Origin of the sequence: Pseudonocardia sp. N23, from assembly GCF_002583555.1 — a bacterium.
GTDB lineage: Bacteria > Actinomycetota > Actinomycetes > Mycobacteriales > Pseudonocardiaceae > Pseudonocardia.
Genome location: NZ_BEGX01000006.1, coordinates 57,672 through 113,718 on the forward strand (window position 1 = coordinate 57,672; position 56,047 = coordinate 113,718).

At 73.4% G+C, this 56,047-nt stretch carries 61 protein-coding genes (1 of these 61 running past the window's edge); 50 read left to right on the forward strand and 11 right to left on the reverse strand.

What is annotated here, in order from left to right; all coding sequences use genetic code 11:
• The 4 genes in view from TOK_RS03865 to mutM are tightly spaced (at most 55 nt apart) and all read left to right on the forward strand, a layout consistent with a single transcriptional unit that may run on beyond the window.
• Positions 1-379, forward strand: the 3' portion of a protein-coding gene (locus TOK_RS03865) for a DUF177 domain-containing protein (RefSeq protein ID WP_098956389.1). 203 nt of this gene lie to the left of the window's left edge; only the last 379 of its 582 coding nucleotides appear in the window; its start codon lies off the left edge, out of view; its stop codon occupies positions 377-379.
• 55 nt (positions 380-434) lie between these two features.
• Positions 435-617 carry a 50S ribosomal protein L32 gene (rpmF, locus tag TOK_RS03870; protein ID WP_098956390.1) on the forward strand — a complete coding sequence of 61 codons (183 nt, stop codon included), beginning with the start codon at positions 435-437 and terminating at the stop codon, positions 615-617.
• Between the two features lie 37 nt (positions 618-654).
• Entirely contained in the window at positions 655-1,380 is a 726-nt protein-coding gene (gene rnc / locus TOK_RS03875) for a ribonuclease III (protein WP_172457392.1), read from the forward strand.
• 7 nt (positions 1,381-1,387) lie between these two features.
• Complete coding sequence (gene mutM / locus TOK_RS03880) at positions 1,388-2,284, forward strand: bifunctional DNA-formamidopyrimidine glycosylase/DNA-(apurinic or apyrimidinic site) lyase (protein ID WP_098956392.1); 897 nt, start codon at positions 1,388-1,390, stop codon at positions 2,282-2,284.
• A 3-nt stretch (positions 2,285-2,287) separates the two neighbouring features.
• On the opposite strand, the gene corA is transcribed toward mutM, so the two are convergent.
• The gene (corA, locus tag TOK_RS03885; protein WP_098956393.1) at positions 2,288-3,319 is read right to left on the reverse strand and encodes a magnesium/cobalt transporter CorA; all 1,032 of its coding nucleotides are present in this window, start codon (positions 3,317-3,319) and stop codon (positions 2,288-2,290) included.
• A 120-nt stretch (positions 3,320-3,439) separates the two neighbouring features.
• Between corA and TOK_RS03890 the strand changes: the two genes are divergently transcribed.
• Positions 3,440-4,150, forward strand: coding sequence for a response regulator (locus TOK_RS03890; RefSeq protein WP_305775553.1), 711 nt, complete (start codon positions 3,440-3,442; stop codon positions 4,148-4,150).
• A gap of 300 nt (positions 4,151-4,450) precedes the next feature.
• On the opposite strand, the gene TOK_RS03895 is transcribed toward TOK_RS03890, so the two are convergent.
• Positions 4,451-5,194, reverse strand: a complete 744-nt coding sequence (locus TOK_RS03895) for a CAP domain-containing protein (protein WP_216361840.1) — start codon at positions 5,192-5,194, stop codon at positions 4,451-4,453.
• A gap of 22 nt (positions 5,195-5,216) precedes the next feature.
• On the opposite strand from TOK_RS03895, the gene TOK_RS03900 reads away from it, so the two are divergent.
• From TOK_RS03900 to TOK_RS03985, 17 genes are all read left to right on the forward strand, one after another.
• A complete protein-coding gene (locus tag TOK_RS03900) occupies positions 5,217-5,507 on the forward strand; it encodes an acylphosphatase (protein WP_216361841.1) in 291 nt (96 codons plus the stop codon).
• Between the two features lie 43 nt (positions 5,508-5,550).
• On the forward strand, positions 5,551-9,111 hold the full coding sequence (smc, locus tag TOK_RS03905; RefSeq protein WP_098956395.1) for a chromosome segregation protein SMC: 3,561 nt from the start codon (positions 5,551-5,553) through the stop codon (positions 9,109-9,111).
• A 29-nt stretch (positions 9,112-9,140) separates the two neighbouring features.
• A complete protein-coding gene (gene ftsY / locus TOK_RS03910; protein WP_098956396.1) occupies positions 9,141-10,901 on the forward strand; it encodes a signal recognition particle-docking protein FtsY in 1,761 nt (586 codons plus the stop codon).
• A 324-nt stretch (positions 10,902-11,225) separates the two neighbouring features.
• Entirely contained in the window at positions 11,226-12,581 is a 1,356-nt protein-coding gene (locus TOK_RS03915) for an ammonium transporter (protein WP_098956397.1), read from the forward strand.
• A 5-nt stretch (positions 12,582-12,586) separates the two neighbouring features.
• The gene (locus tag TOK_RS03920) at positions 12,587-12,925 is read left to right on the forward strand and encodes a P-II family nitrogen regulator (RefSeq protein ID WP_098956398.1); all 339 of its coding nucleotides are present in this window, start codon (positions 12,587-12,589) and stop codon (positions 12,923-12,925) included.
• A gap of 103 nt (positions 12,926-13,028) precedes the next feature.
• The gene (locus tag TOK_RS03925; protein WP_098956399.1) at positions 13,029-13,415 is read left to right on the forward strand and encodes a P-II family nitrogen regulator; all 387 of its coding nucleotides are present in this window, start codon (positions 13,029-13,031) and stop codon (positions 13,413-13,415) included.
• Positions 13,409-15,763, forward strand: coding sequence for a [protein-PII] uridylyltransferase (locus tag TOK_RS03930; RefSeq protein WP_098956400.1), 2,355 nt, complete (start codon positions 13,409-13,411; stop codon positions 15,761-15,763). Before TOK_RS03925 ends, TOK_RS03930 begins: the two co-directional genes overlap by 7 nt.
• Before the next feature lie 30 nt (positions 15,764-15,793).
• Positions 15,794-16,132, forward strand: coding sequence for a P-II family nitrogen regulator (locus TOK_RS03935; protein WP_098956401.1), 339 nt, complete (start codon positions 15,794-15,796; stop codon positions 16,130-16,132).
• A gap of 157 nt (positions 16,133-16,289) precedes the next feature.
• Positions 16,290-16,868 carry an AAA family ATPase gene (locus TOK_RS03940; protein ID WP_098956402.1) on the forward strand — a complete coding sequence of 193 codons (579 nt, stop codon included), beginning with the start codon at positions 16,290-16,292 and terminating at the stop codon, positions 16,866-16,868.
• 10 nt (positions 16,869-16,878) lie between these two features.
• Positions 16,879-18,414 carry a signal recognition particle protein gene (ffh, locus tag TOK_RS03945; protein ID WP_098956403.1) on the forward strand — a complete coding sequence of 512 codons (1,536 nt, stop codon included), beginning with the start codon at positions 16,879-16,881 and terminating at the stop codon, positions 18,412-18,414.
• Positions 18,411-19,499, forward strand: a complete 1,089-nt coding sequence (locus tag TOK_RS03950) for an amidohydrolase family protein (protein WP_216361843.1) — start codon at positions 18,411-18,413, stop codon at positions 19,497-19,499. The genes ffh and TOK_RS03950 overlap by 4 nt, the downstream gene beginning before the upstream one ends.
• A gap of 982 nt (positions 19,500-20,481) precedes the next feature.
• Positions 20,482-21,225, forward strand: a complete 744-nt coding sequence (locus TOK_RS03960) for a CPBP family intramembrane glutamic endopeptidase (protein ID WP_098956458.1) — start codon at positions 20,482-20,484, stop codon at positions 21,223-21,225.
• 188 nt (positions 21,226-21,413) lie between these two features.
• Positions 21,414-21,857: a 30S ribosomal protein S16 gene (rpsP, locus tag TOK_RS03965; RefSeq protein ID WP_098956405.1), complete on the forward strand. Its 444-nt coding sequence runs from the start codon at positions 21,414-21,416 to the stop codon at positions 21,855-21,857.
• Positions 21,854-22,093 carry an RNA-binding protein gene (locus TOK_RS03970; protein ID WP_013676804.1) on the forward strand — a complete coding sequence of 80 codons (240 nt, stop codon included), beginning with the start codon at positions 21,854-21,856 and terminating at the stop codon, positions 22,091-22,093. The genes rpsP and TOK_RS03970 overlap by 4 nt, the downstream gene beginning before the upstream one ends.
• Entirely contained in the window at positions 22,071-22,637 is a 567-nt protein-coding gene (rimM, locus tag TOK_RS03975; protein ID WP_098956406.1) for a ribosome maturation factor RimM, read from the forward strand. Before TOK_RS03970 ends, rimM begins: the two co-directional genes overlap by 23 nt.
• A 113-nt stretch (positions 22,638-22,750) precedes the next feature.
• Positions 22,751-22,966, forward strand: a complete 216-nt coding sequence (locus TOK_RS03980) for a helix-turn-helix domain-containing protein (RefSeq protein ID WP_098956407.1) — start codon at positions 22,751-22,753, stop codon at positions 22,964-22,966.
• A 10-nt stretch (positions 22,967-22,976) separates the two neighbouring features.
• Positions 22,977-23,546, forward strand: a complete 570-nt coding sequence (locus TOK_RS03985; protein ID WP_098956408.1) for a Clp protease N-terminal domain-containing protein — start codon at positions 22,977-22,979, stop codon at positions 23,544-23,546.
• A 13-nt stretch (positions 23,547-23,559) separates the two neighbouring features.
• On the opposite strand, the gene TOK_RS03990 is transcribed toward TOK_RS03985, so the two are convergent.
• Positions 23,560-23,757, reverse strand: coding sequence for a hypothetical protein (locus tag TOK_RS03990; RefSeq protein ID WP_216361844.1), 198 nt, complete (start codon positions 23,755-23,757; stop codon positions 23,560-23,562).
• A gap of 128 nt (positions 23,758-23,885) precedes the next feature.
• Between TOK_RS03990 and trmD the strand changes: the two genes are divergently transcribed.
• The 5 genes from trmD to TOK_RS04015 all read left to right on the forward strand — a co-directional run bounded on the left by trmD (position 23,886) and on the right by TOK_RS04015 (position 28,093).
• Positions 23,886-24,659 carry a tRNA (guanosine(37)-N1)-methyltransferase TrmD gene (gene trmD / locus TOK_RS03995; protein WP_098956409.1) on the forward strand — a complete coding sequence of 258 codons (774 nt, stop codon included), beginning with the start codon at positions 23,886-23,888 and terminating at the stop codon, positions 24,657-24,659.
• Positions 24,660-24,810: 151 nt separating this feature from the next.
• A complete protein-coding gene (gene rplS, locus TOK_RS04000; RefSeq protein WP_098956410.1) occupies positions 24,811-25,170 on the forward strand; it encodes a 50S ribosomal protein L19 in 360 nt (119 codons plus the stop codon).
• 64 nt (positions 25,171-25,234) lie between these two features.
• Positions 25,235-26,980 (forward strand): signal peptidase I, encoded by a 1,746-nt coding sequence (gene lepB, locus TOK_RS35220; RefSeq protein WP_374754850.1) that lies wholly within the window; start codon positions 25,235-25,237, stop codon positions 26,978-26,980.
• 46 nt (positions 26,981-27,026) lie between these two features.
• Complete coding sequence (locus TOK_RS04010; RefSeq protein ID WP_253258173.1) at positions 27,027-27,773, forward strand: ribonuclease HII; 747 nt, start codon at positions 27,027-27,029, stop codon at positions 27,771-27,773.
• Positions 27,770-28,093: a DUF2469 domain-containing protein gene (locus TOK_RS04015; RefSeq protein ID WP_013676795.1), complete on the forward strand. Its 324-nt coding sequence runs from the start codon at positions 27,770-27,772 to the stop codon at positions 28,091-28,093. The genes TOK_RS04010 and TOK_RS04015 overlap by 4 nt, the downstream gene beginning before the upstream one ends.
• A gap of 54 nt (positions 28,094-28,147) precedes the next feature.
• Here the strand turns inward: TOK_RS04015 and TOK_RS33190 are convergent, their stop codons facing one another.
• Complete coding sequence (locus tag TOK_RS33190) at positions 28,148-28,354, reverse strand: hypothetical protein (RefSeq protein WP_216361845.1); 207 nt, start codon at positions 28,352-28,354, stop codon at positions 28,148-28,150.
• A 28-nt stretch (positions 28,355-28,382) separates the two neighbouring features.
• On the opposite strand from TOK_RS33190, the gene TOK_RS33195 reads away from it, so the two are divergent.
• From TOK_RS33195 to TOK_RS04045, 6 genes are all read left to right on the forward strand, one after another.
• Positions 28,383-28,649, forward strand: coding sequence for a hypothetical protein (locus TOK_RS33195; protein WP_216361846.1), 267 nt, complete (start codon positions 28,383-28,385; stop codon positions 28,647-28,649).
• Positions 28,650-28,886: 237 nt separating this feature from the next.
• Entirely contained in the window at positions 28,887-29,243 is a 357-nt protein-coding gene (locus tag TOK_RS04025; protein ID WP_098956412.1) for a YraN family protein, read from the forward strand.
• Entirely contained in the window at positions 29,243-30,751 is a 1,509-nt protein-coding gene (locus TOK_RS04030) for a YifB family Mg chelatase-like AAA ATPase (RefSeq protein WP_098956413.1), read from the forward strand. Before TOK_RS04025 ends, TOK_RS04030 begins: the two co-directional genes overlap by 1 nt.
• Positions 30,748-31,911: a DNA-processing protein DprA gene (dprA, locus tag TOK_RS04035; protein WP_098956414.1), complete on the forward strand. Its 1,164-nt coding sequence runs from the start codon at positions 30,748-30,750 to the stop codon at positions 31,909-31,911. Before TOK_RS04030 ends, dprA begins: the two co-directional genes overlap by 4 nt.
• A 79-nt stretch (positions 31,912-31,990) precedes the next feature.
• On the forward strand, positions 31,991-32,935 hold the full coding sequence (locus tag TOK_RS04040; protein WP_098956415.1) for a tyrosine recombinase XerC: 945 nt from the start codon (positions 31,991-31,993) through the stop codon (positions 32,933-32,935).
• Positions 32,910-34,157, forward strand: coding sequence for a FliA/WhiG family RNA polymerase sigma factor (locus TOK_RS04045; RefSeq protein WP_253258163.1), 1,248 nt, complete (start codon positions 32,910-32,912; stop codon positions 34,155-34,157). The genes TOK_RS04040 and TOK_RS04045 overlap by 26 nt, the downstream gene beginning before the upstream one ends.
• A gap of 124 nt (positions 34,158-34,281) precedes the next feature.
• Here TOK_RS04045 and TOK_RS04050 read toward each other — a convergent pair whose 3' ends face one another.
• Positions 34,282-34,869 (reverse strand): M23 family metallopeptidase, encoded by a 588-nt coding sequence (locus tag TOK_RS04050; protein WP_253258164.1) that lies wholly within the window; start codon positions 34,867-34,869, stop codon positions 34,282-34,284.
• Between the two features lie 381 nt (positions 34,870-35,250).
• Here TOK_RS04050 and rpsB point away from each other — a divergent pair, with 381 nt between their 5' ends.
• The 6 genes from rpsB to TOK_RS04080 all read left to right on the forward strand — a co-directional run bounded on the left by rpsB (position 35,251) and on the right by TOK_RS04080 (position 40,331).
• Positions 35,251-36,177 carry a 30S ribosomal protein S2 gene (rpsB, locus tag TOK_RS04055; RefSeq protein ID WP_098956417.1) on the forward strand — a complete coding sequence of 309 codons (927 nt, stop codon included), beginning with the start codon at positions 35,251-35,253 and terminating at the stop codon, positions 36,175-36,177.
• Between the two features lie 101 nt (positions 36,178-36,278).
• Positions 36,279-37,106: a translation elongation factor Ts gene (tsf, locus tag TOK_RS04060; RefSeq protein ID WP_098956418.1), complete on the forward strand. Its 828-nt coding sequence runs from the start codon at positions 36,279-36,281 to the stop codon at positions 37,104-37,106.
• Positions 37,107-37,122: 16 nt separating this feature from the next.
• On the forward strand, positions 37,123-37,872 hold the full coding sequence (gene pyrH / locus TOK_RS04065; protein WP_098956419.1) for a UMP kinase: 750 nt from the start codon (positions 37,123-37,125) through the stop codon (positions 37,870-37,872).
• Between the two features lie 15 nt (positions 37,873-37,887).
• The gene (gene frr, locus TOK_RS04070; RefSeq protein WP_098956420.1) at positions 37,888-38,445 is read left to right on the forward strand and encodes a ribosome recycling factor; all 558 of its coding nucleotides are present in this window, start codon (positions 37,888-37,890) and stop codon (positions 38,443-38,445) included.
• Between the two features lie 264 nt (positions 38,446-38,709).
• On the forward strand, positions 38,710-39,585 hold the full coding sequence (locus tag TOK_RS04075; RefSeq protein WP_253258165.1) for a phosphatidate cytidylyltransferase: 876 nt from the start codon (positions 38,710-38,712) through the stop codon (positions 39,583-39,585).
• 2 nt (positions 39,586-39,587) lie between these two features.
• Complete coding sequence (locus TOK_RS04080; protein WP_098956421.1) at positions 39,588-40,331, forward strand: class I SAM-dependent methyltransferase; 744 nt, start codon at positions 39,588-39,590, stop codon at positions 40,329-40,331.
• Positions 40,332-40,403: 72 nt separating this feature from the next.
• On the opposite strand, the gene TOK_RS04085 is transcribed toward TOK_RS04080, so the two are convergent.
• The gene (locus TOK_RS04085) at positions 40,404-40,874 is read right to left on the reverse strand and encodes a Rieske (2Fe-2S) protein (RefSeq protein ID WP_098956422.1); all 471 of its coding nucleotides are present in this window, start codon (positions 40,872-40,874) and stop codon (positions 40,404-40,406) included.
• Positions 40,875-41,029: 155 nt separating this feature from the next.
• Here TOK_RS04085 and TOK_RS04090 point away from each other — a divergent pair, with 155 nt between their 5' ends.
• The 3 genes from TOK_RS04090 to rlmN all read left to right on the forward strand — a co-directional run bounded on the left by TOK_RS04090 (position 41,030) and on the right by rlmN (position 43,782).
• On the forward strand, positions 41,030-42,109 hold the full coding sequence (locus TOK_RS04090; protein ID WP_098956423.1) for a hypothetical protein: 1,080 nt from the start codon (positions 41,030-41,032) through the stop codon (positions 42,107-42,109).
• A 222-nt stretch (positions 42,110-42,331) separates the two neighbouring features.
• Positions 42,332-42,679, forward strand: a complete 348-nt coding sequence (locus tag TOK_RS04095; RefSeq protein ID WP_098956424.1) for a hypothetical protein — start codon at positions 42,332-42,334, stop codon at positions 42,677-42,679.
• The gene (gene rlmN, locus TOK_RS04100) at positions 42,676-43,782 is read left to right on the forward strand and encodes a 23S rRNA (adenine(2503)-C(2))-methyltransferase RlmN (protein ID WP_098956462.1); all 1,107 of its coding nucleotides are present in this window, start codon (positions 42,676-42,678) and stop codon (positions 43,780-43,782) included. The genes TOK_RS04095 and rlmN overlap by 4 nt, the downstream gene beginning before the upstream one ends.
• Before the next feature lies 1 nt (position 43,783).
• Here the strand turns inward: rlmN and TOK_RS04105 are convergent, their stop codons facing one another.
• Positions 43,784-44,854 carry an ATP-dependent DNA ligase gene (locus TOK_RS04105; protein WP_098956425.1) on the reverse strand — a complete coding sequence of 357 codons (1,071 nt, stop codon included), beginning with the start codon at positions 44,852-44,854 and terminating at the stop codon, positions 43,784-43,786.
• A gap of 54 nt (positions 44,855-44,908) precedes the next feature.
• Here TOK_RS04105 and mug point away from each other — a divergent pair, with 54 nt between their 5' ends.
• Entirely contained in the window at positions 44,909-45,460 is a 552-nt protein-coding gene (mug, locus tag TOK_RS04110) for a G/U mismatch-specific DNA glycosylase (protein ID WP_098956426.1), read from the forward strand.
• Between the two features lie 157 nt (positions 45,461-45,617).
• Here mug and ligD read toward each other — a convergent pair whose 3' ends face one another.
• Together ligD and TOK_RS04120 are read right to left on the reverse strand one after the other, a co-directional pair.
• Complete coding sequence (gene ligD, locus TOK_RS04115) at positions 45,618-46,598, reverse strand: non-homologous end-joining DNA ligase (RefSeq protein WP_098956427.1); 981 nt, start codon at positions 46,596-46,598, stop codon at positions 45,618-45,620.
• Between the two features lie 17 nt (positions 46,599-46,615).
• Positions 46,616-46,882, reverse strand: a complete 267-nt coding sequence (locus TOK_RS04120; RefSeq protein ID WP_253258166.1) for a DUF2631 domain-containing protein — start codon at positions 46,880-46,882, stop codon at positions 46,616-46,618.
• A 72-nt stretch (positions 46,883-46,954) separates the two neighbouring features.
• Between TOK_RS04120 and dxr the strand changes: the two genes are divergently transcribed.
• The 7 genes from dxr (at position 46,955) to TOK_RS04155 (ending at position 54,429) form a co-directional block, all read left to right on the forward strand.
• Positions 46,955-48,142: a 1-deoxy-D-xylulose-5-phosphate reductoisomerase gene (gene dxr, locus TOK_RS04125; protein WP_098956429.1), complete on the forward strand. Its 1,188-nt coding sequence runs from the start codon at positions 46,955-46,957 to the stop codon at positions 48,140-48,142.
• A gap of 3 nt (positions 48,143-48,145) precedes the next feature.
• On the forward strand, positions 48,146-49,342 hold the full coding sequence (locus TOK_RS04130) for an RIP metalloprotease (protein ID WP_098956430.1): 1,197 nt from the start codon (positions 48,146-48,148) through the stop codon (positions 49,340-49,342).
• The gene (locus TOK_RS04135; protein ID WP_098956431.1) at positions 49,342-49,833 is read left to right on the forward strand and encodes a hypothetical protein; all 492 of its coding nucleotides are present in this window, start codon (positions 49,342-49,344) and stop codon (positions 49,831-49,833) included. The genes TOK_RS04130 and TOK_RS04135 overlap by 1 nt, the downstream gene beginning before the upstream one ends.
• A gap of 85 nt (positions 49,834-49,918) precedes the next feature.
• Positions 49,919-51,061: a flavodoxin-dependent (E)-4-hydroxy-3-methylbut-2-enyl-diphosphate synthase gene (ispG, locus tag TOK_RS04140; RefSeq protein WP_172457393.1), complete on the forward strand. Its 1,143-nt coding sequence runs from the start codon at positions 49,919-49,921 to the stop codon at positions 51,059-51,061.
• 76 nt (positions 51,062-51,137) lie between these two features.
• Positions 51,138-51,971 (forward strand): GNAT family N-acetyltransferase, encoded by an 834-nt coding sequence (locus TOK_RS04145; protein ID WP_098956464.1) that lies wholly within the window; start codon positions 51,138-51,140, stop codon positions 51,969-51,971.
• Between the two features lie 67 nt (positions 51,972-52,038).
• Positions 52,039-53,874: a penicillin-binding transpeptidase domain-containing protein gene (locus TOK_RS04150; protein WP_253258167.1), complete on the forward strand. Its 1,836-nt coding sequence runs from the start codon at positions 52,039-52,041 to the stop codon at positions 53,872-53,874.
• 153 nt (positions 53,875-54,027) lie between these two features.
• Positions 54,028-54,429 (forward strand): DUF3054 domain-containing protein, encoded by a 402-nt coding sequence (locus TOK_RS04155; RefSeq protein WP_253258168.1) that lies wholly within the window; start codon positions 54,028-54,030, stop codon positions 54,427-54,429.
• A 105-nt stretch (positions 54,430-54,534) separates the two neighbouring features.
• On the opposite strand, the gene TOK_RS04160 is transcribed toward TOK_RS04155, so the two are convergent.
• Together TOK_RS04160 and map are read right to left on the reverse strand one after the other, a co-directional pair.
• Entirely contained in the window at positions 54,535-55,113 is a 579-nt protein-coding gene (locus TOK_RS04160; RefSeq protein ID WP_098956433.1) for a pyridoxamine 5'-phosphate oxidase family protein, read from the reverse strand.
• Between the two features lie 11 nt (positions 55,114-55,124).
• Entirely contained in the window at positions 55,125-55,982 is an 858-nt protein-coding gene (gene map / locus TOK_RS04165) for a type I methionyl aminopeptidase (protein WP_098956434.1), read from the reverse strand.
• Positions 55,983-56,047: the final 65 nt, after the last annotated feature.

Here is a 56,047-nt window from a genome sequence, read left to right on the forward strand (position 1 = left end):
GGAAGCGGTCAGCGAGGGCGTCTACGTCTCCGGCACCGCGTCCGTCGAGCTGGTCGGGGAGTGCTCGCGCTGCCTCGACGAGCTGACCGACGAGCGGACCGTGCGCATCGGGGAGCTGTTCGCCTACCCGGACAGCATCACCGAGGAGACCACCGACGCGGACGAGATCCCGCGGCTCGTCGACGACTTCGTCGACGTCGAGCAGGCCGTCCGTGACGCCGTGGTCCTGGAGCTCCCGATGGCGCCGCTGTGCCGCGAGGACTGCCCCGGACTGTGCGTGGAGTGCGGTGGCCGGAAGGCGGATCTCGGCCCGGATCACGGGCATGAGACACTGGACCCTCGTTGGTCGGCGCTGCGCGAGCGGAGTTCGTCGGACTGACTGCTCAGGCACGCCTGACGCACCCCCTGTAGCACCATCATTGAGGAGATCTGCCGTGGCCGTACCCAAGCGCCGGATGTCGCGGTCCAACACGCGCTCTCGCCGGGCGCAGTGGAAGGCCACCGCGCCGACCCTCGTCGCCTGCTCCAACCGTGCCTGCAAGGAGCTCAAGCCGCCGCACCTGGCGTGCCCGACCTGCGGGACCTACGACGGCCGCCAGGTCGTCTCCCCGGCCTGATCTCACCGCATTGGCGGGCAAGGGAGTACAGGGGGCCGTGGAGGACCACGGCCCCCTGCTTCGTGCGCTCGGCGTCGACCTCGACGCCGAGCTGCTGACGCTCGCCCTCACCCATCGGTCGTACGCCTACGAGAACGGCGGGCTGCCCACCAACGAGCGCCTGGAGTTCCTGGGCGACTCGGTGCTGAGCATCGTCGTCACCGAACGGCTCTACCTCGACCACCCCGACCTCCCCGAGGGCCAGCTCGCGAAGCTGCGGGCCAGCGTCGTCAACATGAACGCGCTCGCCGGGGTCGCCGCGGGCCTGGTGCCCGACGGGCTGGGCGCGCACCTGTTCCTCGGCCGCGGTGAGGAGCTCACCGGCGGCCGCGCGAAGGCGAGCATCCTCGCCGACGCCACCGAGGCGCTGATCGGCGCCGTCTACCTGCAGCACGGCCTCGAGACGTCGCGCGACGTCATCCACCGGCTCTTCGACGAGCTGCTGCGCAACGCGCCCCTGCTGGGTGCGGGGCTCGACTGGAAGACGTCGTTGCAGGAGCTCACCGCCGCCGCCGACCTGGGCGTCCCCGAGTACCGCATCACCGAGGACGGGCCCGACCACCTCAAGACGTTCACGGCCACGGCCGTCGTCGGCGGGCGGGAGCTCGGAACCGGCGACGGACGCACGAAGAAGGAAGCCGAGCAGAAGGCCGCGGCACTCGCGTGGCGGGCGCTGTCGGCCGAGGACGCCGCCGCCGACGGGTCCGTCGGCTCGGTCGTCTGACCCGCGCGTGCCCGAGCTCCCCGAGGTCGAGGTCGTCCGCCGCGGTCTCGCCGACCACGTCGCGGGCCGCCGCATCGCCGCCGTCACCGTCGCGCACCCACGCTCGATCCGGCGCCACGCGGCCGGCGCCGCCGACTTCACCGGCCGCCTCGCGGGACGGGTGATCGGCGCCGCGCGCCGGCGCGGCAAGTACCTGTGGCTGGAACTGGCCGACTCCGCCGCTGCCGAGGCCACCCAGGGCGACGACGCCGTCCTCGCCCACCTCGGGATGAGCGGGCAGATGCTCGTCGCCGACCACGAGCAGCCCGACGAGAAGCACCTGCGGGTCCGCATCACGTTCGACGACGACGGCCCCGAGCTGCGGTTCGTCGACCAGCGGACCTTCGGCGGGCTGTCGGCGCACCCGCTCGCCCCGGCCGTGGGCGGCGGGCTGCTGCCGGAGCCGGTCGCGCACATCGCCCGCGACCCGATGGACCCGGCGTTCTCCCTCGACGACGCCGTCGCCGGCATCCGGCGCCGCCGCACCGGCCTGAAGCGGGCCCTGCTCGACCAGACCGTCGTCTCCGGGATCGGCAACATCTACGCCGACGAGGCACTGTGGCGGGCGAAGCTGCACTGGGCGCGCCCGACGGAGAACCTCACCCGCGCGCAGGGCCGCGCCGTCCTCACCGCCGCGGCCGGCGTGATGGACGAGGCGCTCGCACAGGGCGGGACCTCGTTCGACGCGCTGTACGTCAACGTCAACGGGGCGTCGGGCTACTTCGACCGGTCGCTCAACGCCTACGGTCGGGCCGACCGGCCCTGCCCGCGCTGCGGCACCCCCATCCGGCGCGACCCGTTCATGAACCGCTCGTCGTTCTCGTGCCCGCGCTGCCAGCCCCGCCCGCGCACCGCACACCCCTAGGCGTCACAACCACCCGCGCCGTTTGAAGATCAGGTACAGGACCAGCCCGAGCAGCAGCATCAGGCCGATCGCCATCGGGTAGCCGAGGAACCAGTCCAGCTCGGGCATGTGCGTGAAGTTCATGCCGTAGATGCCCGCCACGAGCGTCGGCGCGAACAGGATCGCCGCCCACGACGACACCCGTTTCATCTGCTCGTTCTGCACGAACCCGGCCTCGGTCAGCCGGGTCATCTCGTCGTTCTGCCGCTGCGCCACGAGCGTCGAGTTCACCGTGAGGATGTTGGCCAGCAGCTGGCGGAACCCGTCGGTGCGGTCCAGGACCCGCAGCGCGTGGTCCGCCACGTCGCGCAGGGCCCGGCGCAGCTCCGGGTCGGTGTCGGAGCCCGTCTTGGAGAACCGGAACCGCAGCTCGCCGAACAGCTCCCGCAGCGGCTCCACGGCGCGCTGGAACGCGATCACCTCGCGGGTGAGCTGGTAGATGCGCCGCGACGCCTTCGGGTCGCCGTCGAAGACCTGCACCTCGATCTGGTCGATGTCGTCCTGCAGCCCGTCGAGGACCGGGCCGTAGTCGTCGACGACCTTGTCCAGCACCGCGTACAGCACCGCGAACGGGCCGTGCGCCAGCATCTCCGGGTCGTCCTCCAGACGCCGCCGGACGCCGGCGAGGTCGGGCTCGTCGGCGTGGCGGACCGTCACGACGAAGTCCTTGCCCAGGAACAGGTGGATCTCGCCGAGCTCGACGACCTCGACCGGGTCGACGTAGCGCGCGGGCCGCAGTACCACGAACACCGTGTCGTCGTAGTGCTCGAGCTTGGGCCGCTGGTGTGCGTGAACCGTGTCCTCGACGGCGAGGTCGTGCAGCCCGAACTCCTTCGCGACCGACGAGATCTCGTCCTCGGTGGGGCGCAGCAGCCCGATCCAGCCGAAGCTGCGCCCGTCCGGGCAGCGGCGGAGCTCGGCGTAGGTCTGGTCGAGCGACGTGGGCTCGACCCCGCGCTTCCCGTCCACATACACGGCGTTGTCGACGACCGTCACGGCCCTCACCCCCTCAGGTCCCGGGGCGAGCCTATCCGCGCCCCCGACGCGCTGCCGGTCACCCGGCCTCCGCCGCCCCCTGACGCATTCCCGGTCGTCGATGTCCGGTACCCCGGCGTCGTGGCGCAGAATGCCGGGGTGGGGCCAGGGGTGCGCGTGCTCGTCGTCGACGACGACCCACAGATCCTGCGTGCCCTGCGGATCAACCTCGCCGCCCACGGCTACGACGTCACCCTCGCCGACTCCGGCGCCGCGGCGCTCCGGGCCGCCGCCGACGGGCGCCCCGACGTCGTCGTCCTCGACCTGGGGCTGCCCGACCTCGACGGCACCGAGGTCGTCGAGGGGCTGCGGGGGTGGAGCAGCGTGCCGATCGTCGTCCTCTCGGCGCGCACCGACTCGACCGACAAGGTCCGCGCCCTCGACGCCGGCGCCGACGACTACGTCACCAAACCCTTCGGGATGGCCGAGCTGCTCGCGCGCCTGCGGGCCGCCGTCCGCCGGGCCGCGGTGTCGGTGGCGGCCGACGGCGGGGCCGTCGTCGACACAGGCGGGTTCCGGGTCGACCTCGCCGCCAAGCAGGTGGAGCGCGACGGGCGGCCCGTGCACCTGACGCCGACGGAGTGGGGCATCCTCGAGATGCTCGCCCGCCACCCCGGCCGGCTCGTCGCGCAGCGCGACATCCTCCGCGAGGTCTGGGGCCCCGGCTACGCGACGGAGACCAACTACCTGCGCGTCTACCTGGCCCAGCTGCGCCGCAAGCTGGAGCCCGACCCGGGCCGCCCGCGGTACCTCCTGACGGAACCGGGCATGGGCTACCGCCTCCAGCCCTGAACCCACAGCTGCGCGGAGTTCGAGTTGCTCCTATGTCAAAGCAGCGGCGGGCTCGGTGATCGTGGTGGCTCGGTCGTGGCGGAGTTGGGTGAACCGCCGCCGGCTGCGCTCCCAGCCATGCGGTCCAGATCGCCACAGGTCAGGAACCTGACCACCGCAACAGCGGCGACACCACCCTGACACTGACACTGACACTGACACTGACACAGGACTGGCTCCGCGCATGACCGGAGCAGCCAGGTTCCGAACTCGGCGAGGGTCAGCGGGGTCCCCTCGGCGAGGGTCAGCGGGGTCCCGCGGTCAGCGGCCGAAGTCCTGGGTCCAGTAGTCGCCGTTTGCGACGTAGCCGACGCCGATCGTCGTCAGCGAGCAGTCCAGGATGTTGCGGCGGTGGCCGGGAGAGTTCATCCAGTCGTTCATGACCTCCTGTGCCGTCGGCTGGCCCTGGGCGATGTTCTCCGCCCCGGGCGAGGAGTAGCCCTCGGCACGGATCCGCTGGTCGAACGTGCGGCCGTCCTGGCTGTCGTGCTCGAAGTAGTTGTTGGCCGCCATGTCGGCGCTGTGCTTCTGCGCCGCCGCCGTCAGGCGGGAGTCGACCTTGAGCGCGCCGCAGCCGTTGGCGGCACGTTGCTGGTTGGTGATGGTCACGACCTGGGCTGCGGGTCCGCCGGAGACGGGGGGAGCGTCGGCGGAGGGGATGCGGGGAGCGGTCGTGGTCTTCGGGGGAGCGGGCTTGCTGGTGGATCGGGGAGCGACGGTCACCGGGGAGCTGCCCGGCGGAGCGTCGGTCCGTGGACCGAGAGCCGGTGGGCTCCCGGTCGCCGTCACGGCCGGTGGGGAGAGGCCCGGCAGCGACGACTGCAACGTGTCCGTCGTCGGTGGGGTGTACGCGGGGAGCGGGGCGTCGTCGGACATGCCGAGCACCGAGGCGAGCCCTGCGGGCAACGCTGTGGCGCCGACAAGCGTCCCGAGACCTGCGAGCAACGCACCGACGGTCAGGGCGATCAGCAGCGGACCGCCGCGCCTTCCCGCCAGTCGAGTCACGACCGGGTAACGTACCAGCACTGTGAGTATCAACGACGACTCCACCGTTCGGCTCACAGCCTGGGTGCACGGAGCGGTACAAGGAGTCGGTTTTCGCTGGTGGACGCGGTCGCGGGCGCTCGAGATCGGGCTGGTCGGCGAAGCGCGGAACCTCCCGGACGGGCGAGTGGCCGTCGTTGCGGAGGGTGATCAAGAGCGGTGCGAGAGGTTGCTCGGTCTGCTGCGGGGCGGGACGACCCCGGGCCGGGTCGACGACGTCGTGACCCAGTGGGGCGACGCCCGGGGCGACTGGGCGGGATTCCGCGAGGTCTGACCCCGGTAACCTCTGGCGACCATCGCAGTCTGGGAGTCCGCCCGTGCATCTCAAGAGCCTGACGCTGAAGGGCTTCAAGTCCTTCGCCTCGGCCACGACGCTGCGCCTGGAACCGGGCATCACGTGCGTCGTCGGGCCGAACGGCTCGGGCAAGTCCAACGTCGTGGACGCGATCAGCTGGGTGCTGGGCGAGCAGGGCGCGAAGGCGTTGCGCGGGGGCAAGATGGAGGACGTCATCTTCGCCGGCACGTCCGGCCGGGCGCCGCTGGGCCGCGCCGAGGTGACGTTGACGATCGACAACTCCGACGGCGCCCTGCCCATCGAGTACTCCGAGGTGTCGATCACCCGGCGGATGTTCCGCGACGGTGCCGGCGAGTACGAGATCAACGGCGACCGCGCCCGCCTGCTCGACGTGCAGGAGCTGCTGTCCGACTCCGGCATCGGCCGGGAGATGCACGTCATCGTCGGGCAGGGCCAGCTCGACGGGGTGCTGCAGTCCAAGCCGGAGGACCGGCGCGCCTACATCGAGGAGGCCGCGGGCGTCCTCAAGCACCGCAAGCGCAAGGAGAAGGCGCTCCGCAAGCTCGACGCGATGCAGGCCAACCTCACCCGGCTCACCGACCTCACCGCGGAGCTGCGCCGCCAGCTCAAGCCGCTGGGCCGGCAGGCCGAGATCGCCCGCCGCGCGCAGGCGGTGCAGTCGGAGCTGCGCGACGCCCGGCTGCGCATCGCCGCCGACGACCTCGTCGCCCTGCGCGACGCGCTGGCCCGCGAGGAGGCCGACGAGCATGCCGCCCGGACCCGGCGCGCGGAGGTCGAGGAGGAGCTCCGCGTCGCCCGGGAGACCCAGGCGGAGCTGGAGGAGGCGCTGGCGGCCGACGCGCCACGTCTCGCCGCGGCCCAGGACGTCTGGTATCGGCTCTCCGCGCTGGCCGAGCGGCTGCGCGGCACGGTCCGGCTCGCCCAGGAACGGGCCCGGCACCTCGCCGACTCCGAGGCCGCCGAGCGCCCCCCGGGCCGCGACCCCGACGAGCTCGACGCCGAGGCCGACGAGATCGCCGCCGAGGAGGAGCTGCTCACCGAGGGCGTCTCCGAGGCCCGCACCCGGCTCGCCGAGGTGCTGGAGGAGCGCACCGAGCACGAACGCACCCTGCAGGCCGCCGAACGCGCCCACCTCGCCGCCGTCCGGGCCCTGGCCGACCGCCGTGCCGGCATCGCGACGCTCGCCGGCAAGGCCGAGGCCCTGCGCACCGGCGCCGCCGCGACGGCCGACGAGATCGAACGGCTCTCGGAGGCACTGGCCGAGGCGCAGGCCCGCACCGAGGAGGCCGCGGGCGAGCTGGAGGCCGCGCGGGAGAGCGCCGGTGTCCTCGACGACGGCGACTCCGGCCTGGCCGACCGCCTCGCCGAGGCCGAGGCCGCCCGGGAGAGCGCCGCCGCGCGCGTCGCGGAGCTGGTGGCCCGCGAGCGTGAGGTCGAGCAGCAGCGGGCGCACTGGCGGGCCCGGGTCGACGCGCTGTCGGTCGGCCTCGCGCGCAAGGACGGCACGGGCGCGCTCCTCGGGGCCGACGGCGTGCTCGGCGCGGTGTCGGGGCTGCTCACCGTCGACCCGTCGGCGCGGACGGCGATCGCCGCGGTGCTGGGGTCGCTGGCCGACGGCGTCGCGGTGGCGTCGCCCGCCGACGCCGTGGCGTCGCTGCGGTCCCTGCGCTCCACCGATGCGGGCAGCGCGTCGCTGCTCGTGGGTGGTGCCTCCGGCCTCGCGCCGGTCGGCGAGCCCCCCGCGGGCCGGTGGGCCGCCGCGCTCGTCACCGCGACCGGACCGTTGACCGGCACGATCACCGCGCTGCTCCGCGACGTCGTCGTGGTCGACGACCTCGACGCCGCGCACACCGTCGTCGACACCCGCCCCGAGCTCACCGCCGTGACCGTCCAGGGCGACGTGCTGTCCGCGACCCGGGCCCGCGGCGGCTCCGGAGCGGCGTCGTCCGCGCTCGACGTGCAGGCCGCGATCGACGCGGCCATCGAGTCGCGGGAGGCCGTCGAGCAGGAGCTCGCCCGGCTTCGGCCGGCCGTCGAGGGCGCCCGCGCGGAGGAGGCGGCCCGGTCGTCGGACGTCGACGCCACCCGGGTCTCCCTGCGGGCCGCCGAGGCGGGCCGCACCGCGGCCACCGCGCAGCTGTCGCGGCTGGAGCAGGTCGTGCAGTCGGCAGAGGCCGAGGCCCGCCGGACCCGGGAGCGGCGCGACGCCGTCGAGACCCGCCGCTCGGACTCCCTCCTCGCGCTGGAGGCCGCCGAGCACCAGCTGTCGATCGCCGAGGACGAACCCGTCGACGACGAGCCCGACACCGAGGTCCGCGACGCCGCCGCCGACGCGCTGGCCGACGCCCGCTCCGAGGAGGTCGAGGCGCGCCTCTCGCTGCGCACCGCCGAGGAACGCGCCCGCGCCATCGCGGGGCGCGCCGACACCCTGCGCAGGCAGGCTGCGTCGGAACGCCAGGCCCGCGTCCGCGCCGAGGCCGCCCGCGCCGACCGCGAACGAGGCGCCGTCGTCGCCGGCATCGTCATCGACGCCGGGCAGACCGCGCTCGACCGCATCGACTCCTCCCTCGCCCTCGCCGCCGCCGACCGCGACGAGATCGCCGCCGCCCGCGCCGGTCGTGAGGCGGCCCTCACCGAGGCCCGCACCACCACGACGCGCCTCACCGGGCTGCTGGAGAAGCTGACCGACACCGTGCACCGCGACGAGGTGCTGCGCGCCCAGTCGCGGCTGCGCCTGGAACAGCTCACCGAGAAGGTGCTCGCGGACCACGGCCTCGGCGTCGACGACCTCGTCGGCGAGTACGGGCCCGGCGTGCCGGTGCCGCCGTCGTCGGCCGAGACCGCCGAGTACGAGGCGGCCCGCGAACGCGGCGAGGACGTCGTCGCACCCCCGGCGATGCCGTTCGACCGGGCCACCCAGGAACGCCGCCTCAAGCGTGCCGAGAAGGACCTCTCACTGCTGGGCAAGGTCAACCCGCTCGCCCTGGAGGAGTTCGCGGCGCTGGAGGAGCGCTACCGCTTCCTGTCCACGCAGCTCGAGGACCTCAAGAACACCCGCCGCGACCTGCTGGTCGTGGTGCAGGAGGTCGACGACAAGATCCTCGAGGTCTTCGCCGCCGCCTACGCCGATGTCGCGCGTGAGTTCGAGGTCGTCTTCGCGACGTTGTTCCCCGGCGGTGAGGGCCGGCTGGTCCTCACCGACCCCGACGACCTGCTCACCACCGGTATCGAGGTCGAGGCCCGTCCGCCGGGCAAGAAGGTCAAGCGGCTGTCGCTGCTCTCGGGCGGGGAGCGGTCGCTGACGGCGATGGCGCTGCTCGTCGCGATCTTCCGGGCGCGGCCCTCGCCCTTCTACGTGCTCGACGAGATCGAGGCCGCCCTCGACGACGTCAACCTGCGGCGGCTCATCCTGCTCATGGAGGAACTGCGGGCGACGAGCCAGCTCATCGTCATCACGCACCAGAAGCCGACGATGGAGGTCGCCGACGCCCTCTACGGCGTCTCCATGCGCGGCGACGGCATCACGACGGTCATCTCGCAGCGGCTGCGCCCCGCATCGTGACGCTGTGGTGGGCATGACAGGCTGAACCTGTGACGACAACCCTCTGGATCGTCGTGGCAGTTGTCGCGGCCCTGCTGCTGGTCGCGCTCGTCCTCGGGCTGGTGGTCCGCCAGCGCAGGCGCATCAGCCTGCGCGAGCCCGACCAGGTCGAGGGTGGCTCGACGACGGCGGTGAAGGCCCCGCCGAAGGGCGGGTCGTACCAGGCCAGCGGCGGGTTCAGCTTCTCGTCGGGCACCGCCACGGCCCCGAAGCCCACGGCCCCCGCCGAGCCCGCGACGGCGCCTGAGGACGAGGCCACCGCGGGTCCGGCTCCCGCGGGGACCGCTCCCGTCGGTGACACCGCCGACGACACCCGGACCCCGCCCGGCGGCATCGCCGCCGCGGGCACCGCCACCGAGGCGCGCACGCCGGCAGAGGGGTTCCCGGCGGTCCCGACGGGCGCCGCCAACGACATCCCGACCCCGGCGCGCGGCACCCCGGCGGTCGCGCCCGCCGACATGAACTCTCCCGCGGCCCCGGCCGCTCCTGCGGCGCCGGCCGCCACGGATGCTCCCGCGGCGCCGGCCGCCACGGACGCGCCGGCAGCCACGGACGCGCCGGCCGTTCCGGCCGCGCCGGCCGGGGCGGACGAGAAGCCGGACACCGGGTCGGGCACGAAGACGGGTGCGGTGGCCGGCGCGGGCACCGTCGTCGCGGGCGGCGCCGCGGTGGTCGCCGCCGGCACCGCGACCGACGAGAAGGCGCCCGCGGACAGGACCGCGACGCCGGCCGAGCCCGTCGCGACGGCCCCGCCGGAGGCGCCGCCCGCCGCCGTCCCGACCGCTGACAGCCCGGCCGGCACCGCACCGCCCGCGCCCCCCGAGGCCATCGACCCCGCCGCCGGCCGTCTCGAACGGCTCCGCGGCCAGCTTGCCCGGTCGCGGTCGGCGTTCGGGCAGAGCCTGTTGGGGCTGCTCGGCGCCGGTGAGCTCGACGAGGACTCCTGGGAGGACGTCGAGGCCACGCTTCTGCAGGCCGACCTCGGCCCGGAGATGACGGCCGAGCTGGTCGAGACCCTGCGCACCGAGATCGCGACCCGCGGGGTACGCACCCCCGACCAGGCCCGCCAGCTGCTGCGCGACGTCCTGACCAAGGCACTCGAGCCGGGCGTCGACCGCTCCGTCGCGGCCCTCCCGCACGACGGGCGGCCCGCGGTGCTGCTGGTCGTCGGCGTCAACGGCACGGGCAAGACGACGACCACGGGCAAGCTCGCCCGCGTCCTCGTCGCCGACGGACGCCACGTCGTACTCGGCGCTGCCGACACGTTCCGTGCCGCCGCCGCCGAGCAGCTGACGACGTGGGGCGAGCGGGCAGGTGCCGTCGTCGTCCGCGGGCCAGAGGGTGGCGACCCGGCCAGCGTCGCGTTCGACGCGGTCAAGCGCGGTACCGAGGACGGCGCCGATGCCGTGCTGCTCGACACCGCGGGCCGGCTGCACACCAAGACCGGCCTGATGGACGAGCTGGGCAAGGTCAAGCGTGTCGTGGAGAAGCAGGCCGAGGTCGACGAGGTGCTGCTCGTCCTCGACGCCACGACGGGCCAGAACGGCCTCACGCAGGCCCGCGTGTTCGGCGACGTCGTGAAGGTCACGGGCATCGTGCTGACGAAGCTGGACGGCACCGCGAAGGGCGGCATCGTCTTCCGCGTGCAGCGCGAGCTCGGGGTCCCGGTGAAGCTCGTGGGGCTCGGCGAGGGCCCGGACGACCTGGCCCCGTTCGAGCCCGGCGCGTTCGTCGACGCCCTGCTGGCCTGATCCCGGCTACCCGCGCACGCTCACGGCTCCCGCGCTCGCCCGGGACGACCGTGAGGGTGCGCGCGAGGACCGGGCACCCGGGGCGGTGACCCGGCCCCGGCGTCGTGACCTGCGCGTGACCTTCCCGGCGTCGCGGAGGGCCGCTCAGTGAGCCCCGCCACGCGGTAATCCGCTTGTAACGCCGTCGGTCGGTCCGTTCACCGGCGCGAAACCTCCGAGGGTGCCGGGGGAAACACGACGCTCCGAGTATTCCGTCACCTGCCGCACCACCCAGCGGCGTAGACGGGAGGGAGTTCCGTGCCTGACACCGGCGATACCGCATGGATGCTCGCCAGCTCCGCGCTGGTGCTGCTCATGACACCAGGGCTGGCGTTCTTCTATGGCGGCATGGTCCGCAGCAAGAGCGTCCTGAACATGATGATGATGAGCATCTCCTCGCTCGGACTCGTCGGAGTCCTGTGGGTGCTCTACGGCTACTCCGTGGCGTTCGGCAACGACGTCGGCGGCGGCCTGCTCGGCAACCCCGCGCAGTTCGCGGGTCTGAAGGGCCTGTTCGGCGGGACCTATCTCGCCACCGACGGTGGACCGCCCGTCGACATCCCGCTGGTCGGCACGATCCCCGCGACGGTGTTCGTCGCGTTCCAGGCGATGTTCGCGATCATCACGGTCGCACTGATCTCAGGTGCGGCGGCCGACCGTCTGCGCTTCGGTCCGTGGCTGGTCTTCGCGGGCCTCTGGGCGACCATCGTGTACTTCCCGGTCGCGCACTGGGTGTTCTCCTTCGACGGCGTCACCTCCGAGACGGGTGGCTGGATCGCCAACTCGCTCAAGGCGATCGACTTCGCGGGTGGTACCGCGGTCCACATCAACGCCGGCGCGGCGGCACTCGCGCTCTGTCTGGTCCTCGGCAAGCGCCGGGGCTGGCCGAAGGAGCCGATGCGTCCGCACAACCTGACGCTGGTGATGCTCGGCGCCGGTCTGCTGTGGTTCGGCTGGTTCGGGTTCAACGCGGGTTCGGCCGTCGGTTCGAACGGCGTCGCGGGCCTCACGTTCGTCAACACGCTGGTGGCCACCTCGGCGGCGATGCTCGCCTGGCTGCTGGTGGAGCGCCTCCGTGACGGCAAGCCCACGAGCCTCGGCGCCGCCTCCGGTGTCGTCGCGGGTCTGGTCGCGATCACCCCGTCCTGTTCGGCGGTCTCCCCGCTCGGCGCGATCGCGGTCGGCGTCATCGCCGGTGTCGTGTGTGCGCTGGCGGTCGGGCTCAAGTACAAGCTGGGCTTCGACGACTCGCTCGACGTCGTCGGTGTCCACCTCGTCGGTGGTCTCGCCGGCACCCTGCTCATCGGCTTCTTCGCCACCTCGTCGGCCCCCGCGGGTGTCGACGGCCTGTTCTACGGCGGCGGCGCGGACCAGCTGTGGCGCCAGGCGGTCGGTGGCTTCGCGGTCCTCGCGTTCAGCTTCGTGCTGAGCCTGATCATCGCCTACGTCGTCAAGGCGATCTTCGGTCTCCGGGCCACCCCCGAGGCCGAGGTCCAGGGTCTCGACGAGACCGAGCACGCGGAGACCGGCTACGACTTCGCCGGCCTGCGTGGCGGCGGCGGCCTGGGCACCCCGCGTCCCGATGCGGCGACCGCCGCAGCGGCCGCACACGTCCCCGCTACCGCGGGCAAGGAGGGCTGAGCGCGATGAAGCTGGTCACGGCGATCATCAAGCCGTTCGTGCTGGAGGACGTGAAGGGTGCGCTGGAGCAGATCGGCGTACTGGGAATGACCGTCAGCGAGGTCCAGGGCTACGGCCGGCAGAAGGGCCACACCGAGGTCTACCGCGGTGCGGAGTACTCGGTGGACTTCGTGCCGAAGGTCCGGGTGGAGGTCGTCGCCGACGACGCTCTGGCCGAGAAGGTCGTCGACGCGGTCATCGAGTCGGCCCGCACCGGGAAGATCGGTGACGGGAAGGTCTGGACGACGCCGGTCGAGTCGGTCGTCCGGGTCCGCACCGGCGAACGCGGCACGGACGCGATCTAGCGGGACGCAGTAGCAGCACGGTCGAAGGCCGGGCGCCCGGGGCCCGTCGCGGGACACACGCGACGGGCCCCGGGTCGTCCCGGCCCGTCCCGACGGGAGGGGCATGCAGCTCGTGACGGCCGTGGTCAAACCGTTCGCGCTCGACGACGTGCGGGCCGCACTGGGCGCGCTCGGAGTGGAGTCGGCGACGGTCGCGGAGGTGTCGGGGTTCGGGCGGCAGCGTGGCCACACCGAGGTGTACCGCGGCGCGGACTACCGGCTGGACTTCGTGCCGAAGCTCCGCGTCGAGGTCGTCGTGGAGGACGCGATGGCCGAGGCGGTGGTCGACGCGGTGGTCCGCGCCGCGCGCTCGGGCCGCATCGGTGACGGCAAGGTGTGGGTGTCCCGGCTGGACTCGGCCCAGGGGCCGGACGGCTCCGGGCCGGCGGAGGACGAGGAGGGGTGCGCGATCGTGTCGTGGGGGGACGCTGTGGGGGGAGCGGCATGGTGACGGCGGGACCGACATCGGCGGACGACCTGGTCAAGGCCAGGGTGGTACTGCTCGAACCTGTCGACGGCAGGCGGCGGCTGGCACCGGAGGCGCTGCGCACCGCGCTGGTCGACCTCCACGACTTCTGGCTCGCCGGGCGGGCCGCGGCGATCGGGATCGGCGGGACGGGATCGGGCGTCGCGCTGGCCGCGGTCGGCGCGCTGGGCCGCCGGGAGCTCGCGCCGCACTCCGACCTGGACCTGGTGCTGCTGCACGAGGCGCGCACCGGCGTCGACGGGCTCGCGGAACAGATCTGGTACCCGCTGTGGGACGCAGGGATCGGGCTCGACCACTCGGTGCGCACGCCGGGGCAGGCGGTGCAGGTGGCGGCGACCGACCTGCGGGCGGCGTTCGGGCTGCTCGAGCTGCGGCACATCGCGGGGGACCACGAGGTCACCGACCGCGTCCACACGGCGGTCCGGACGGCCTGGCGGTCGGGGATCCGCGGTCGGTTCGACGAGATCGCCGACGGCGCGGCGGACCGCTGGCGGCGCAACGGCGACGTCGCCCACCGGGTCGAGCCGGACCTCAAGAACGGGCACGGCGGCCTGCGCGACATCCAGCTGATCGACGCGCTCGCGGCCGCCCAGCTGCTCGACCGCCCGGCCGCCGACGTCGCCGCGGCCCGGATGCTGCTGCTCGACGTCCGCACGGAGCTGCACCGCCTCGCCGGCCGGGCCCGGGACGTGCTGCGCGCCCAGGATGCCGACGAGGTCGCGACGACCCTGGAGCTGGGTGACCGGTTCGAGCTGGCCAGGGCGCTGTCGGGGGCGGCGCGGGCGGTCGCGTTCGCCGCCGAGGTGGGGCTGCGCTCGGCGCGGGTGGCGTTGCCGCGCCGGGGGCTCGCGGCACTGCGCCGCCCGCCCGTGCGCCGCCCGCTCGACTCGGGCGTCGTCGAGCACATCGGCGAGGTCGTGCTGGCCCGCGACGCGAGCGCGGCGCGCGACCCGGCGCTCGTGCTGCGGGTGGCGGCGACGGCCGCGCGGACGGGGCTGCCGGTGGCGGCGTCGACGTTGCACCGGTTGTCGGAGACGGCTCCGGAGCTGAAGGAACCGTGGCCGCGCGACGCGCTCGGCGAGCTGTTGTCGTTGCTGGGCACGGGCCGCGGGATGATCGACGTCGTCGAGGCGATGGACCGCACCGGCCTGTGGGGGCGGCTGCTGCCGGAGTGGGGCGCGGTGCGCGACCTGCCGCCTCGCGACCGCGCCCACGTGTGGACGGTCGACCGGCACCTGGTCGAGGCGTGCGCGCAGTCGGCGCGGCTCACCACCCGGGTCGGACGTCCGGACCTGCTGCTCGTGGGGTCGCTGCTGCACGACATCGGGAAGGGCCGCGGCGCCGACCACTCCGTCGTCGGCGCGGAGCTGGCCCGCCAGATCGGGCACCGGCTGGGGTTCCCCGACGCCGACGTCGAGGTCCTCGGCGAGATGGTCCGACACCATCTGCTGCTGCCGCACACCGCGACCCGCCGCGACCTCGACGACCCGGCGACGATCGAGCGGGTCGTCGACACCCTCGACGGGAGCCCGCTGCTGCTCGATCTGCTCGCCGCCCTCGCCGAGGCCGACTCGCTGGCCACGGGCCCGGGTGTGTGGAGCCCGTGGAAGCAACGGCTGATCGGGGACCTGGCGCGGCGGGCGCGTGCGCTCATGGCGGGCGAGCCGTTGCCGCGCCCGGCGGAGCTGGGGGAGGCCTCCCGCGCGCTCGCCGCCGCGGCGGCCGCCGGCGGGAAGCCGCACGTGGACATCACCGGTGACCGGCCGGCGTCGGTCGTCGTGGCGATGCCGCACGGCCCGGGGACGCTCGCGGCCGCCGCGGGGGTGCTCGCGCTGCACTCGCTGGAGGTGCACGCCGCGGAGATCCACTCCGGCGACGAGGTCGTCGTCCACGAGTTCACCGTCTCCCCACGGTTCGGCTCGATGCCCGATCCGGCCCTCGTGCGCGGTGACCTCGTGCGCGTCACCGCGGGGTCGCTGTCGCTGCCGGAGGCGTTGGCGCGCAAGGAACGTGACTACGCCCCGGCGAACCCCGACCCGGACGCGCCCGAACCACGGGTGCTCTGGTTCGACGACGAGGCGAGCGGCGCGGTCGTCCTGGAGCTGCGGGGCACCGACCGGATCGGGCTGCTGTACCGGGTGGCGACGGCACTGGAACGGGAGTGCGGGCTGGACGTGCGGTGGGCCCGGGTGTCGACGCTGGGCTCGTCCGTCGTCGACTCCTTCGGTGTGGCGGGGCCCGGCCCGGACGGGGGCCTTCCCGTCGCCGCCCGGGCCGCGGTGGAACATGCGGTCCTGACCGCCGCGGGCTGACCCGCGGCCCACCCACTCCGGGAGCCGACCATGATGCTCGTGACCGCGATCGTCAAACCGTTCGCGCTGGCCGACGTCCAGGCGCAGCTGGAGCGGCTCGGTGTGCTCGGCATGACGGTGTCGGAGGCCCAGGGTTTCGGCAGGCAGAAGGGCCACACCGAGGTCTACCGGGGCGCGGAGTACTCCGTCGACTTCGTCGCGAAGCTGCGCATCGAGGTCCTCGTCGACGACGAGTTCGCCGACCGGGTGATCGACGCGGTGATCGCCGGCGCGCGCAGCGGCAAGATCGGCGACGGGAAGATCTGGGTGACGCGCGTCGAGACCGTCGTGCGGGTGCGGACGGGGGAGCGCGGCCCCGACGCGGTGTGAACCCTGTGAATGGCCCCTGTGAATGGCCCCTGTGAATGGCCCCTGTGAAATAGCCCCTGTGAATGGCCCCTGTGAACGGCCACTCACGACCTCGGTGCACGCGCTGTGAAGGTTCGGACATCAGGAACGCTTGGGACGCACCGGACGTTGGTCCGGCATGACCGCGTCGCTCGCCCGGCCCGCGCCCCTGCGGCTACCCGCGCCCGGCCGCACCCTCGTGCTCGTCGCCGGCCTCCCCGGAGCCGGGAAGTCGACGCTGCTCGCGGGCGTGGCCCCCGCCGCCGACGTCGCCGTCCTCGACTCGCAGCGTCACCGCGCCGCCGCCTCGACGACCCGGCTGCCCTACGGCGTCGTCCGCCCGCTGGTGCACCTCGCCCACCGCGCCGCCGTCGTCACCGCGGCCGTCGGTGGGCCGGCGTGCGTCGTCGTCCACCTGCCCGCCACCCGGCCCGGGCTGCGCGCCGCCGTCCGCGGTCTCGCCCGCATCACCGGCCGCGACGCGCACCTGCTCTGGGTCGACGCCCACCCTGGCGAGGCGCTGCGCGGCCAGCACGACCGTGGCCGCACGGTCCGCAGCGAGACGTTCGACCGCCACGTCGGGGACTCCGCGGGCCTGGCCGAACGGCTCCGCGCCGGTGCCGAGAACGGGGCCTGGACGTCGGTGCGGGTGGTCGATCGCGCCGACACCACACGCGGCCTGCAGGTGGACACCACACCCGTCGCGGTCGCCAAGTAGGCTCGCAGGGGTGTTCGACACCCTCTCCGATCGCCTCGGCGCGGCCCTGTCCGGTCTCCGTGGCAAGGGCCGGCTCTCCGAGGCCGACATCGACACCACCGCGCGCGAGATCCGCATCGCGCTGCTCGAGGCGGACGTCGCGCTGCCCGTGGTGCGAACGTTCATCGCCCGGATCAAGGAGCGCGCCAAGGGCGCGGAGGTGTCCGAGGCGCTGAACCCGGCGCAACAGGTCATCAAGATCGTCAACGAGGAGCTCATCGCGGTCCTCGGCGGCGAGACCCGGCGCCTCGCCCTGGCCAAGGAACCGCCGAGCGTCATCATGCTCGCCGGCCTCCAGGGCTCCGGCAAGACGACGCTCGCCGGCAAGCTCGCCCGCTGGCTCAAGGGCCAGGGCCACGCCCCGCTGCTCGTCGCGTGCGACCTGCAGCGGCCCAACGCCGTCAACCAGCTGCAGATCGTCGGCGAGCGCGCCGGGGTCACCACGTTCGCGCCGGAGCCCGGCAACGGCGTCGGCGACCCGGTCGACGTCGCCCGCCGCGGCATCGCCCACGCCCGCGACAAGATGTACGACATCGTCATCGTCGACACCGCGGGCCGCCTGGGCGTCGACGCCGAGCTGATGCAGCAGGCCTCCGACATCCGCGACGCCGTGCGCCCGAACGAGACCCTGTTCGTCGTCGACGCCATGATCGGCCAGGACGCGGTCACCACGGCCGAGGCGTTCCGCGACGGCGTCGGCTTCACCGGTGTCGTGCTCACCAAGCTCGACGGCGACGCCCGCGGTGGTGCCGCGCTGTCGGTCCGCGAGGTCACCGGCCAGCCCATCCTCTTCGCGTCCAACGGCGAGAAGCTCGAGGACTTCGACGTCTTCCACCCCGACCGGATGGCCTCGCGCATCCTCGGGATGGGCGACCTGCTCACCCTCATCGAGCAGGCCGAGCAGGTCTTCGACGCCGACAAGGCCCAGGCGACCGCCGACAAGATCGGCAGCGGCGAGCTCACCCTCGAGGACTTCCTCGACCAGATGCTCGCCATCCGCAAGATGGGCCCGATCGGCAACATCCTCGGCATGCTCCCCGGCGCCAACTCCGCGCAGATGAAGGAAGCACTCGCCCAGGTCGACGACAAGCAGCTCGACAAGCTGCAGGCCATCATCCGCGGCATGACCCCCGCCGAGCGCGACAACCCGAAGATCATCAACGGGTCGCGACGGCTGCGCATCGCCAACGGCTCCGGCGTCGCGGTCAGCGACGTCAACGACCTCGTGAACCGCTTCTTCGAGGCCCGCAAGCAGATGAAGCAGATGGCGGGCCAGTTCGGCTTCGGTGGCGCCGCCGCCCGCAGGGTGTCCAAGACCCGCAAGGGCAAGAAGAACGCCAAGGGTCGCAAGGGTCCGACGCCCGCACGCCGTCCCGCAGCGATGCCCGACCTCTCGCAGCTGCCCCCGAGCCTGCAGCAGCTGCCGCCCGGCCTCGGCGGCGGGCTCGACCAGCTGCCGCCCGGGTTCGACCCGTCCAAGCTGAACTTCGGCAAGAAGAAGCCGTGACGCCCGCGGCCGGGTACCGGCTCCGCGGCGTACTGCTGCCCGACGGCGAGTCCGGCGAGATCCACATCGACGGCGACGGCCGCATCGCCGCCGAGGGCACCGCCGGGGCGGAGACGCTGGTCGACGGCGGCTGGATCCTCCCCGGCCTGGTCGACGCGCACTGCCACGTCGGTCTCGGCCCCGACGGCGGGGTCTCCCTGGAGGAGGCCACCGAGCAGGCCCTCACCGACCGCGACAACGGCACGCTGCTCATCCGCGACTGCGGATCGCCGATCGACACCACGCCCCTGCAGGTCCGCGACGATCTTCCCGAGATCATCCGCGCCGCCCGCCACCTGGCGCGCCCCAAGCGCTACATCTCCGGCATCTCGATCGACCTGGACGATCCCGCCCTGCTGCCCGAGGCCGTCGCCGAACAGGCTGCCGCGGGCGACGGCTGGGTCAAGCTCGTCGGCGACTGGATCGACCGCGGCGAGGGCGACCTCGCCCCGCTGTGGCCCGACGACGTCCTCGCCGAGGCCATCCGCGTCGCCCACGACGCCGGAGCCCGCGTCACCGCCCACGTCTTCGGCACCGACGCCCTGCCCGGGCTCATCGGCGCGGGGATCGACTGCATCGAGCACGGCACCGGCCTCACCGACGACCTCATCGCCGAGATGGCCGCCCGCGGCACCGCCCTGGTGCCGACGCTGATCAACGTCGAGACCTTCCCCGAGATCGCCGACCGCGCCACCCGCTACCCGGCCTACGCCACCCACATGCGCGACCTGCACCGCACCGCGGGCGATGTCGTCCGCCGGGCCGGCGAGGCCGGGGTGCGGGTCTTCGCGGGCACCGACGCCGGCGGCGGCATCCGCCACGGCCGCATCGCCGACGAGATCGCCGCACTCGCCGCGGTCGGGCACCCCGACCCCCTCGGCGCCGCGAGCTGGGCCGCCCGGGAGTGGCTCGGCCGTCCCGGGCTCACCCCCGGCGCCCCCGCCGACCTGGTCGTCTACCGCGACGACCCGCGCGCCGACGTCACGGTGATCCGGGAGCCGGCGTTGATCGTGCTCCGCGGACAGGTCGTCCACGCGGCGGCCTGACCGTTCCCCCGGCCGGGGGGAGCGGCGGCCTGACACGCCCTCCCGGCAGTCCGGTGGGCGCGGACGCAGGTAGCGTCGTGTCGTGCGATCACCGGACGGCGACCCCCGGCCCGTACCCGATCTCGCCGGGTCGCCCGCAGGCGGAACGGACCCGGCGCCCGGTTCCGACGCAGCCGCGGGTTCCCGTGTCGCGGGTTCCGATGGCGCGGGTTCCCGTGCCGCGGGTTCTCGGACCGCCGGTTCCGCGGCCACCGGTTCCGCATCTGCCGTGGACTCTGCTCCCGTGGACGCTGCTCCGGTGGACGCCGCCGCAGTCGGCCGTGCCCGGATGGAGGGTGACCGGACGGACGGTGCCCGGACGGAGGGTCCTCCGGCCGTCGACGGTGCGACGGGGGAGTCGGCGGGCCCGGAGGCAACCTCGGGCGGTGGTCCCGGTGACGGGCCGGGCGCTGATCAGCCCGACCCTGATCAGCCCGACCCTGATCGCGCCGACCCTGATCGCGCCGACCCTGATCGCGCCGACCCTGATCGCGCCGATCCCGATCGCGCCGACCCTGATCGCGCCGATCCCGATCGCTCCGGCCCCGATCCGGTCGACCCCGACCCGGCCGGGACTCGTGCTGTCGATCCCGGTCGCGCCGACGCCGTCGCAGGCAGGTCGCCGGAGTCGGACACGTCGCCCTCGTCCGCGCCGGTCGGCGGGCCTGCGCAGTACGGGCCGCCGACCGGGTCGCCGACATACGGAGCGCAGACGTACGCGAATGCGACGCCGTACCCGGGTACGCAGCCGTATCCGGGGCAGTCGGCGTACCCCGGCCAGCAGCCGTATCCGGGGCAGTCGTCGTTTCATGGTCAGCCGTACGCGGGTCCGTACGTGGCTCCCGGCCGGCCGTACGCCGCGGCCCCGGCGGATGCCTGGCCGCCTGGGCCGGGCGGGGTGCCGCGTGTCGGGCCCGGCGTCATCGGACCGCCGCCGGTCACGATGGCCGGTCCCGGGGCACGCGGCGGACTGCCGGCCTCCGAGCCGCGCCGCCCGCATCGTTGGGGCTTCCCCGCCTACCTGCTGGTCGAGGGGGTCTTCCTCGGCGTCTCGGCGCTGCTGGGCTGGCTGCTCCTGAGGGGGACGCCGCCGGGCGTCTGGACCGTTGCGATCCTGCTCGGCCTCCCGACGTTGTGTGCGGCAACGGTCGCGATCGTCGTGACGGTCGTCCGCGGCAACGGACCCCGCATCGATCTCGGGCTGCGCTTCTCGTGGCACGACGTCGGGCTGGGTGTCGCGTTCGGTGTCGGGGGGCTGGTGCTCAGCGTCCCTGCGGCACTGATCTACATCGCGATCGTCGGCGCGGAGAACGCCAACTCCGCGGTGGGCGACGTCTTCGAGAACCTCACCGCGACCCCGGCGCAGGCTTTCCTGGTGTTCGCGCTGGTGGCGCTCGTCGCGCCGTTCTGCGAGGAGGTCGTCTACCGCGGCCTGCTGTGGGGCGCGATGGAGAAGCACGGCGCGAACCGCTGGGTGGCGTTCGCGTTGACGACGATCATCTTCGCCCTCGCCCACTTCGAGTTCACCCGGACGCCGCTGCTGCTGATCGTCGCGATCCCGATCGGGCTGGCCCGCGCGCTCACCGGGAACCTGACCGCCAGCATCGTCGCCCACCAGATCAACAACCTGCTCCCGGCGCTCGCGCTGGCGCTGTCGCTGATGGGCGCGCTGCCCGGCGCGACGTAGCGAGCGGGGCCGTCCGGGGCTCGGTTGGGGAGGGCGGGGGGGCGTCTGGCAGAATGGCGGATCGGTCCCGTGGTCGGCCCCTCTCACCGTGCCGCGACCGCAGACGTCGAGTGAGCGCAGCCCGCAACCCCACGCGAGCCGCGCCGACTCATCGCAGCAGCACCGATCCGCGAGGAGCAGTTGGAAGCGTGGCCGTCAAGATCAAGCTGATGAGGCTGGGCAAGATCCGTCAGCCGTACTACCGCGTCGTCGTCGCCGATGCCCGTACCCGGCGTAGCGGGCGGGCGATCGAGACGATCGGCAAGTACCACCCGAAGAACGACCCGAGCCTGATCGAGATCGACTCGGAGCGCGCGCAGTACTGGCTGGGTGTCGGTGCGCAGCCGACCGAGTCGGTGCAGCACCTGCTGGAGATCACCGGGGACTGGCAGAAGTTCAAGGGCCTGCCCGGCACCGAGGGCACCCTCAAGCCGCAGAAGGAGAAGGTCGACAAGCTCGCCCGGTTCCAGGCTGCGCTTGCGGCTGCCGGCGAGGAGCCGACCACCGAGGCCACCACGCCGAAGAAGAAGGCCGAGAAGCGCGCGAAGGCCGAGGAGGCCGACGCGGCCGAGGCTGAGTCGACCGAGTCGTGAGCGTCCTGGCCGACGCTCTCGAGCACCTGGTCCGCGGCATCGTCGACCATCCCGATGATGTGCGGGTCGATCTCGTGACGAACCGCCGTGGCCGGACCCTCGAGGTGCGTGTGCACCCCGAGGACCTCGGGAAGGTGATCGGCCGAGGTGGACGCACCGCGACCGCGTTGCGCACCGTCATGGGTGGCATCGGTGGTCGTGGCGTACGGGTCGATGTCGTCGACACCGACAGGTAGCACTGCGCCGGGGCCGGCCCGTCTGCTGGTCGGTGTCGTCGTGCGGCCGCACGGACTTCGTGGCGAGCTCGTCGTCGAGGTGCGGACCGACTCCCCCGAGGAGCGGTTCGCACCCGGCGCCGAGCTCGCTGCGCTTTCCGGAGCGAGGACGCCGGGGCCGGTTCCGCCGATGTTGACCGTCGTGGCGTCGCGCCCGCACTCGGGCCGCCTGCTCGTGACGTTCGCGCAGGCCGTCGACCGCGACACCGCCGAGGGGCTGCGGGGGGTGCGGCTGCTCGTCGACGCCGCCGACCTCCCGCCCACCGACGACCCCGACGAGTTCCACGCCCACCAGCTCGAGGGTCTGCGGGCCGAGCTGGGCGACGGCACCGTCGTCGGGACGGTCAAGGAGATCGCGCACGGGCCCGGGGGAGAGCTGCTGGTGCTCACCCGTCCCGATCTGCCCGAGGCGCTGGTCCCGTTCGTCAGCGAGATCGTGCCGATCGTCGACCTCGAGGGTGGACGCGTCGTGCTCGACCCGCCGGAAGGCCTGTTCGACCCCTGACCCGCGCTCGCGAAGAGGGCCCGCCGGATTCCGGCGGGCCCTCTTTCGTGTGCGCCCACACCTCGTCGTCAACTCACGTTGACGCCGGGCTTTCGTCAACGTAAGTTGACGACATGACGGATGCGACGAGTGTCGCGGCGGCGGCGTCCAGCCGGGACCCCGCCATCGGGCTGGTGGCGGTGGCCTCCCTGCGAGGGCTGCTCGACTCACTGGAGGAGCTGCAGGTGCGCAACGCCCGCGACCAGGGCTGGTCGTGGCAGCAGATCGCCGAGGTGTTGCAGGTCAGCAAGCAGGCGGTGCACAAGAAGTACCGCCGCTACGGGTACTGAGGGGGCGGCCATGTTCGAACGGTTCACCACCGGTGCACGACGAGCTGTCGTCACCGCCCAGGAGGAGGCCCGCGACCGGCGGGCGAGCGCGATCCGCACCGAGCACCTGCTGCTCGGGCTCTACTCGGTGCCCGACTCCCTCGCGCTGCGGCTGCTCGCCGACCGCGGCATCGACAGGGCCGAGATCGTCGCCGATGTGGGCGCGCTCGGCCCGGACCTCACGACCGAGCCCAGCGCCGAGGCCCTGGCCACCCTGGGCATCGACCTCGACGAGGTCCGTCGGCAGGCCGAGGAGGCCTTCGGGCCGGGCGCGCTGGAACGCACGCGGGTGGGCCGCAAGGAGCGCGGCAGGCGCAAGGGGCACATGGCGTTCCACGCGACGGCGAAGAAGGCGATGGAGCTGTCGCTGCGGGAGGCGTTGCGGCTCGGGCACGGCCACATCGGCACCGAGCACCTGCTGCTCGCACTGCTGCACCCGGGCACGGGCGCGGGCCACGACGTCCTCGCCCGCCACGGCATCACCCTCGACGACATGCGGGTGGCCGTCGCGAGCGCGGGTACCGGCGAGGCCAGCGGCTGACGTGCTCCCGGGCTCACTCGTCGAGTGTCTCCTCGCGGCCGGTCGCGGTGCTGCGTACGCCCGCCAGCTCGGCGACGTCGCCGGCGAGCGCCGTGAGATCGCCGCGGCCCGCGAGGTCGAGGGCCACGGCGGCGATGCGCCCGCCGTCGTCGGGGACGGTCTCCCGGTCGATCGCCAGGCCCTTCACAGTGGAACCGCGCTCGGTGCGCACGGTGAGGACGGTCCTCAGGACGCAGTAGCGGCCGGCGCAGCTCAGGCGCAGGGGTCGTCGCTCGACCGGAACGCGGACACGTGCTCCTCCTCGGCCCACCTGCCGACGCGGATGCGAGGATTCCACCGGTGCGGATCGACGTCGTGACAATCTTCCCCGGCTACCTCGCGCCTCTGCGCGAGGCCCTGCTGGGCCGAGCCGTAGCGTCCGGGCTGCTCGACGTGGCCGTCCACGACCTGCGCGACTGGACCCACGACGTCCATCAGGCCGTCGACGACTCGCCGTACGGCGGCGGCCCCGGCATGGTGATGCGCCCGCAGGTGTGGGGGGACGCACTCGACGCCGTCCTCGCCGCCGACCCGCGCCCGGCCCGGCTCGTCGTGCCCACGCCGGCCGGGCGGCCGTTCAGCCAGGCCGACGCGCACGCCTACGCCGCGCAGGAGCGTCTGGTCTTCGCGTGCGGCCGCTACGAGGGCATCGACCAGCGGGTCGTCGACCACTACGCGCGTTCGATGCCCGTCGACGAGGTCAGCATCGGCGACTACGTGCTGGTCGGGGGCGAGGTGGCGGTGCTCGTCGTGGTGGAGGCGGTGGCGCGGCTGCTGCCCGGTGTGCTGGGCAACCCGCGGTCCGCGGCGGAGGACTCGTTCTCCGACGGGCTGCTCGAAGGGCCCTCCTACACCCGCCCCGAGGTGTGGCGTGACCACCCGGTGCCCGAGGTGCTGCGCAGCGGCAACCATCGCGCCATCGCGCGCTGGCGTCGTGACCGCGCGCTGGAGCGGACCGCTGCGCGACGCCCGGACCTGCTCGCCGCGCTGCCCGCCGACGGGCTCGACAAGGCCGACCGCGCGTTGCTGGAGTCGTTGGCGGACACCGGCTCCGGTGCTCCGGACGGCAGCTGACGGCCACCGGTTTCACTCCCGCCGAAGGCGTCTGGCACTATGGATGAGTTGCCAGCTCCCGACATGTGCGTCGGGACAGCCCCGGCGCCAGCCCAGTCGCGTGGAGCGGCGCCCCTGCATGACCGCAATCAGACGAGGACGGACCTGCGCGATGAACAGCCTTGACGAACTGGACGCACAGAACCTGCGTTCCGACATCCCCGCCTTCCGGCCGGGCGACACGCTCAAGGTGCACGTGAAGGTCATCGAGGGCTCTCGCTCCCGGGTCCAGGTGTTCCAGGGCGTCGTCATCCGCCGTCACGGCGAGGGCGCCCGCGAGACCTTCACCGTCCGCAAGGTCTCCTTCGGTGTCGGTGTCGAGCGCACCTTCCCGGTGCACTCCCCGAACATCGACCACATCGAGGTGTTCACCCGAGGGGATGTCCGTCGGGCGAAGCTGTACTACCTCCGTGATCTTCGCGGCAAGGCCGCCAAGATCAAGGAGAAGCGGGACACCCCGAACGCGTCGTGAGCTCACCCGGCGGTGGACACGACCTCACCCTCAGGTGATCAGGCGGTGACGTAGCCTCGTGAGCGTGGCGCTTCCCGAGCTCCCCGACGACCGGCGGGCCCAACCCCGACGGTACGGACCGGCGAACCCGCCGCCTCCTCCTCCTGCTGGTGACGGCCGTGTGCCCGCCGACGAGGGCTGGGCGCCGGACGACGGTCGCGTCGTCGGTGGCGCAGGGCCCGTTCGGCCGCAGGTCCCCGGACGGCACGACGAGCGTCACGGTCCTCGGCGGCAGAACGGTCGCGCTCCCGAGGCGTGGTCTCCCGACGCCGCACCCCGCCACGGACGCAACGGCCAGGGCCAGTTCGGCCAGGCCCGGTCCGACCAGGGCCGGCACGACCGGAACGGTCGCGGCCCGGTGAACCAGGGCCCGCCGCCGCGCGGATACGACGGCCCGGCCGACGATCCTCGCGGGTACGACGGCCCGGTCGCCGACGACCGCGGTCCCGGTGACTCCCGCGACCGCACCATGCCGCAGCGGCCCGCCGGTCCGCCTCCTTCAGGAGGCAATCCCGCCGGTCCCCGCCGCGGCGTTCCCACGGACGACCCGCGCCCCAACGGCCGGCCCGGCCGTCCCGCCGGTGGACCGCCCCCCGGCCCGCGCGACCGCGTCGTCCCCGACGACGTCTTCGCCGGGTCCGGTGCGGGCGACCCCGGCCTCGACGAGACGGCCGACCTCGGCCGCCCCGCCCACGACCGGCCCCCGGCGAACGACCGGAACCGCGACGACGGCCCTGCCCAGCCCGCACGCCGCGACGACCGTCCTCCGCGGGAGCGGCGCGTCCGCGACGCCGCATCCGGCGTCTCCGACAGCTTCGAGACCGGCGCCGTCCCCGGACGCCACCGCCGCCGCGCGGGCGAGTCGCCCGAGGGCAGGCCCGCGTCGTCGTACTCCTCGGAGACGAAGCAGGACGGTCGCAAGCCGAAGTCGGGTCGTCGCCGCAAGACGTCGTTCTGGAAGGAGCTGCCGCTCCTCATCGTCGTCGCGCTGCTGCTGACCTTCCTGATCCAGACGTTCCTCGCGAAGGTCTACGTCATCCCGTCCGGCTCGATGGAGCAGACGCTGCACGGCTGCACGGGCTGCAACAACGACCGGGTGCTCGTCGACAAGATCACCTATCGGTTCTCCGACCCCACGCCGGGCGACGTCGTCGTCTTCCGTGGACCCGACAGCTGGGGTACCGAGCAGGTCGCCGTGCCGAGCAGTGCGCTCGCCCGCGGACTCCAGCAGGTCGGCTCGCTGATCGGCCTCGCCCCGCCCGACGAGAAGGACTTCGTGAAGCGGGTCATCGCCGTCGGCGGGCAGACCGTCGCGTGCTGCGACTCCCGCAACCGCGTCATGGTCAACGGCAAGCCCCTCGACGAGCCCTACATCTACTACCTGCCCGAGGCCGGACCGGCCCGCCAGGTGCCGTTCGGGCCGGTCACGGTCCCGCAGGGCGAGCTGTGGATGATGGGCGACAGCCGCAACAACTCGTCGGACTCCCGCGCCGCCGGACACGGCCCTGTGCCGGTGGAGAACGTCATCGGCAAGGCGCGGCTCAAGGTCCTGCCGTTCGACCGCTTCGGCGTCATCTCCGCGCCCGACCCGCAGTCGCCGGAACCCGTGGGCATGGGCGGCCCCGAGGGTGCCCCGCTGGCGCTCGGCCTGCTCGGGACGTTGCCGCTCGCGATCGACCGACGCCGGCGCTCCCGGTTCTCCGCGATCGACGATCTCGACGACTTCCTGCCGTCGCCCCCGCGCCGCCTCCCGCGGCCGTGGCGACGCTGAGGTGGCGGCCCCCACCCGCCGACGCCGCCGCTACGTCCCGCAGTCACTGACGGCCGACGGCTGGCGTCCCGAGCGCGCGATCGTCCGGCGCTCCGCAGGTACCTGGACGTTGCAGAGCACGCTGCAGCGACACGGCCTCGGTCCCGTGGCCGGTGTCGACGAGGCGGGCCGCGGCGCGTGCGCGGGACCGCTCGTCGTCGCCGCCTGCGTACTGCGCCCCGCCGACGCCGGACGGTTCGAGGGCCTCACCGACTCGAAGCTGCTGACGGCCGCGGCGCGCGAGGAGTTCTTCGCGCTCATCACGAGGCGCGCCGCGGACCACTGCGTCGTCGTCATCCCGCCGACGGAGGTCGACCGCCGCGGCGTGCACGTCGCCAACATCGAGGGGATGCGCCGGGCCGTGGCCGGGCTGTCGCAGCGCCCCGGTTACGTGCTCACCGACGGTTTCCCCGTCCGCGGGTTCGGCGCGCCCGCCCTCGCCGTGCCCAAGGGCGATCTCGTCGCGGCGTGCGTCGCGGCGGCATCGGTGCTCGCGAAGGTGACCAGGGACCGGCTCATGGTCGAGCTGGACGCGGAGCTCCCGCAGTACGGGTTCGCCGTGCACAAGGGCTACTGCACCCCGGTGCACGACGCGGCGCTCGCCGCCCACGGCCCGAGCGACCAGCACCGCTACTCCTTCGTGAACGTCGCCGGAGCGGCCGCCGCAGGGGCCGAACGGGTGCTGGTCCACAATGGGACGAGCACGTTGCCGGAGGATCCGGTGACGGCCGCCGGTGGAGGAGTGGGCTCGTGAGCGCCGAGGATCTCGAGAAGTACGAGACCGAGATGGAGCTCACCCTCTACAAGGAGTACCGCGACATCGTCGCCCAGTTCTCCTACGTCGTGGAGACCGAGCGCCGTTTCTACCTGGCGAACTCGGTCGACGTCGCCCCCCGCAACGCCGACGGTGAGATCTACTTCGAGGTCCGGATGTCCGACGCGTGGGTGTGGGACATGTACCGGCCGGCGCGCTTCGTCAAGAACGTGCGGGTGCTGACGTTCAAGGACGTCAACATCGAGGAGCTCGACAAGCCCGACCTGCGGCTGCCCGACGACGGGCCGTTCGGCTCCTGACGCGACGACCCCGACGCCTCGTGGCGCCGGGGTCGGACGATCCGGGGCGTCGTGTCATGCGTTGCTGTGGGTCGTCTGCCGGGACGTCGCGCGGGCGCCCAGTGAGCGGCCCCGGTTCCAGATGATCTCGGCCTGGAAACCGACCATGACGGCGATCATGATCAGGACCTCGCCGAAGCCGCCGTCGTCGCTGATGTGGGCGAAGTGGGCGTAGGTGCCCAGCCCGCACTTCGCGACGACCATCGCCAGGAACAGGCCCACCGTCAGCGCGGTGCCCCTGGCTGTAGACGTGGTGGCCGTCGGCGTCGTCCTCGGCCCACATCCGGGTCAGCCGGCCGCGGGCCAGCCCGACGACGACGCTGAGCACGATGGACGCGGCCAGCAGACCCCACTCGGCCGCGCTGTCGGGCCGCGAGAAGCCACCGACGGCCAGGCCGACGACGCCGTAGACGAGGGCAAGCTTGAAACGTCCCGCACCGACGACCTCGTGGCGCTGGGTCTGGCGGTAGATGGCGTATCCGATCATCGCAACCAGGAGCCCGATCTCGACGGGTGACGTCTCGGCTTCCTCTCGTGGCTCCCCGGTCCTCGTGGCCGGTTCGACGCAACGAGAATGCGGCCGGAGGTCGGCGGGAACATCCGCCATGTCACTCGGATCCGCCTACGCGTGCGCACCGACGGTTTCCGGTGGCCGGGTGGCCGGACCGCCCGGGTTGTCCACATGCGTTCGCGACCGTCCACAGCCACACCGGATCGGGCCCACGAATCTGCCGCGAGGCCCATCGTGGACGCCATGGCAGCGAAGGACGTGCTGGGTCGCCGCGGCGAGGACGTGGCGGCGGAGTACCTGCAGAAACAGGGGCTGGTCGTGCTCACGCGCAACTGGCGGTGCCGCGAGGGCGAGCTCGACATCGTCGCCACGGACGCCGGGGTGCTGGTGATCGCCGAGGTCAAGACGCGGTCGGGCACCTCGTACGGGGAGCCCGCCGAGTCGGTGACACCGCGCAAGGTCGCCCGCATCCGCCGCATCACCGACGTCTGGCTCGCCGCCCACGAGGTGCGGTGGTGCCCGATCCGGTTCGACGTCCTCGCGGTGCTGCTGGAACCCGGCCGGCCCGCGACGATCCAGCACTACCGCGAGGCGTTCTGATGGGCGGGCTCGCCCGGTCCTGGTCGGTCGCGCTGCAGGGTGTCGACGGCACGGTCGTCGAGATCGAGGCTGCGATCGGCGGCGGGCTGCCGGGCATCCACCTCGTCGGCCTGCCCGACGCGGCCCTGCACGAGTCGCGCGACCGTGTCCGCGCCGCCGTCGTCAACTCCGGCCACAGATGGCCCAACGAGCGCATCGTCCTGGCCCTGTCACCGGCGACGCTGCGCAAGACCGGATCGGGATTCGACCTCGCGCTCGCGTGCGGGGTGCTCGCCGCCGCCGGCACGGTGCCGCAGACCGCGATGCACCGCACCGTCCTGATCGGCGAGCTCGCCCTCGACGGCCGGCTGCGACCCGTGCGCGGCGTCCTGCCGTGCCTGCTCGCCGCCCGCGCGGCGGGGGTGCGCCGGGTCGTCGTCCCTGTCGCGGCCCTCGCCGAGGCCACCCTGGTCACCGGGCTCGAGGTGCACGGCGCCTCGACGTTGGCCGAGGCCGTCGACTTCCTGGTCGACGGTCGCGCGCTGCGCCGCCCCGAGCCCGTCGCCGACGCGGTAGCGCAGGACCCGCCCGACCTGGCCGACGTCGTCGGCCAGACCGATGCCCGGCACGCGCTCGAGGTCGCCGCGGCGGGCGGACACCACCTGCTCATGGTCGGCCCACCGGGCACCGGCAAGACGATGCTCGCCCGCCGCATCATCGGGCTGCTCCCCGATCTTCCCGCCGACGAGGCTCTCGCCCTCGCCGCGATCCGCTCGGTCGCAGGCAGGCTGCCCGCGGGCGCCGCGCTGAGCACGGTGCCGCCGTTCGTCGCGCCGCACCACTCGACGTCGGTGGCGGCATTGGTCGGCGGCGGCAGCGGCATCGCCCGCCCCGGCGCGGTGTCGCTGGCGCACCGGGGGGTGTTGTTCCTCGACGAGTCGGCCGAGTTCGGAGCCCGGCTGCTGGAGTCGCTGCGGACGCCGCTCGAGGAGGGGGAGGTCCGCATCTCCCGTTCCGAGGGCACCGTCAGCTACCCGGCCAGGTTCCAGCTGGTCCTGGCGGCGAACCCGTGCCCCTGCGCCCCGGCGCACGACCGCGACTGCATCTGCACCTCGCTGGTGCGCCGTCGCTACCTCGGCCGGTTGTCCGGCCCGTTGCTCGACCGCGTCGACCTGCGCACCTGGATGCACCCGGTCACCGCGCTGACCGGTGACGTGCCGGGGGAGAGCACCGAGATCGTGCGGGCCCGGGTGCTCGCCGCGCGTGCCGCCGCGACCGAACGCTGGTCGGCACACGGCTGGCGGACCAACGCCGAGGTGCCCGGGCCCATCCTGCGGTCCCGGTTCGCGCTGCCCGCAGGGGTGCTGCGACCGCTCGATGCCGGCCTGCGGGCGGGCGAGCTCACGGCACGCGGTGCCGACCGTGCGTTGCGCGTGTCGTGGACGATCGCCGACCTGGGCGGACGCGACCGGCCCGACCGCGACGCCGTCGAGGCGGCGCTGTACTTCCGGGACCGGAGGGTCGCATGAGCGCGCCGCGGACCACACCCACCACCCGCCCGGCGGTCGACGTCGAGGTCCTGCGGGCGCGGGCCTACCTGTCACGGGTGGCCGAGCCACCGGCCGCGGCGCTGGCGGCGCTCGTCGACCACGTCGGTCCGGTCGAGGCCGCGCAGCGGATCCGTCGCGGCGCAGTACCGGACGTCGTGCGGTCCGCGACCGGGGCCCGGCGCACCGTCGACCGGGTCGACGCCGACCTGGAGGCCGCCGCCGCCGTGGGCGCACGGCTGCTCGTCCCCGAACACCCCGACTGGCCGCGCTGGGCGTTCGCCGCGTACCCGGCCGCCGGGACCCGCGAGCTCGGCGCACCGCTGGCCCTGTGGGTACGAGGCCCGCTGCGGCTCGGGGAGATCGCCGAACGAGCCGTCGCGATCGTCGGGGCACGCGCCGCCACCGGCTACGGCGTCCACGTCGCGAGCGACATCGCAGGCGGGCTCGCCGCCGCCGGAGCGACCGTCGTGTCCGGGGCGGCGTTCGGCATCGACGCAGCGGCCCACCGTGGGGCCCTCGCCGCGGCGGGGCCCACCCTCGCCGTCCTGGCCTGCGGCATCGACCGTGCCTACCCCGCGGCCCACAGCGAACTGCTCGACCGCATCGCCACGACGGGGCTCGTCGTCAGCGAGTACCCGCCCGGCGCGGTGCCGGCCCGGCACCGCTTCCTCGTCCGCAACCGGCTGATCGCGGGGATCGGCGCGGGGACCGTCGTCGTGGAGGCGGGCCTGCGCAGCGGCGCCCAGCGCACCGCCGCCGACGCCCGCGCACTCGGCCGCATCCTCATGGCGGTGCCGGGTCCGGTCACGTCAGGCGCCTCGGCGGGATGTCACGAACTCGTGCGCAACGGAGCGGTCCTCGTGACCCGCCACGAGGAGGTGCTCGAAGGCGTCGGGAGGCTGGGCGCCGACCTCGCGGTCGAACCCGGCCGGCCGACTCGCCCGACCGACCGGCTCGACGCCACCCAGGCCGCCGTCCACGACGCGTTGCCCAGCCGTGCCGCCCGCGACGCGCGCTGGCTCGCGATGGAGGCGGGCCTGCCGCTCGACACCGTCCGTGCCGGGTTGCTCGATCTCGAACGGCTCGGCATGGCCGAGTACCGCGAGGGGCTGTGGCAACGACCGGCATCGGCCCGATGACGCTCGATGCCGTGGTGAGGCGGGTGACCGTGGGCGTGGCGCGCTTGACCGCCGCCCCACCGACGATGACCGTGGCCTGATGGGGACGCGCCGCACGGACCGCCGGGACACACCCGCCGACCTGCCGGAACGGCTCGGCGCGCATCTCGAGGCCTTCGTGGTGCACCTCGACCGTGAACGCGGCCGGTCCGAACACACCGTCCGCGCCTACCGCGGCGACGTCGCCTCCCTGCTGCACACCGTGTCCGGCGAACACCTCGCGGCGCTCGATCTGAGCGTCCTCAGGGCCTGGTTGGCCGCCGCCCACGCGAGCGGAGCGAGCCGCTCCACGCTCGCCCGCCGCGCCGCCGCCGCCCGCACCTTCACGGCGTGGGCGCACCGCACCGGCCGGCTCGCCATCGACCCCGGCGATCGCCTCGACTCGCCGCGTGCCCAGCGCACGCTCCCCGCCGTGCTGCGGGTCGACCAGGCCGCCGACCTCATGGACGCCGCCCAGTCCGGTGCCGCCCAGGAGGACCCGGTCGCGCTGCGCGACCTCGCCCTGCTCGAGGTCCTCTACGCGACCGGCGTGCGGGTGTCGGAGCTGTGCGGCGCCGACGTCGACGACCTCGACCGCAGCGCCCGAACCTTGCGGGTCCTGGGCAAGGGCGGCAAGGAACGCGTCGTGGTCTTCGGGGTCCCGGCGGAGCGGTCCCTCGAACGCTGGCTCGCGGCCGGACGTCCCGCGCTCGCCCGCGCGGACAGCCCGCCGGCGCTGCTGCTCGGTGCCCGAGGCGGACGTCTCGACCCGCGGGTCGCACGGACCGTCGTGCACGAGGCCGTCGCGGCTGTGCCGGGGGCCCCCGACATCGGCCCGCACGGTCTCCGCCACGCCGCGGCCACCCACCTTCTCGACGGCGGCGCCGACCTTCGTCACGTACAGGAACTACTCGGTCACGCTACGCTGTCGACCACACAGCTCTACACCCATGTCACGGTCGACAGACTGAAGGTGGTCCATGACCAGGCGCACCCCAGGGCGTGAGCCGGTCCTGGCGGAGAACCCACAGGTCAGCCGGCTGGTCTCGGTGCTGGTGTCCGCTCTCTCGCCGGGGCGCGACAACGTCGTCGTGATCGCCGATCCCGTCCCGGAGTCCGACTCTGCGCGCGTCGATCTGACTGCGCTGCGTGACCATTCGGGTCCGGAGAGCGTTGACACGCCGATGGGTGTCGAACCGGGTATCGAGGTCCCGAACCGGACGATCGGGGCCGTCCTGTCCGGCAGCGCCGTCCTGTCCGGCACCGCCGACCTGTCCGGCACCGCCGACCTGTCCGGCGCCGCCGACCCGTCGGGGGGTGCCGACCTGCCCGATGCCGTCGCCCTGTCCGACGACGCGGCTCGGCCGACCGATGCGGAGGTGTTGGGCGTAGGTGGTCCCGTCGCCGACGGTGACCGTGACGTCCGGGTGGAGGGGGTCGAGGACACCCCCGATGCCCTCGACGGCCGCGAACTGCCGGCGGCGGGGCCCGACGTCGTCGCGCAGCTGTGGGCCTACCGCGGTGGCCAGTGCGACCGCGCGGTCCGGGACCTGCTCGTCGCGCACTACGCGCCCCTGGTCCGCGGTGTCGCAGCCCGCACGGCGGTCGGGCTGCCCGCGAGCGTCGACGCGGCTGACCTCGTCCAGGCCGGGGTCTTCGGGCTCCTCGACGCCATCGCCCGCTACGACCCGTCCCGCGGGATCAAGTTCGAGAGCTATGCGGCGCAACGCATCCGCGGCGCCATGCTCGACGAGCTGCGAGCCCAGGACTGGGTGCCCCGCACCGTCCGCACCCGGCTGCGGGAGATCGACCGCGCCCGCGAACGGCTCGAGCGCCGCAACGGCCGGTCCCCGGCGAACGCCGAGCTCGCCACGGAGCTCGGCATCCCGGTCCGCGACCTCGTGCGCATCGCCCAGCACCGGCGCCTCGTCAGCGTCGAGGCGCTCCAGGACCGCAGGCCGGGAGCGGTCGTCGAGGAGGTCGTCGACGACGCCGCTCCCGATCCCGCAGCTGCCTTCGCGCTGCGGGAGACCTACCGCGAGCTCGCCGAGGCGGTACTCGCGCTGGGGGAGCGGGACCGGCTGGTCGTGCACCTGTACTACGTCGAGAACCACACGCTCGCCGAGATCGGCGCCCAGCTCGGGGTCACCGAGTCCCGGGTGTGCCAGCTGCACTCCCGCCTCGTCGGGCGGCTGCGCGGCCGGCTGGACGACGCCGTCGCGGGCTGAGGCCGCCGCCCGGCCGCGGACGAAGCGCCGGGTTCGACGACAGACCGTCCCGGCGCGTGGCCGGTCCGGTCTCACGCCGGGTTCGGCGTGTGCGGGCCGGTGGGCCCGGCTCGTTGCGGGGTGATCACCACGGCCAGCGCTGCGGGGCCGGGAGCAGCCGCACCCGGCCGGGACCGACGAGGACCAGGGGATCGAGGTAGTCGGCCTCGCCGCGGCGTACACCCCAGTGCAGGCACGCGGCGGCGGGACAGCCGGCGTGTCCGGCGTCGAGGACACCGAGCACGGCGCCCCGGGGGACGACGTCCCCGACCGCCACGGTGGCGGTGACGGGTTCGTAGGTGGTGCGGAGGCCGTCGGGATGCAGGACGGACACGACGCCACGGCCGGCGAGCGGGCCCGCGAACGCGACGACGCCGTCGCGTGCCGCGAGCACGTCCTGGCCCTGCGTCCCGACGAGGTCGGCCCCGCGGTGCCCCGGCGACCACCGGTTCTCCGGTGCCCGGAACCGTTCGGCGACCCGGTGCACCGGTCGCAGCGGCCAGCCGTACCGGGCGGTCCCGCCGGCCCGCCCGGGTGGTGCGCCGTCGTCCGCCACGGCCGGCGACGCGAGGCCGGACGATGCCGTCAGGGGTTGCGGGACCGCGGTGTCCGAGGGCGGCGCGGACAGCAGCACGACCGCCGCGAGCAGCACCGTCGTCGATCTCCGCAGCACCTGCCCAGCCTGCGCCGGCAGCGTCGTCGCCGGGGCCGGCGGCGGCCGAGTTGTGGATCGTTGCCCAGGTTGTGGACAGGTGCGTGCCGCAGACCTACGCCGGGTGAGGGGCGATCGGGTCGGCGCGTACACTCGACCTGCGCCTCGGAGCTGTTCGAGGTGACTTCGCGCGCTCGCGTACCTCGCTCGCCACCGGATCTCCGGCAGGCAGGCGGGAACGGTTCCCGGGCGGTCCCGCGAGTCGACGGTCCCGCCTGCGGGTGCCGCGTCGACGACCGGGTCCGGGTCCGATGCGGCGCCAGGGCAGACCATCGACCCGGTGGTAGGCGAGAACCGTGAGCGCGGCCCGTGCCGCGCCTGATCGAGAGGTGAACATCGGCTATGGCCGTCGTCACCATGAAGCAGTTGCTGGACTCCGGTGTGCACTTCGGGCACCAGACCCGCCGCTGGAACCCGAAGATGAAGCGCTACATCCTCACCGAGCGCAACGGCATCTACATCATCGACCTGCAGCAGACGCTGTCGTACATCGACCGCGCCTACGAGTTCGTCCGCGAGACCGTGGCCCACGGCGGCACGATCATGTTCGTCGGCACGAAGAAGCAGGCGCAGGAGGCCATCGCCGACGAGGCGGGCCGCGTCAACATGCCCTACGTGAACCAGCGCTGGCTGGGCGGCATGCTCACCAACTTCCAGACCGTGCACAAGCGCCTTCAGCGGATGAAGGAGCTCGAGTCGATGGAGCAGACGGGAGGGTTCGAGGGTCGTACCAAGAAGGAGATCCTCATGCTCACCCGCGAGAAGACCAAGCTCGAGAAGACGCTCGGCGGCATCCGGGACATGACCAAGGTGCCCAGCGCGGTGTGGATCGTCGACACCAAGAAGGAGCACATCGCAGTCGGTGAGGCCCGCAAGCTGGGCATCCCGGTCGTCTCCATCCTGGACACGAACTGCGACCCCGACGAGGTCGACTTCCCGATCCCGGGCAACGACGACGCGATCCGCTCCGCCGCGCTGCTCACCAAGGTCATCGCCCGTGCGGCGGCCGATGGTCTGATGGCCCGTTCGGCGCGCAGCGGCGGCCGTGACGGCGCCGAGGGCAAGCCCGAGGTCGGCAGCGACGAGCCGCTCCCCGAGTGGGAGCAGGACCTGCTGGCCAGTGGCAGCGAGGTCGGCTCGGACGGCGCGAGCCTGCCGGCTCCGGCCACCACCGAGGCGGCCGCCACCGACGCGGTGGCCGATGCCCCGGCGGCCGACGCGCCCGCCGCGCCGGCCACCACCAGCAACGGGACCCCGTCCGCGAACTGACCCGTCGTACCGCGGGTGGGCCGGGTCTCCGGCCCACCCGCGGTCCGGTTCGTCCCGGACCCCGATCTTCACGCACCGACTAGAGGACGAAGAGACCAGCGATGGCGAACTACACCGCCGCCGACGTCAAGCGGCTCCGTGAGCTCACCGGCTCCGGGATGATGGACTGCAAGAAGGCACTCGAGGAGTCCGACGGGAACCTCGACCAGGCCGTCGACCTCCTGCGCATCAAGGGCGCCAAGGATGTGGGCAAGCGCGCCGAGCGCTCCACCTCCAACGGCCTCGTCGTCGCCCAGGGCGGCACCATGGTCGAGCTCGACTGCGAGACCGACTTCGTCGCGAAGAGCGACGACTTCATCGCGCTGGCCGACAAGATCCTGGCCGCCGCGGTCGAGCAGAAGCCGGCCGACGTCGAGGCGCTCGCCGCCGCGACGCTCGACGGTGGCACCGTGGCCGACGCCGTCCACGCCCTGTCGGCGCGGATCGGCGAGAAGCTCGAGTTGAAGCGCTACATCCACCTCGATGGCCCGGTTGCCGTGTACCTGCACCGCCGCGCCACGGACCTGCCGCCGGCCATCGGCGCGCTGGTCTCCTACGAGGCCGCCGACGCCTCCGCCGCCGACGAGACCGCGCGTGGTGTCGCGATGCACATCGCCGCCGCTCGCCCGCGGTACACGCACCGCGACGAGGTCCCCGGCGACGTCATCGACAACGAGAAGCGCATCGCCGAGGCCACCGCGCGCGAGGAGGGCAAGCCCGAGCAGGTGCTGGCCCGCATCGTCGACGGTCGCGTCAACGGCTTCTACAAGGACGTCGTGCTCCTCGAGCAGCCGTCCGTGCAGGACCCGAAGAAGAGCGTCAAGGCGCTCCTCGACGAGGCCGGTGTGAAGGTCAAGGAGTTCGTCCGCTTCGAGGTCGGCCAGGCCTGAGCCGGGCCTGACGAGTATGAGCGACCCAGTCGACGCCACCCCCCGCCCCGGATTCCGCCGAGTTCTGCTGAAGCTCGGCGGTGAGATGTTCGGTGGCGGGGGGCTCGGCGTCGACCCACAGGTCGTCCAGACCGTCGCCCGCCAGATCGCCGAGGTCGTGGCGAGTGGCGTGCAGGTCGCCGTGGTCATCGGCGGCGGCAACTTCTTCCGTGGGGCCGAGCTGCAGCAGGGCGGCATGGACCGCTCGCGCGCCGACTACATGGGCATGCTGGCCACGGTCATGAACTGCCTTGCGCTGCAGGACTTCCTGGAGCGCAGCCACGGGATCGACACCCGCGTGCAGACGGCGATCACCATGGGCCAGGTCGCCGAGGCGTACATCCCGCGCCGGGCGATGCGGCACCTCGAGAAGGGCCGCGTCGTCATCTTCGGCGCGGGTGTCGGCATGCCGTACTTCTCCACCGACACCGCGGGGGCGCAGCGGGCCCTGGAGATCGGGTGCGACGCGTTGCTGCTGGCCAAGGGCGTCGACGGGGTCTACACCGCCGACCCGAAGCTCCACCCGGACGCGACGCTGTTCACCGAGGTCACCCATCAGCAGGTGCTCGAGCGGGGGTTGAAGGTGGCCGACGCCACGGCGTTCAGCCTCTGCATGGACAATCGGATGCCGATCATCGTGTTCAACCTGCTCTCCGAGGGGAACATCGCTCGTGCGGTGCGCGGTGAGAGGATCGGAACGCTGGTGACCACGCCGGACACCGCCTGAAAGCTGGGAGCAGCCGTGATCGAGGAGACACTCTTCGAGACCGAGGAGAAGATGGAGAAGGCCGTCTCGGTGGCCAAGGACGACCTCGCGGCCGTCCGGACCGGCCGGGCGACGCCCTCGATGTTCTCCCGCATCGTCGTCGAGTACTACGGGGCGATGACGCCGCTGAACCAGCTCGCGTCGATCCAGGTGCCCGAGGCGCGGATGGCCGTCATCAAGCCCTACGACGCGTCGCAGCTCGCAGCGCTGGAGAAGGCGATCCGCAGCTCCGACCTGGGCGTCAACCCCAGCAACGACGGTCAGATCATCCGCGTGGTGATTCCGCAGCTGTCGGAGGAGCGGCGCAGGGAGATGGTCAAGGTCGCGCGCGGCAAGGGTGAGGACGCCCGCGTCACCATCCGCAACCTGCGTCGCAAGGCCATGGAGGAGCTGCACCGCATCGTCAAGGACGGCGAGGCGGGTGAGGACGAGGTCGGGCGCGCCGAGAAGGAGCTCCAGGGTGCGACGGACCGGTACGTTCACCAGGTCGACGAGCTGGTGAAGCACAAGGAAACCGAGCTCCTCGAGGTCTGAGCAGATGTCCCGTCCCGTCCCCGGCCGTGCCGCGTGAGTCTCTCCGGTGAGACCGCTGCGGCGCCCGGCAATCCTGCCAGCAGGCGCTCGCCCGTGCCCTCGGCCGCCGGGACGCCGAACGCCGGGGCCCCGGACGCCCGGACCCCGGACGCTGCGCTGCCGGACACGAGGCGCTCGGACACCACCCGGCGGAACTCCGGACCGGGCTACGCAGGACCGGGCTACGCAGGACCGGGCTACGCAGGACCGGCGGACAGCCCGGCGGTGCCCGAGGGCCCCGTGGCCGGTGCGGTGAACGGCGCCGCGGCAGGCCCGGACAAGCGGTCGTCGCGGGCCGGGCGCAACCTGGTCGCGGCGATCGGGGTCGGCGTCGGGCTCGGCGTCGTCATCCTGGCGTCGCTGCTGCTGGAACGGCACTTCTTCTACGGTGTCATCGCGGTCGCGGCGGCCGTCGGCACCTGGGAGCTCGCCGGTGCGCTGCGCCGCGCGTCCGGGATCACCGTGGCGTTGCCGGTGCTGCTCGTCGGTGGGCAGGCGATGGTCTGGCTGAGCTGGCCGTTCGGTGTGCACGGCCTCGTCGCCGGGTTCGGGCTGACGGCGCTCGCCGGGATGATCTGGCGGATGCGCCAGGGCGCCGACGGCTACCTGCGCGACGTGGGCGCAACCCTGTTCAGCGCGGCCTACGTGCCGCTGTTCGCGACGTTCGCGGCCCTGCTGGTGCTGCCGGTCGACGGTGTCGGTCGGGTGCTGACGTTCATGATCTGCGTCGTGGCCTCCGACGTGGGCGGGTATGCGGCGGGAGTGCTGGCGGGCAGGCATCCGATGGCGCCGACGGTCAGCCCCAAGAAGTCCTGGGAGGGCTTCGCCGGGTCGGTGATCGCGGGGATCGTGGCCGGCTCGCTGTCGGCGGTGCTGCTGCTGCACAGCCACTGGTGGATCGGTGCGATCACCGGGGCGCTGCTCGTCGTCATCGCGACCCTCGGCGACCTGTGCGAGTCCCTGGTCAAGCGTGACCTGGGGATCAAGGACATGGGCACGATGCTGCCCGGGCACGGCGGTCTGATGGACCGGCTCGACTCGATGCTGCCCGCCGCGTTCGTCGCGTGGCTGGTGCTGCGCATCGCGCTGCCGGTCGGCTGAGCGTGGCGCGGCTCCACACCGGGTTCGGCGGGCAGCCGAAGCCCGGTCCGGCGATCCCCAGCCCGAACATCTGGAACTGGCCCGAGGTCTACGAGCGCGAGAACGAGGCGCAGGACGCCGACGGCGCGATCTGGGGCGTGCTGCGTGAGCTCGCGCCGTGGGTGGGCGCCGACGTCGTCGACATGGGCTGCGGCGACGGCTTCCACCTGCCGTTCTTCGCGCGGGACGCGGCGTCGGTGGTGGGGGTGGAGCCGCATCCTCCGCTGGTCGGGCGCGCTCGCGTCCGCGTCGCCGGGCTGGACCGGGTTCGGGTGCTGCAGGCAGGGGCCGCGACGGTGCCGCTGCCGGACGCCTCGGTCGACCTCGTGCACGCCCGCACCGCGTACTTCTTCGGGGCCGGGTGCGAGCCGGGGCTGGCCGAGACCGACCGGCTCCTGCGACCCGGTGGGGCGCTGGCGATCGTCGACCTCGACTTCACTGTCGGGCCCTACGGGTCGTGGCTGCGCGCCGACCTTCCGCGCTACGACGCCGGGACGGTCGAGCGCTGGTTCGCCGGACAGGGGTTCTCGATGCGGCGGGTGGACACGACGTGGCGTTTCGACGACCGAGCCACGCTCGAGGCGGTGCTGGGCATCGAGTTCTCCCGAGCTGTCGCCGCCCGCGCGATCGCCGAGACCCCCGGCCTGACGATCCCGGTCGGCTACCGGGTGCACGTGCGCCGCAAGCCGGCCGGACTCGTCGTCTGACGGCGGCGCCGGCTGTCGCGCTGCTCGAACCGGGAGTAGGGCGCTGCCGGCTGCCGCGCTGATCGGCCGAGCTCAGCCCAGGACGATCCGGCCGCCGCCGTCGACCGTGACGGCCTTGGCGGTCAGACCGGTCCGCGCGGGGCCCTTCTCGACCGACCCGTCGAGCGCGAAGGTGCTGCCGTGACAGGGGCAGACGATCGAGGCGCCCCGCACCTCGTTGACGTTGCAGCCCTGATGCGGGCAGCGCGTCGAGAAGCCGGCGTAGGTGCCGGCCGTCGCCTGCGTGACGACGACGCTCTGGTCGCCGTAGATCTTCGCGCCGCCGACGGGCACGTCGGTCGCGGGGCCGAGCGCACCCGAGGCCGAGCCTCCGGAGCTCCCCGAGCCGTCGGAGCCGCTGCCGGAACCGGAGCCTGCCGAGCAGCCTGCGACGAGCAGACCGGCACCGATCGCGGCGGCGCCGGCCCCGGCGACGACGGCGCGTCGCGAGAAGGTGGGCCCCGCCGGTGTCTCGGCGGTGGGGGCGTCGTGGGTGGGGGGCATGGGTCGTCTCCCGGTGGTGGTGCGGGCGCCGTTCGGGGTGGCGTCGCCGCGGAGCGGATCCGTTGCAGCTTCAACAATGCCAGCGACTGTGTGGGACTGGTGTGGGGCGAGGACGGTGCCGACGCCGCCGCGGCGGCTTGGCTACCGTGGGTGGCATGACGCGACCGATCCGGCTCCCCGACGGGGTGGCCGCTCCCCAGATCGAGACCGTCCTCGGTGCGCTGTGGTGGATCGCCGGCGCGCTGGCCCTCTCGAGTGGCGTGGGCACGGCCCTCATGGCGGCAGGACTCGGAGCGACGGGCGTGCTGTGGACGTTGGTCCGCGGACGCCAGGGCGACGGCCGTCCGCTGGGGCCGGCGAGGCGGGCTCGGCTGATCCGGCAGGGCGCTGTCGGCGGGGTGCTGGCGGCCGCGGCGCTCGTCGGGCTGCCGATGCTGTCATGGGGCGAGGTGGCGGTGCCGGTCGCGGCGGCGCTCGTGGCGGTCGTCCTCTTCTCCGTCGCGCCGATCGTGGGGTCGCGCTCGTTCGTCGCCGTCGGGAGCGGGTTGCTCGTGCTGTCCGCGGTCGGCGCGCTGGTCGCGCTCGGCACCGTGGGGGTCACGGCGCCGCAGGGCATCGTCGGATTCGGTGGTGCGGCCCTGCTGTGGCCGGCCGGCGCCCTGCGCACCGGCGTGCTCGGCGGTCCGACGGTGCGGGCGGTGGGGCGTTGGCTCCGGGTGCGGCTCACGTCGGTCCGGACCCTGCGGGAACGCCGCGAGGAGCGCCGGAGCGACCAGCCGACGATGTTCGCCCCCGCTGGTCCGCGTCCCCCCGCCCCACGGGCCCCCGCCGACCACGGCGCCCGCCCTGCCGCGCCGCCGCCCGCCGGACACGGCGTACCGCAGCCCGCCGGTCACGCCGTACCGCCGCCCGCCGGACACGCAGCACCGCCCCGTGCGGGACACGCCGGGCCGCCGTCACCCGTCGCCGGACACGGCGGGCCGGGGACCGTCGCCGGGAACGCCGCGCCGCCCCGCACCGAGAATCGCGCCGGAGGGGTTGTGCCGCAACGCCCCCGTGGCCCCGCTGCCCGACCGGTGCCCTCCGCAAGGCCGCCCGCGGGCGCGGGACGCGGCAGGACCGCCGACCCCTTCGCCCCCACCGTGCGCACGCGCACCGACACCCCGTCCGTCGACCGGGACGCAGGTGACCGCCCGACCGCGCCCGTCCGCACCCCGGGCCCGCCGCCCGGCTGAGCCGTTCCTGCCGGGGAGAACCGCGGGGCCGCCCGATCAGTCCGCGACCTCTCCGTCGTCATGTCTCCGACGGCCGGGCCGCGCGGGTCCGCCGGGAGAGGGGGAGCGCGTCGTGTCCCCGTGTGTCGTCCGGAGCGCACCGGCAGCCGCGGGGGGCCCGGCACGGCTGGCCCACGCCGGCCTCGACGGCGCTCCGCGCACCTCGCCGATGGGCTGGGTGCGATGGACGGACGGATCGTGATGGCGACCGTCGAGAAGGCCCCACTCGTGTCGGCGTTGCGGTCGAACCCGGTCGTGGCCCTGACCGTCGACGACGCGCCGCTGACGATCATCGGCGTTGCGGAGATCGAGATCGTCGACGGGGTTCCCGACGTGTACCTCGACGGCGCGCGGCCGTTCGTCGCGGCGGGCGCCTGGGACGGCTTCGAGGCGGGTGTGCGGGCGCTCTACGACAGGATGGCCGTCGTGACCGTCGCCCCGACCGGGCCGGTCGCGGTGCAGGCGGGCACGTCCGGGGGTGGGCGAGGCGCAGGTCACCCGGCGCGACCTGGCACAATCGGGTGGTCATGACATCCCTCCCGCTCGTCTTCGACGCGCCCAAGCGCGGTCTGCCGCCGCGCCATCTCGCGGACCTCGACCCGGCGGACCGCAAGTCCGCGGTCGCCGATCTCGGCCTGCCCGGGTTCCGGGCCGACCAGCTGGCCCGGCACTACTTCGGCCGTTTCACCGCCGACGTCGGGGAGATGACCGACCTGCCGGCCGCGGCGCGAGAGACGCTCGCGTCGCTGCTCCCACCGCTGGTCACACCGGTCACCGAGCAGTCGTGCGACGACGGGGCGACCCGCAAGATGCTGTGGCGCGGGCACGACGGGGTGCTGGCCGAGTCGGTGCTGATGGCCTACCCGGACCGGGCGACGGTGTGCATCTCCAGCCAGGCGGGCTGTGGCATGGCGTGCCCGTTCTGCGCGACGGGCCAGGGCGGACTGCAGCGCAACCTGTCGACGGGCGAGATCGTCGACCAGGTCCGGCAGGCTGCGGCCGCGGCGCGTGACGGCCTGCTGGGCGAGCCGATGCGGCTGTCGAACATCGTCTTCATGGGGATGGGCGAGCCGCTGGCGAACTACAACCGGGTCGTCGCGGCGTTGCGCCGCATCACCTCTCCGGCGCCCGACGGGCTGGGCATCTCCCCGCGCGGGGTCACGGTGTCGACGGTGGGGCTCGTCCCGGCGATCGACAAGCTGGCCGCCGAGGGCATCCCGGTGACGTTGGCGGTCTCGCTGCACACCCCCGACGACGAGCTGCGCGACACCCTGGTCCCGGTCAACAACCGGTGGAAGGTCGGCGAGGTGCTCGACGCGGCGCGTCGCTACGCGCAGGCCACCGGCCGGCGGGTGTCGATCGAGTACGCCCTGATCCGCGACGTGAACGACCAGCCGTGGCGCGCCGACCTGCTGGGCACGCTGCTGCGCCGGCGCGTCGGCACCAAGCGGGTGCACGTCAACCTCATCCCGCTCAACCCGACGCCGGGCAGCGAGTGGGACGCCTCCCCGCGCCCGGTGCAGGACGAGTTCGTCCGCCGTGTCGAGGCCGCGGGCGTGGCGTGCACGGTCCGCGACACCCGGGGCCAGGAGATCGACGCCGCGTGCGGCCAGCTGGCGGCCACCCACAGGTAGGTCAGCCGGGCAGGCCCAGGACGTCGCCGAGGTCGAAGCTCACCGGCTGCTCGAGCTGTTCGTAGGTACACGACTCGGGGGTGCGGTCGTCGCGCCAGCGCACGAACTGCGCGGTGTGGCGGAAGCGGATTCCCTCCATGTAGTCGTAGCGGACCTCGACGACCCGTTCGGGGCGCAGCGGCACGAACGACAGGTCCTTGCCGTTGTTCCAGCGGCTGCCCTCGTTCTTGCGCGGGGTGCGTTCGCCACCCATGTGCGCGGCCCAGTTCCACGGGTGGCCGTCGAACTCGGTGACCAGCGGCTGCATCTCCTCGAACAGCTCCCGGCGGCGCGCCATCGGGAACGCGCCGATGACCCCGACCGAGGCGAGGGCGCCGCGCTCGTCGAACAGGCCGAGCAGCAGCGAGCCGATCGCGTCGGGACCCGACTTGTGGACGCGATAGCCCGCCACCACGCAGTCGCACGTCCGCTCGTGCTTGATCTTGGCCATGACGCGCTTGTCGGGCTGGTAGGTGAGGTCGAGCGGCTTGGCGATCAGCCCGTCGAGGCCCGCTCCCTCGAACTCGCGGAACCACTGCTCGGCCAGCACCGGGTCCTGCGTCGCGGGGGTGATGTGGATGGGTGGCGTCGCATCGGCCAGCGCGCGTTCCAGCGCGGCACGCCGGTCGTCGAGACGGGCCTCGGTGAGGTCGTCGTCGCCGAGGGCCAGCAGGTCGAACGCGACGAAGCTGGCCGGCGTCTGCTCGGCGAGCAGCCGGACCCGCGAGTCGGCAGGGTGGATGCGTTGCTGCAGGGCTTCGAAGTCGAGCCGGTTCCGTTCCCTGTCGACGACGATGATCTCCCCGTCGATCACGGCGCGCTGCGGGAAGTTGGCCTTCACGGCCTCGACGACCTCGGGGAAGTACCGGGTCATGGGCCGCTCGTTACGGCTGCCGATCTCGACCTCGTCACCGTCGCGGAAGATGATCGACCGGAAGCCGTCCCATTTCGGCTCGTAGAGCCTGCCGTCGGGGATCGCGGCGATGGGCTTGGCCAGCATCGGCTTGACGGGCGGCATGACGGGCAGGTCCACGCGGCACATCCTGCCGGGATACTCCGACAGGATCGAGTGCGAAGGGGTACCACGATGGCGCATTTCAGCGCAGCGGAACTGGAAGCGGCCCGCGAGCGCACCATCGACGACGTGCTCCCGGGAACGGACGACCCGCCGCTGACGGTGCTGTTCTGCGGCATCAACCCAGGGCTGCTGTCCGGGGCGACCGGGCACCACTTCGCGCGGCCCGGCAACAGGTTCTGGCCGGTGCTCTACGACGCCGGCTTCACCCCGCGGCTGCTGCAGCCCGCCGAACAGTGCGAGCTGCGGGGACTCGGGCTGGGCATCACCAACATGGTGGCGCGCACGACGGCCCGGGCCGACGAGCTCTCCGACGACGAGCTGCGCGCGGGCGGTGAGCGCCTGCGATCCCTTGTCGCGCAGGAGAAGCCGCGATGGCTGGCCGTCGTCGGGGTCACTGCCTACCGGACGGCGTTCGCCTGCCCGAAGGCCGCGGTCGGCCCACAGACGACGACGCTGGGGAACAGCGGGATCTGGGTCCTGCCCAACCCGAGCGGCCTCAACGCCCACTGGTCCCGCGCGGCGATGGCCGAGGAGTTCGCCCGCCTGCGCGACCGCGCCTGACCGCTCCCGGCGACGTGCCCCGAACCCCTACGAGCGCGACGTGGGACTGCGCGATCTCCATGATCGAACCAGTCCGGTGTCGAAGTCGGCGACCGGCCTGGGTCCGGGGTCGAGGGACCTGTCGGACTGCGCGATCGATCGCCCACTCACAGGGGGATCAGAGGTCGTCGAGGTCCGGGAGGCCGTCGGCGGCGGAGGCGGGGGTGTCGCGGGCGTCGCGGTCGGCCCACTCCAGGAGCTCGTCGAGGACGAAGACGGCGTCGTCGATACCCGCGTGCAGGTCGCCGAGCTCGGCGAAGCGCGCCGGCACCGTGGCGATCGTGAAGTCGCGGGGATCGACGTCGGCGACCTCGTCCCAGCGGATCGGCGTGGAGACCACGGCCTCGGGGACCCCGCGCACCGAGTAGGCGGCGGCGATCGTGTGGTCGCGGGCGTTCTGGTTGTAGTCGACGAAGATCGAGGCGGGGTCGCGGTCCTTGCGCCACCACGTCAGGTCGACGAGATCCCCTGCGCGCCTGCCCACCTCGCGGGCGAACGCGTGCGCGGCCCGCCGGACGTCGGCGAACCCCCAGCGGGGCTCGATCCGCACGTAGACGTGCATGCCCGAGCCCCCGGAGGTCTTGGGCCAGCCGGTCGCGCCGAGCTCGTCGAGGACCTCGTGGGCGACGGCGGCGACGCGGCGCACGTCGTCGAACGTCGCGTCGGGCATCGGGTCGAGGTCGATGCGCCACTCGTCGGGCTTCTCGGTGTCGGCGGCGCGGGAGTTCCAGGGGTGGAACTCGACCGTCGACATCTGGACGGCCCACACCACGTCGGCGGGGTGGGCGACGCACAGCTCGTCGGCGTGCCGGTTGTAGCGGGGGAAGTGCACCCGCACCGTTGGTACCCAGTCCGGGGCGCCGCGGGGGAGCCGCTTCTGGTGAACCTTCTCGCCGGTCACACCCGTCGGGAAGCGGTGCAGCATGCAGGGGCGGTCGCGCAGGGCGCGGACGATGCCGTCGCCGACCGCGATGTAGTACTGCGCCAGATCGAGCTTGGTCTCCCCGCGGGCCGGGAAGTAGACCCGGTCGGGGTTGGAGATGCGGACGGTACGGTCCCCGACCTCGATCTCGACGGCCGGGCCCGCCCGCTCGGCCATGGCGGACCCGCCTCGGCTCAGCGGCGCCAGGCGTTGCGGCGCTTGATGAGGCCGCCGATCACGCCACCGAGCACGAACAGCGCCGGAACGACCATCCAGACGATCTCGGTCCAGCTGGCGTGGTGCCCGATGAGCAGGATCGGAAGGATGATGGCGGTGGCGATCGCCGCGATCAGGGTGCCGTTGGGGAAGCTGCCGTGCCAGCCCCACTCGGCCGACGGCTCGTCGAGCGGGTCGACCTCGACCTCGGCCCCGGGTCGCTTCGCCAGCTCACTACCTGCCACGCCGTCCTCCTGAACACGGATGCCTGCGGGCCACATACTCGCACAACACACCGCCGAGGATGATGTGCGGTCGTGAGCGAACCCTCGGCGACCCCACGGTCGGTACTGGTGCTGGGATCCACGGGATCGATCGGCACCCAGGCCCTCGACGTCGTCGACCACGCCGACGGCCGCTTCACCGTGGCCGGGCTCGCGGCGGGCGGCGGTGACGTCGGGCTGCTGGCGGCGCAGGCCCGCGCGTACGGCGTGCGCCGGGTCGCGGTGGCCGACCGGGCCGCGGCCGCCGCGCTGCGGGCCGAGCTGCCCGGCGTGGACGTCCTCGACGGCCCGGAGGCGGCGACGGAGCTGACGGCGACCACACCGGCGGACGTCGTCCTCAACGGCATCACCGGCTCCCGCGGCCTCGGGCCGACGCTGGCCGCGCTGACGGCGGGGGAGACCCTCGCGCTGGCCAACAAGGAGTCGCTGGTCGCGGGCGGGGCCCTGGTCACGAACGCGGCGAATCCGGGGCAGATCGTGCCGGTCGACTCCGAGCACTCGGCGCTGGCCCAGTGCCTGCGCGGCGGCACGGCCGAGGAGGTGGCCCGGCTCGTGCTCACGGCGTCGGGTGGGCCGTTCCGCGGCCGCAGCCGCGCCGACCTCGCCCAGGTCACCGTCGACGAGGCGTTGAAGCACCCGACGTGGGACATGGGCCCGGTCGTCACGATCAACTCGGCGACCATGGTCAACAAGGGCCTGGAGCTCATCGAGGCGCACCTGCTGTTCGACGTGCCCTACGACCGCATCGATGTCGCCGTGCACCCGCAGTCGATCGTGCACTCGATGGTCACGTTCGTCGACGGCTCGACGATCGCGCAGGCGAGCCCGCCCGACATGCGGCTGCCGATCGCGCTGGCGCTGGGCTGGCCCGCGCGGGTGCCCGGCGCGGCCGCGGCGTGCGCGTGGGACCTCGCACAGACGTGGACGTTCGAACCGCTCGACGACGACGCCTTCCCCGGCGTGCGGCTCGCCCGCGCGGCCGGGACCGCGGGCGGCTGCCTGCCCGCGGTCTTCAACGCCGCCAACGAGGAGGCCGTCGCCGCGTTCGTCGGCGGCGGGCTGTCGTACTTGGGGGTGACCGAGGTCGTCGAGCGTGCGCTGGCGGCGGCCGACGGGTGGTCGGGTGACCCCGCTACCGTTGACGACGTGCTGGCCGCGGAGGGCTGGGCGCGAGCCCGGGCCCGGGAGCTCGCGGCGTCGATCGGCTCAGAAGGGCTCTGACAAGTGGCATTCGCGTTCGGCGTCGTGCTGTTCGCCCTCGGCATCGCGATCTCCATCGCGCTGCACGAGGCCGGGCACATGGTCACCGCCAAGGCCTTCGGCATGCGGGTCCGCCGGTACTACATCGGCTTCGGGCCCAAGATCTTCTCGTTCCGGCGCGGTGAGACCGAGTACGGGATGAAGTGGATCCCCGCCGGCGGGTTCTGCGACATCGCCGGCATGACGGCGCTCGACGAGGTGACCGAGGAGGAACGCCCGCGGGCCTTCTTCCGCAAGCCGACGTGGCAGCGCGTCGTCGTGCTGTCGGCGGGCTCGGCCACGCACTTCCTGATCGGCATCGTCCTGATCTACGTTCTGGCGCTGACGTCGGGCCTGCCCAACGTCTCCGACACGGCGACCGCGGGGACGATCAGCTGCGCCGCGAACCAGACGTCGCCGACGGCGCTGGAGCCGTGCGGGCCCGGCGTGGCCGCCCCGGCCGCCGACGCGGGCCTGCGCGCCGGCGACACGATCGTCTCGGTCGCGGGCACGCCCACCCCGACCTGGACCGACGCCGTCAAGCTGATCCAGGCCGCCGGCGGGCCGACGCCGATCGTCGTCGAGCGTGGCGGCGAGCGCCTCACGCTCACGATGGACGTGCAGAAGGTCCAGCGGCTCGACCCGCAGACCGGGGCGTCCCGTGAGGTCGGCGCCATCGGCGTCTCCCAGCAGCTGGTCTTCGACTACAACGCGCTCAGCGCCGTGCCCGCCACGTTCGCCTACACCGGCCAGATGTTCGCCCAGGTGTGGCAGGGCCTGCTGATGTTCCCGGAGAAGGTGCCGCGCCTCATCGACGCCATCTCCGGCGGCGAGCGCGACCTGGAGACGCCGGTGAGCGTCGTCGGGGCCAGCGTCATCGGCGGCGACCTCGCCGAGCGCGGGCTGTGGCAGGTGTTCATCCAGCTGCTCGTCGTGCTGAACCTGTTCGTCGGGGTGTTCAACCTGCTGCCGCTGCTGCCGCTCGACGGCGGGCACATCGCGGTGAACCTCTACGAGCGGGTGCGCGACTGGGTCCGGGCACGGCTGGGCAAGGTGCAGATGCCGCCCGTCGACTACACGAAGCTGTTGCCACTGACCTACGTCGTCATCCTGATCGGTGGCGCGATCAGCCTGCTCACGCTGACCGCCGACATCGTCAACCCGATCCGGCCCTTCCAGTAGTGGCCGCTGCGGACATCCCGGACCGGCCGCTGGCCGTGTTCGACATCGACGGCGTGCTCGCCGACGTCACCCACCGGCTGCACCATCTCGACGTCAATCGCTGGGAGCGTTTCTTCTCCGCCGCCGACCGCGACCCCCTTCTGGAGGAGGGCGCGCGCCGGCTGCGGGCCGCGCTGGCCGAGCACGACGTCGTCTACCTGACGGGCCGTCCCGAGCGGAACCGGCGGCTCACCGAACGGTGGCTGGCCCGGCACGGGCTGCCGACCGAGCCGCTCTACATGCGCGAGGACGACGACTACCGCCCCGCCCGCTGGGTCAAGCGCGAGGTGCTGCGGGACCTGGCCCGCACCCGGACGATCGCGTCGATCATCGACGACGACCCGTCGGTCGTGCGGGTGCTGGCCGACGACGGCTGGCCCGTGGAGCTGGCGACCTGGCTGCCGCACTCGTCGACGCTGCAGGACGCGCAGGAGAACAAGGGTCGTACCTGACCGTTCGCCGCAGCTCACATCCACTGCGGCGTGGCTCGCGACACGCCCCCGGCATGTCGGGACCGCACGGAGGATACTGGGGGTCGTGAGCGTCTCCCTGGGCATGCCCGCCGCACCCGCCCCGACCCTCGCACCTCGCCGGAAGACCCGGCAGCTGCAGGTCGGGACCGTCGGCGTCGGCAGCGACCACCCGATCTCCGTGCAGTCGATGACCACCACCCTGACCGCGGACGTCAACGCCACGCTGCAGCAGATCGCCGAGCTCACCGCGGCGGGCTGCGACATCGTGCGCGTCGCGTGCCCCAGCCAGGACGATGCCGAGGCGCTGCCGGCGATCGCGCGGAAATCGCAGATCCCTGTCATCGCCGACATCCACTTCCAGCCGAAGTACGTGTTCGCCGCGATCGAGGCCGGCTGTGCCGCCGTGCGCGTGAACCCCGGCAACATCCGCAAGTTCGACGACCAGGTGAAGGAGATCGCGGCCGCCGCACGCGACCACGGCACCCCGATCCGCATCGGCGTCAACGCCGGCTCGCTCGACAAGCGGCTGCTGGAGAAGTACGGCAAGGCCACTCCGGAGGCGCTCGTCGAGTCGGCGCTGTGGGAGGCGAGCCTGTTCGCCGAGCACGACTTCCACGACGTCAAGATCTCGGTCAAGCACAACGACCCCGTCGTCATGGTGCGTGCCTACGAGCTGCTCGCCCAGCAGTGCGACTACCCGCTGCACCTGGGTGTCACCGAGGCCGGCCCGGAGTTCCAGGGCACGATCAAGTCCGCCGTCGCGTTCGGTGCGCTGCTGTCGCAGGGCATCGGCGACACGATCCGCGTCTCGCTGTCGGCCCCGCCGGTCAACGAGGTCAAGGTCGGCCGCCAGATCCTGGAGTCGCTCAACCTCAAGCCGCGGCGCCTGGAGATCGTGTCGTGCCCGTCCTGCGGGCGCGCCCAGGTCGACGTCTACACCCTCGCCGAGCAGGTCACCGCCGGGCTGACCGGCATGGAGGTGCCGCTGCGCGTCGCCGTCATGGGCTGCGTCGTGAACGGCCCCGGTGAGGCGCGCGAGGCCGATCTCGGCGTCGCGTCCGGCAACGGCAAGGGTCAGATCTTCGTCAAGGGCGAGGTCATCAAGACGGTCCCGGAGCACGCCATCGTCGAGACCCTGATCGAGGAGGCGATGAAGATCGCCGAGACGATGGGTGGCGAGGGCGCGCCCGAGGTCGTCGTCGGCTGACGCCGGCGTGATCCGAGATCGAGCCGAAACCGGGCCTCACATGGGCACCGGCGCCCAGGTGTGGCACCGTAGGAGGGTGCTCAGAGTCGCGGGTGCTCGACTGCTCGACGACCGCGACCGTGCCGGCGTCCGAGCGGCCCTCGAGGCCGATCCGGTGGCCGCCTGCATGGTCGCCGCCCGCATCGAGGTCGCGGGTCTGGATCCCTGGCGGCTCGGCGGGGAGCTGTGGGCCGTCGGACCCCGTCTCGACGCGCTCTGCTTCTCCGGTGCCAACCTCGTCCCGCTGCGCGGGGAGCGCTCCGCGCTGCGCAGCTTCGCCGACCGCGCGCGCCGCCACGGGCGTGGCTGCTCGTCGCTGGTCGGGCGGGCCGAGCTGGTGCTCCCGCTGTGGGACGAGCTGGCCCCGGCCTGGGCCCCGGCCCGTGAGGTACGGCCCGACCAGCCGCTGATGGTCCTCGCCGGACCGCCCACGATCACGCCGGACCCGCTGGTGCGCCCGGTGCGGCCCGACGAGATCGACGCGTACCTGCCCGCCGCCGTCGCGATGTTCACCGAGGAGGTCGGCGTCGACCCGCGTGCGGGCGACGGCGGGGCCGGCTACCGGGCGCGGGTCGCCGAGCTCGTGTCCGCCGGGCGCGCGTTCGCGCGCTTCGAGGACGGCCAGGTCGTGTTCAAGGCCGAGATCGGCGCCCTGTCGTCGCAGGTCGGGCAGATCCAGGGGGTCTGGGTGCACCCGTCGAAGCGCGGTCTGGGCCTCGGCACGACCGGCACCGCCGCCGTCGCCGCCCGGCTCGCCGCGCTCGGCCGCATCTCCAGCCTGTACGTCAACGGCTTCAACCACGTCGCACGGTCCGTCTACACGAAGATCGGGTTCACCCAGGTCGCGAGCTTCGCGACGGTGCTGTTCTGAACCGTCCCACGAACGTGGGGTCGAGGCTCCGCCGGGAATGTCGGGGTCGGCGGGCATACTCGGGCGCGTGACCGCTCCCCGTCGTCGCACCGCGAGCCCGCTGCGGCTCGGGCTGCTCGCGGGGCTGCTGGTGATCGCCCTCGTCGGCGCGAGCTGCTCGATCTTCGGGCCGAGCGGCGAGGAGAAGGCCGTGCAGGCCTACCTCGACGCGTGGACCCGGGGGGACGACGCCGCGGCCGCCCGCCTCACCGACGATCCCGCCGCCGCCCAGGCCGCGCTGGCCGATGCGCGCACGGCGCTGGCCCCCGCCGGCATCACCGCCACTCTCGGCCAGGTCCGCACCGCGGGGGACAACGCCACCGCGTCCGTCGACGTCACGTGGGACCTCGGGCAGGACCGGCGATTCGGCTACCTCGACGAGATCCAGGCCCGCTCCGCACCGCAGGCCGAGTCGGGCTGGCTGGTGCACTGGACGCCCGCGGCGATCCACCCGAAGCTCGCCGCCGGGCAACGGCTGAGCCTCGTCGTCGACACACCCGACCCGGCGCCGGTGGTCGACCGCGGCGGCACCCCGCTGCTCGCCCCCACACCCGTCGTCAACATCCTGCTCGACCGGACCGCCGCGGGTGATCTCGGTGCCGTCACCACGGCGCTCGCCCGCGCGCTCGTTCCGCTCGTCCCCGGGATCACCGCCCAGTCGATCACCGACGCCGCGGCCGCCGTGCCCGACGGCCAGGGCTACTCGGTCGCCGTGCTGCGCGACGCCGACTACCGCACCGTCAAGGCCGCCGTCCACGACCTGCCGGGTGTCCGCTTCGCCACCCAGACCCGCCTGCTCGCGCCGTCCGCGGGCTTCGGCAGCCAGGTCCTCAACCCCGTCCGTACCGAGGTCGCTCCGCAGGTCAGCGGCGTCCCCGGGTGGTCGGTGCAGATCGTCGGCGGCGGTGGGGCGACGATCGCCACGGTGGGGGAGCAGCCTGCGAAACCCGGCAGCACCGTCACCCTCTCGATCGACCACGCCGTCCAGACCGCCGCGGAGGACGCGGTCGACTCGCTGCCGCAGCAGGTCGCGATCGTCGCGCTGTCGCCGTCGACGGGCGACATCCTCGCCGTCGCGCAGAACACCCAGGCCGACGCCGCCGGAGCCATCGCGCTCACCGGCCGCTACCCGCCAGGGTCGACGTTCAAGATCGTCACCGCCACGGCGGCGCTCGAGACGCTCGGGATCGACGCGAACTCCCCGCAGCCCTGCCCCGGCACCACCACGATCGACGGCAGGCTCGTCCCCAACGAGGACCGGTTCGAGCTCGGCACGGTGCCGCTCACCCAGGCCTTCGCCCGCTCGTGCAACACCACCTTCTCCCAGCTCGCGGCGCAGATGACGGCCGACGCGCTGCCTGCCGCGGGTCTGCAGCTCGGCTTCGGCGCCGACTTCGCGGTCCCCGGCCTCACCACCGTCACCGGCTCGGTCCCGCCCGCCCCCGACCGCGTCCAGCGCGCCGAGGACGGGTTCGGTCAGGGCGATGTCGTCGCCACCCCGTTCGGGATGGCGCTGGTCGCGGCCACCGTCGCGAAGGGCGCTCCCGTCGTCCCCCAGCTCATCCGTGGCCGTGCCACCGAGGTCCCGAAGCCGGCCACCGCACCCGGCCAGGCCGCGCTCGACCAGCTACGGCCCATGATGCGGGCCGTCGTCACCGGTGGGACGGCCACGGCCCTCGCACGCAGCGGCGAGGTCTTCGGCAAGACCGGCACGGCCGAGTACTCGGTGAACGGCGTGAACCGGGCCCACGGCTGGTTCGTCGGCTACCGCGGCGACGTCGCGTTCGCGGTGCTTGTCGTCGACGGCGGCTCGTCCGGGCCGGCGGTCGGTGTGGCGCAACGGTTCCTCGCCGCCCTCGGCTGACCGGGTGGCCCGTCGCTGCGCCGCGCCCGGCACCGCGACGGAGGGCGTGACTACGGGGCCTCCGAACTCTGCTGTGATGTGTGCCAACTGTCGTCTGTGACGCCCGCACCCGGGCGCGCCGGGGCCGCGATCGGGACCGCCTACCCTGGGGTCGTGCCCGCTCTCCGAACGTCTCGCGTCGCCGCACTGGCCCTCGCCGCCGACGTCGTCGCCGTGCTGGTGTTCGCAGCGATCGGCCGCGCCGGCCACGACGAGGCGGGCGGGATCGGCGGCGTCCTGGTGACGGCCGCGCCGTTCGTGATCGGGCTGGGCGTGGCGTGGGCGACGCCGTGGGTGCGGGCCCGTCCCGCCGGGTTCGCCGCGGGTGGCACCGCCCTGGCCGGGACGGTGGTCATCGGCCTGCTGCTGCGCGCCGCGTTCACCGGCCGGCTGCCGCTGACGTTCGCCCTGGTCACCCTCGTCGCCCTCGCGGTGCTGCTGGTCGGCTGGCGCGGGGTGTCGGCGGTCGTCGCCGAGGTCGTCGACCGTCGCGCGTCGCGCTCCGCCCGCCGCTGACGGCTCGTCCGGCACACCCGGTCCGTCGCTGACCGCCCTGCTCGACGTGGGTCGACAGACCCGGCACACACCGACGTCGACAAGACCGGTGCTCGCCGCAAGGGCTCAGTCGGTGGGCGTCGCGACGGGGATCGCGGGCAGGCCGTCGAGGCTGGTGGCGTTCTTGAGCGTCCGGTAGTCGACCATCGCCTCCGGCGTCCTGCGCTCGGCCCACGAGTCGAGCAGGTCGCGCTCGCCGACGAGCTCCATCAGCGGCACCGCGTAGCCGCAGGAGTCGGAAACCCGCGCCACGTCGACGGTGACGATCGCCCGCGCCGGGTCGCGGCGGCCGGTGCCGGCGTCGCCGAACAGAGCGAGCCGCTCGTCGAATCCCGGGTCGCCGGTGAACAGGACGCTCCCCGTGCCGTGGAAGCGCACGATGTCGGGACGGGCGTCGAACGACACGAACATGATGCAGATCCGGCCGTTCTCCCGGAGGTGCGCGGCGGTCTCCGCGCCACTTCCGGTGAGGTCGACGTAGCTGAAGGTGTGGTCGTCGAGGACCCGGAACGTGCCCCTGGTGCCCTTGACCGACACGTTCACCATGCCGTCGCCCGAGAGCGGGGCCGTGGCCACGAAGAACATCGGCTGCTCGTGCACCCAGCGGGCGATGCGCTCGGTGATGGCGTCGTAGACCTTGCTCATCGCGGGCCTCCTCAGGGAAGGGTGAGAATCTCCGCGCCGTCACCGGTCACCAGCACGGTGTGCTCGAACTGCGCCGTCCGGCGCCGGTCCTTGGTGACGACGGTCCAGTCGTCGTCCCAGATGTCGTAGTCGACGGTGCCGAGGGTGATCATCGGCTCGATGGTGAACGTCATGCCCGGCTCGAGGATCGTGTCGACGTCGGGCTGGTCGTAGTGCAGGACGACGAGCCCGCTGTGGAACGACCGGCCGATGCCGTGCCCGGTGAAGTCGCGGACCACGCCGTAGCCGAAACGCTTGGCGTAGGACTCGATGACGCGGCCGACGACGTTGAGCTCACGGCCGGGCCGGACCGCCTTGATCGCACGCATCGTCGCCTCGTGGGTGCGCTCGACGAGCAGCCGGTCCTCCTCGGCCACGTCGCCCGCGAGGAAGGTCGCGTTGGTGTCGCCGTGGACGCCGCCGATGTAGCCGGTGACGTCGATGTTGACGATGTCGCCGTCCTGCACGACGGTCGAGTCGGGGATGCCGTGGCAGATCACCTCGTTGAGGCTGGTGCAGCACGACTTCGGGAAGCGCCGGTAGCCCAGCGTGGACGGGTAGGCGTCGTGGTCGACGAGGAACTCGTGGACCACGCGGTCGATCTCGTCGGTGGTGACGCCCGGCCGCACGGCCTCGCCGCCGGCCGCGAGGGCCTGCGCGGCGATCCTCCCGGCGACGCGCATCGCCTCGATGACCTCGTCGGTCTGCACCCACGGCTCGGTGCTGCGGGCCGGCGCGGCCTTGCCGACGTACTCCGGCCGCGGGATGTGCGCGGGGACGGGACGTTCGGGCGTGACGGTGCCGGGACTGAGCAGCGTGCGGGCGGGCATGTCCCCAGTTTAGGCGCTGCGCTCGCGGGCTTCCCGGCCCACTGCGGCGCAGCGCGGCCCCGGGC

Excerpts from the sequence above, each read along its gene's own strand:
- TOK_RS03915 (WP_098956397.1), top strand. The coding sequence starts at position 11,226 with ATGCTCGCCAGCTCCGCGCTGGTGCTGCTCATGACACCAGGGCTGGCG.
- TOK_RS03920 (WP_098956398.1), top strand. The coding sequence starts at position 12,587 with ATGAAGCTGGTCACGGCGATCATCAAGCCGTTCGTGCTGGAGGACGTG.
- TOK_RS03925 (WP_098956399.1), top strand. The coding sequence starts at position 13,029 with ATGCAGCTCGTGACGGCCGTGGTCAAACCGTTCGCGCTCGACGACGTG.
- TOK_RS03930 (WP_098956400.1), top strand. The coding sequence starts at position 13,409 with ATGGTGACGGCGGGACCGACATCGGCGGACGACCTGGTCAAGGCCAGG.
- TOK_RS03935 (WP_098956401.1), top strand. The coding sequence starts at position 15,794 with ATGATGCTCGTGACCGCGATCGTCAAACCGTTCGCGCTGGCCGACGTC.
- TOK_RS03940 (WP_098956402.1), top strand. The coding sequence starts at position 16,290 with ATGACCGCGTCGCTCGCCCGGCCCGCGCCCCTGCGGCTACCCGCGCCC.
- TOK_RS03960 (WP_098956458.1), top strand. The coding sequence starts at position 20,482 with ATGGCCGGTCCCGGGGCACGCGGCGGACTGCCGGCCTCCGAGCCGCGC.
- rimM (WP_098956406.1), top strand. The coding sequence starts at position 22,071 with ATGTCGTCGACACCGACAGGTAGCACTGCGCCGGGGCCGGCCCGTCTG.
- TOK_RS03980 (WP_098956407.1), top strand. The coding sequence starts at position 22,751 with ATGACGGATGCGACGAGTGTCGCGGCGGCGGCGTCCAGCCGGGACCCC.
- TOK_RS03985 (WP_098956408.1), top strand. The coding sequence starts at position 22,977 with ATGTTCGAACGGTTCACCACCGGTGCACGACGAGCTGTCGTCACCGCC.
- rplS (WP_098956410.1), top strand. The coding sequence starts at position 24,811 with ATGAACAGCCTTGACGAACTGGACGCACAGAACCTGCGTTCCGACATC.
- TOK_RS04025 (WP_098956412.1), top strand. The coding sequence starts at position 28,887 with ATGGCAGCGAAGGACGTGCTGGGTCGCCGCGGCGAGGACGTGGCGGCG.
- TOK_RS04030 (WP_098956413.1), top strand. The coding sequence starts at position 29,243 with ATGGGCGGGCTCGCCCGGTCCTGGTCGGTCGCGCTGCAGGGTGTCGAC.
- dprA (WP_098956414.1), top strand. The coding sequence starts at position 30,748 with ATGAGCGCGCCGCGGACCACACCCACCACCCGCCCGGCGGTCGACGTC.
- TOK_RS04040 (WP_098956415.1), top strand. The coding sequence starts at position 31,991 with ATGGGGACGCGCCGCACGGACCGCCGGGACACACCCGCCGACCTGCCG.
- TOK_RS04045 (WP_253258163.1), top strand. The coding sequence starts at position 32,910 with ATGACCAGGCGCACCCCAGGGCGTGAGCCGGTCCTGGCGGAGAACCCA.
- rpsB (WP_098956417.1), top strand. The coding sequence starts at position 35,251 with ATGGCCGTCGTCACCATGAAGCAGTTGCTGGACTCCGGTGTGCACTTC.
- tsf (WP_098956418.1), top strand. The coding sequence starts at position 36,279 with ATGGCGAACTACACCGCCGCCGACGTCAAGCGGCTCCGTGAGCTCACC.
- pyrH (WP_098956419.1), top strand. The coding sequence starts at position 37,123 with ATGAGCGACCCAGTCGACGCCACCCCCCGCCCCGGATTCCGCCGAGTT.
- TOK_RS04085 (WP_098956422.1), bottom strand. The coding sequence starts at position 40,874 with ATGCCCCCCACCCACGACGCCCCCACCGCCGAGACACCGGCGGGGCCC.
- TOK_RS04090 (WP_098956423.1), top strand. The coding sequence starts at position 41,030 with ATGACGCGACCGATCCGGCTCCCCGACGGGGTGGCCGCTCCCCAGATC.
- TOK_RS04095 (WP_098956424.1), top strand. The coding sequence starts at position 42,332 with ATGGACGGACGGATCGTGATGGCGACCGTCGAGAAGGCCCCACTCGTG.
- rlmN (WP_098956462.1), top strand. The coding sequence starts at position 42,676 with ATGACATCCCTCCCGCTCGTCTTCGACGCGCCCAAGCGCGGTCTGCCG.
- mug (WP_098956426.1), top strand. The coding sequence starts at position 44,909 with ATGGCGCATTTCAGCGCAGCGGAACTGGAAGCGGCCCGCGAGCGCACC.
- ligD (WP_098956427.1), bottom strand. The coding sequence starts at position 46,598 with ATGGCCGAGCGGGCGGGCCCGGCCGTCGAGATCGAGGTCGGGGACCGT.
- TOK_RS04160 (WP_098956433.1), bottom strand. The coding sequence starts at position 55,113 with ATGAGCAAGGTCTACGACGCCATCACCGAGCGCATCGCCCGCTGGGTG.
- map (WP_098956434.1), bottom strand. The coding sequence starts at position 55,982 with ATGCCCGCCCGCACGCTGCTCAGTCCCGGCACCGTCACGCCCGAACGT.